Below are 57,671 nucleotides of genomic sequence, written 5' to 3'. Positions count from 1 at the left end.
CTCGCGCGGGCGCCGCCCTCGCACATGGCGCCCGCACGCAGCCCGGGACGGAACAGCTAGCCGGCCAGACCCAACTCCCTCGCGATCAGCATCCGCTGCACCTCACTGGTCCCCTCCCCGATCTCCAGAATCTTGGAGTCCCGCCACATCCGGGCCACCGGATACTCGTTCATGAACCCGTAGCCGCCATGAATCTGCGTGGCCTCCCGCGCGTTGCTCACCGCGATCTCCGACGAGTACAGCTTCGCCAGCGCCGCCTCCTTCTTGAACGGCTCCCCCCGCACCAGCCGCGACGCCGCGTCCCGCCACGCCAGCCTGGCCGTGTGCGCCCGCATCTCCATGTCCGCGATCTTGAACTGGATCGCCTGGTTGGCGCCGATCGGCCGCCCGAACGCCTCCCGGGTCCGCGCGTACGTCAGCGACTCGTCCACACACCCCTGCGCCAGCCCCGTCGCCAGCGCCGAGATCGCGATCCGCCCCTCGTCCAGGATGCGCAGGAACTGCGCGTACCCTCGGCCCTCCTCGCCCAGCAGATTCGCGGCCGGCACCCGGCAGTCGGCGAACGAGAGCTCCCGGGTGTCCGAGGCGTTCCACCCGACCTTGCTGTACTTCTTCGACACCGTGAAGCCCGGCGTCCCCGACGGCACGATGATCGACGAGATCAGCGGCCGGCCGTCGTCCTTGCGGCCGGTCACCGCCGTGACCGTGACCAGCCCGGTGATGTCCGTACCGGAGTTGGTGATGAAGCACTTAGTGCCGTTGATCACCCACTCGCCGGTCGCCTCGTCCAGCCGGGCCGTGGTCCTGGTGCCGCCCGCGTCGGAACCGCACTCCGGCTCCGTCAGCCCGAACGCGCCCAGCATCTCGCCCGAGCACAGCTTCGGCAGCCAGGTCCGCTTCTGCTCCTCCGTGCCGAACCGGAACACCGGCATCGCCCCCAGCGACACCCCGGCCTCCAGGGTGATCGCCACCGAGGAGTCCACCCGGGCCAGCTCCTCCAGCGCGATGCCCAGCGCGAAGTAGTCGCCGCCCATCCCGCCGTACTCCTCGGGGAAGGGCAGTCCGAACAGCCCCATCCGGCCCATCTCCCGCACGATCTCGTACGGGAACTCCTCGTGCTCGTAGAACTCACCGATCTTCGGGGCGATCACGTCCCGGGCGAACTCCGCGACGGTGGCGCGCAGTTCCTCGTGCTCGGCGGACAGGCGGTGGTCGAACGACATGGCTACTGCTCCTGGTGGGTCAGGGCGCGGACGGTACGGGACGGGCTCGGCCGTCCCAACTGCTCCGCCATCCAGACGCTTGTGGCGCTGAGGCGGGTGAGATCGACCCCGGTCCGGATGCCGAGGCCGTGCAGCATCCAGACGAGGTCTTCGGTGGCAAGGTTTCCGGTGGCGCTCTTGGCGTACGGGCAGCCGCCGAGGCCGCCCGCCGAGGCGTCCACGACGGTGACGCCCCGCCGAAGCGCGGCCAGGGTGTTGGACAGCGCCTGGCCGTAGGTGTCGTGGAAGTGCACGGCGATCCGCTGGACGGGCACAGTGCCGGCCCGGCCGCTCCCGGGGCCGGGTCCCGAGCCATCCGCCGGTCCGGCCGCCGGTTCGTGCGCCGGGCCGCCGGTCAACTCGTCGAGCAGCGCGGTGACATGGCCCGGCGTGGCCACACCGATCGTGTCGCCGAGGCTCAGCTCGGTGCAGCCCAGCTCGTACAGCCGCCGAGCCACCGCCGCGACCTGGGCGACCGGCACCGGGCCCTCCCAGGGGTCGCCGAAGCACATCGACAGATAGCCGCGCACCCGCGCGCCCGCCGCCAGTGCCCGGGCCACCACCGGCTCGAACATCTTCAGCGACTCGTCCACCGTGCGGTTGAGGTTGGCGCGGGCGAAGGACTCCGTGGCGCTGCCGAAGATCGCGATCTCCCGCACCCCCGACTCCAGCGCCCGCTCCAGACCCCGTTCGTTCGGCACCAGCACCGGCAGTCGCACCTCCGGGTCCAGGTCGGCGAGCAGCGGCAGCAGGTCCCCGGCGTCCGCCAGTTGGGGCACCCACTTCGGGTGCACAAAGCTGGTCGCCTCGATCGTGGTCAGCCCGGCGTCGGCCAGCCGGTGGATGAACTCGGCCTTCACCCCGGTCGGTACGGTCGTCTTCTCGTTCTGGAGCCCGTCCCGCGCCCCGACCTCGTGGATACGGATCCGCTCGGGCAGCCCGGGCAGCGGCACGGCCATCGGCAGCCCCGGGGGCAGGCCGTCGGTGGCGCCGGCGGGCGTGGTGACGTCGGTCATGACGCCTCCCCGGGCCGGGCGGGCGCGGAGCCCGACGCTGGGTCACCCGCGGTCGCGGGCGTCACAACGGCCAGTATCTGGTCCATCGCCACCGTGCTGCCCGCGGTGACGTCGATCTCCGAGACCGTCCCGTCGTGCGGGGCGGTGATCACGTGCTCCATCTTCATGGCCTCCACCACCAGCAGGCTCTGTCCGGCCGTCACCTCGTCGCCCTTGGCGACCTTCACCACCGTGACGGTCCCCGGCATCGGAGCGGTGAGCGCGCCGCCCCCCGCCCCGGCGCCGCCGCCGCGCAGGGCCGCGGCCACCGGGTCGTACGGCTGCGTCCGCCAGCTGTCGCCCTCGCGGCCCAGCCACTCGCCCGCGTGGTGGAAGGCGAGCACGGTGCCCTCGCGGTGCAGCAGCACCCGGGGTCCGTCCTCGGCGAGCCTCGCCTCCACGGCGGGGCCGTCGCCGATCCGCACCTGGCCGCCCCCGACCCGGACGGTCACCGGGTCATGTCCGGGCACCCGCAGATGATGGACCGTCCAGGCGGGTTCGCCGCCCAGCCGCCAGCCGCTGGGCACCGAGAACGGGTCGGTCCAGCCACCCGCGTCCGGCTCCGGGACCAGGGCCCGCTGCCGCAGCAGCGCCGCCGCCGTGTACACCTCGTCCGGCACCCCGGGCGGCAGCAGCGCCGCGGCGTCCCGGTCGATCAGCCCGGTGTCCAGGTCGCCCGCCACCACGGCCGGATGGTCGAGCAGCCGCCGCAGGAAACCGGTGTTGGTGTCCAGCCCCAGCACCACCGTGTCGCCGAGGGCCGACCGCAGCCGCCGCAGCGCCGTGGCCCGGTCGGGGCCGTGCGCGATCACCTTCGCCAGCATCGGGTCGTAGGACGTGCCGACCTCCGTGCCCGGCGCCAGGCCCGAGTCGACCCGCACCCCGGGACCCGCCGGGTCGCGCAGCTCCAGCACGGTGCCCGCCGACGGCAGGAAGTCCACCCGGCCGTCACCCGGGCGCGCGGTCTCGGCGCAGATCCGCGCCTCGATCGCGTGACCGGTGAGGGTGATGTCCTCCTGGGTGAAGGCGAGTGGTTCCCCGAACGCGACCCGCAGCTGCCAGGCCACCAGATCCAGTCCGGTGACCAGCTCTGTCACCGGGTGCTCCACCTGGAGCCGGGTGTTCATCTCCATGAAGTAGTACGCGCCCGGGTCCGCGCCCGGGACGATGAACTCCACCGTCCCCGCGCCGGTGTAGCCGCAGGAACGGGCGGCCTGCACGGCGGCCTCGCCCATCGCCGCCCTGGTCGCCGGGTCGAGCAGGACCGAGGGCGCCTCCTCGATCACCTTCTGATGGCGCCGCTGGAGCGAGCACTCGCGCTCGCCCAGGTGCACCACCCCGCCCATGCCATCGGCCAGCACCTGGATCTCGATGTGCCGCGGACGGTCGATCCACCGCTCGACCAGCAGAGTGTCGTCGCCGAAGGAGTTGAGGGCCTCCCGCCGGGCCGCCGCGATCTCCTCGGCCAGCAGGGCGGCGTCCCGCACCAGCCGCATGCCCTTGCCGCCGCCGCCCGCCGACGGCTTGAGCAGCACCGGCAGGCCGATCTCCCGGGCCGCCTCGGCCAGTTGGGCGTCGGTGAGTCCGCTCCCGGAGCTGCCGGGCACCACCGGCACCCCGGCGGCCCGTACCGTCTCCTTGGCGCGGATCTTGTCGCCCATCAGCTCGATCGCCTCGGCGGGCGGCCCGATGAAGACCAATCCGGCCTCGGCACAGGCCCGCGCGAACCCGGCGTTCTCGGCGAGGAAGCCGTACCCGGGGTGGACGGCCCGGGCGCCGGACACCGCGGCGGCCCGCACCATCTCGGCGGCCGAGAGATAGCCGCTCACCCGGACCGCGGTGTCGGCCTCGCGGACGTGCCGGGCGTCGGCGTCCGCGTCGGTGAAGACGGCCGCCGACCGTACGCCCAGCTCACGCAGGGTGCGCAGAACACGGACCGCGATCTCGCCGCGGTTGGCGACCAGGACGGTGTCGAACAGCGGACGCGCGGCGGGGGAGCCCGCGGTCGGGGAACTCATGGCAGGGGTGCTCGCAGTCATGACGGCCCTCACATCCGGAAGACGCCGTAGCCCGGCGCGGTCGGATCGGGGGTGGGGAGCGGGGCGTTGGCGCACGCGGTCAGCGCCAGGCCCAGCACGGTCCTGGTCTCCAGCGGGTCGATCACACCGTCGTCCCACAGTCGGGCGGTGGCGTAGTACGCGTTGCCCTGGGTCTCGTACTGCTCGCGGACGGGGGCCTTGAACGCCTCCTCCGCCTCCTCGCTCCACTTCTCGCCGGCCGCCGCCAACTGGTCGCGCTTGACGGTGGCCAGCACCGAGGCGGCCTGCTCACCGCCCATCACCGAGATCTTGGCGTTGGGCCACATCCACAGGAAGCGGGGGCTGTAGGCGCGGCCGCACATCGAGTAGTTGCCCGCGCCGTAGGAGCCGCCGACGACCACGGTGAGCTTGGGCACCCGGGCGCAGGCCACCGCCATGACCATCTTCGCGCCGTGCTTGGCGATGCCGCCCGCCTCGTACTGGCGGCCGACCATGAAGCCCGAGATGTTCTGCAGGAAGAGCAGCGGGATGCCTCGCTGGTCGCACAGCTCGATGAAGTGCGCGCCCTTGAGGGCGGATTCGGCGAACAGGATGCCGTTGTTCGCCACGATGCCGACCGGGTGGCCCTGCACATGGGCGAAACCGGTGACCAGCGTCGTGCCGTACTCCGCCTTGAACTCCGCGAAGCGGCTGCCGTCCACCAGCCGGGCGATCACCTCGCGCACGTCGTACGGCGTACGGGGGTCGACGGGCACCGCCCCGTAGAGCCCGGCCGGGTCCACGGCGGGCGGCTCCGCGGGCCGTACGGTCCAGGGCGGCGCGCCCCGGGCGGGGAGGGTGGCGACGATGTCGCGGACGATGCTCAGCGCGTGTGTGTCGTCCTCGGCGAGGTGGTCGGTGACGCCCGAGATCCTGGAGTGGACCTCGCCGCCGCCCAGCTCCTCGGCGGTGACGACCTCACCGGTGGCGGCCTTCACCAGCGGCGGGCCGCCGAGGAAGATCGTGCCCTGATTCCGTACGATCACCGCTTCGTCGCTCATCGCCGGGACATAGGCGCCGCCGGCCGTACAGGAGCCCAGTACCGCGGCGATCTGCGGGATGCCGCGAGCGGACATGGTGGCCTGGTTGAAGAAGATCCGGCCGAAGTGGTCGCGGTCGGGGAAGACCTCGTCCTGCCGGGGGAGGAAGGCGCCGCCGGAGTCGACGAGGTAGACGCACGGCAGCCGGTTGTCGAGGGCGACCTCCTGCGCGCGCAGATGCTTTTTCACCGTCATGGGGTAATAGGTGCCGCCCTTGACCGTGGCGTCGTTGGCGACCACGACGACCTCGCGCCCGGAGACCCGCCCGATGCCGGCGATCACGCCCGCGGCCGGCGCCTGCCCGTCGTACATCCCGTCGGCCGCCAGCGGCGCCAGCTCAAGAAAGGGGGAGCCGGGGTCGAGCAGCCCGTCCACCCGGTCCCTGGGCAGCAGCTTGCCCCGGGCGAGGTGGCGCGCGCGGGCCTTCTCGCCGCCGCCCAGACGCGCGGCGGCCAGCTTGTCGCGCAGCGCGGCGCTGAGCGCGGCGTGCGCCTGCGTGTTGGCGCGGTACGCCTCCGACGCCGGATCGGCGGCGCTGGAAAGGGCGGGTGCTGACATGGTTCGACCCTCGGATGTTAGCGAGCGTTAACGTGATGACTCCACGTTAACGCTCGCTAACGGGATTGTCTAGACTCAATTCCATGAACCCGACGAAGACGGCCGAGAACCGGCGTGAGCAGATCCTCAGAGAGGCCGCGCGGCTCTTCGCCGAGCGCGGATTCCACGGGGTCGGAGTGGACGAGATAGGTGCCGCGGTCGGCATCAGCGGCCCCGGCCTGTACCGGCACTTCGCCGGCAAAGACGCGATGCTCGCCGAACTGCTGGTGGGGATCAGCGGCCGGCTGCTGGCCGCGGGCCGGATGCGGGTCGCCGAGACCGCAGACCCCGTACAGGCGCTGGACGCGCTGATCCGCGGCCACATCGACTTCGCGATCGACGACCGGCCGCTGATCACCCTGCACGACCGCGAGCTGGACCGGCTGCGCGACTCCGACCGCAAGCTGGTCCGCCAGCTCCAGCGGCAGTACGTCGAGGAGTGGGTCGGCGTGGTCCACCGGGTCCACCCGGACGCCACCGAGCTGGAGGTGCGCGCCGCCGTGCACGCCGTCTTCGGCCTGCTGAACTCCACCCCGCACCTCGGCGGCCAGAACAGCCTGCCGGACCGCACCGCCATGGCGGCCCTGCTCCACCGGCTGGCGCTGAGCGCTCTGGAGGCCCTGGACAGCGGTACGGACCGACCGGTAACTTACTGAGCGCTTGCTTATCGCTCGACTCCGACCGTTACCGTTCGCCGATTGGGAGGCGCGCTGTGCGTCGTACGGTGTTCAACGAGGACCACGAAGCGTTCCGCGAGACGATACGTGCCTTCGTGCAGGCCGAGGTCGTCCCCGTCCACGACGAATGGCTCGCGGCCGGCATCGTTCCGCGCGACTTCTACTACAAGCTCGGTGAGCTGGGCGTCTTCGGTATAGAGGTGCCCGAGGAGTACGGCGGGGCGGGTCAGGAGAGCTTCAAGTTCCAGGCCGTCGTCAGTGAGGAGTGCGCCCGCGCGGGTGTAGGGTTCGGCGGCAGCGGCGTCCATGTGGGCCTGTGCCTGCCCTATGTGCGGGCCTACGCGACCGACGAGCAGAAGAAGCGCTGGCTGCCCGGATTCGTCACCGGCGAGACGATGTTCGCCATCGCGATGACCGAGCCCGGCACCGGCTCCGACCTGGCCGGCATGAAGACAACCGCCAAGCTCACCGCCGACGGCAGTCACTATGTGCTCAATGGCGCCAAGACCTTCATCACCGGCGGTGTGCACGCCGACCGGGTGATCGTCTGCGCCCGTACCGCGCCGCCCAGCCCCGAGGACCGCAGGGCGGGCATCTCGCTCTTCGTGGTCGACACCACGTCCGAGGGGTACGCGGTCGGCCGCAAGCTCGACAAGCTCGGACTGAAGACCTCCGACACCGCGGAGCTCTCCTTCTCCGACGTCAAGGTGCCCGTCGAGGACCTGCTCGGCGAGGAGGGCAAGGGCTTCTCCTACCTGGGCCAGAACCTCCCGCAGGAGCGGCTGGCCATCGCCGTCGGCGCCTATGCCCAGGCCGCGGCGGCGATCCGCTTCACCCAGGCGTACGTCCGGGAGCGCGTCGTCTTCGGCAAGACGGTCGCCTCCTTCCAGAACACCAAGTTCGAACTCGCCGCCTGCAAGGCCGAGGTGGACGCCGCCGAGGCCGTGGTCGACCGCGCCCTGGACGCCCACGACAGGCGCGAACTGACCGCCGCCGACGCCGCCTCCGCCAAGCTCTTCTGCACCGAGGTGGCCTCCCGCGTGATCGACCGCTGCCTCCAACTGCACGGCGGCTACGGTTACATGAACGAGTATCCGATAGCCCGTCTGTACGCCGACAACCGTGTCAACCGCATCTACGGCGGCACCAGCGAGGTCATGAAGTCGATCATCGCCAAGTCGATGGGGCTGTGAGCGAAGAAGCCGAAGGGCCTGTGAACGAGAACCCGCAACCCCTGCACACGCTGCTCGAACTGCTCGACCTGGAGCGGATCGAGCAGGACATCTTCCGCGGCATCAGCCGGCTGGCGGTCGTCCCCAGGGTGTTCGGCGGCCAGGTCGCCGCACAGGCCCTGGTCGCCGCAGGCCGTACCGTGCCCGAGGAGCGCGCCGCGCACTCACTGCACGCGTACTTCCTGCGGCCGGGCGACCCCGGCGCGCCGATCGTCTACCAGGTCGACCGCATCCGTGACGGCCGCTCCTTCACCACCCGGCGGGTCGTCGCCATCCAGCACGGCCAGCCGATCTTCCACCTCTCGGCCTCCTTCCAGACCTACGAGGACGGCCTTGAGCACCAGGAGCCGATGCCGTCCGCGCCCGACCCCGAGACACTGCCGGTCTCCGACGACCTGCTGCCCGCGCACGCGGACCTCTTCCCCGACCCGACGATCATCGATCGCATCCTGGAGGCGCGCGCGGCCGTCGACCTGCGCTACGTCGAGGACCCGCCCTTCCTCAGCGCCGGAACCCCCCGTGAACCGCGCTCCCAGGTGTGGTTCCGCACCCGTGGCAAGATCGCCGACGACCCGCTGCTGCACGTGTGTCTCGCCACCTATGTGTCGGACATGACGCTGCTCGACTCGGTGCTCCTGGCGCACGGGCGTGGCGGCTGGGCCCTGGGTGACGTGGTCGGCGCGAGTCTGGACCACGCCATGTGGTTCCACCGGCCCTTCCGCGCCGACGAATGGCTGCTCTACGACCAGCAGAGCCCGTCGGCCTCGGGCGGCAGGGGCCTCGGCACGGCCCGTATCTACACGCAGGACGGCCGGCTGGCGGTGTCGGTGATCCAGGAGGGCCTGGTCCGGGTACCGCGCGCCTGAGGGCGATGCGCGTCCCCTGGGAGTCCCCGGATGAGGGCCCAGAGGGCTCAGGCCCGGCCCCTGCGCACCCGCGGCCGCCGGACGCGTGACTCCGGCTGACGCGCCGCGGCTCCACGCCCCTCCGCCCCGGTGTTCAGCCCGGCCGCGGCCAGCAGATAGGCGGTCATGGGCTCGTAGTGGTGCGGCGGCACATTGTCGTCGAGCGGCACGCTCACCAGGAGGCTGCCCTCGGACTCCCCGACGAAGAGCGCCGGGTCGTTGCAGTCGGCGAACCCGACCGTGTCGATGCCGCGGCTGCCCGCGTACCCGGCCCACCCGTGGTCGGCGATCACCAGGTCGGGCAGCGGCTCCCCGTTGCGCACCAAGGCGTCGAGGATCTCCCGCATGGGGTCCGGCGAGTGGGTGTGCACCAGGCCGCCCGCCCGGTGCAGCATGAACACGCCCGCCAGATGACGTATCTCGCCGCTGTCCGCGTACAGGTGCTCGGCGGCTGCGACCACCGGGCAGCCGGCCTCGCGCAGCGCGTGCGCCAGCGCCTGGTGCACCGCGGACAGCCCGGCGGGGTGCCCGGTCGCCAGCAGCACCCGTGAGCCGTTCTCCGCCGCCTTGTGCAGCACCGCGGCCATACGGTCCAGGCCGTCGATCGTCAGCTCCGGGTCGATGGTGTCCTGCCCGTGCAGGTGCTCGGGATCGGCGACGACCCCGCACCGCTCGACCATCAGACCGAGCACCGCGGAGGCGTCGTTCCAGCGGTCGCCCAGCTCCAGACCGAGCCAGTAGTAGCGATTGCCCTCGGCGAGCTCGCGGTAGTGGTCGAGGTTGTTCTCGCGGCTGGTGGCCACGTCCCCGGCTATCCGGGTGCGTACCAGGTGAGCGACGAGGGCCGAGCGGGTGGGAGCGGAGGGCGCGGGAAACATGGGCATGCGCACATTGTCCCGCTCCGCGGTCGGGGTGTGCGGCGTCCGCGCGATCGACGCCGAGGCGTAATCGGGGCGCCCGATTGGAGGAAACGTACATTTCGGCGGCGCCGACGGGCCACGTAGGGTCGGCCGGGCACCTATCCGTGCGAAAACCGCGTCCCGGACACGCACCGCACCCCGTGCGACGTCCGCCGAGCAGCACCGCAGAGAAGAGGCACCATGAGCAGCGCCACGCCGCCGCGCGGCCCCGTCGACTCGTCGCGTGTCCCGCGCTACGCGGGGCCCGCGACCTTCGCCCGGCTGCCGCGTCTGGACGAGGTCGGCGCCGCGGACGTCGCCGTGGTCGGAGTGCCCTTCGACGCCGGGGTGTCGTACCGGCCCGGCGCCCGCTTCGGCGGCAACGCGATCCGGGAGGCGTCCCGGCTGCTGCGCCCGTACAACCCGGCCCAGGACGCCTCGCCCTTCGCGCTCGCCCAGGTCGCGGACGCCGGTGACATCGCGGCCAACCCGTTCGACATCAACGAGGCCGTCGAGACCATCGAGGCGGCCGCCGACGGCCTGCTCGGCACCGGCGCCCGCCTGATGACGCTGGGCGGCGACCACACCATCGCGCTTCCGCTGCTGCGCGCGGTCGCCCGCAGGCACGGGCCGGTGGCGCTGCTGCACTTCGACGCGCACCTGGACACCTGGGACACGTACTTCGGCGCGGCCTACACGCATGGGACGCCTTTCCGGCGGGCCGTCGAGGAGGGCATCCTCGACACCTCCGCGCTGTCGCACGTCGGCACCCGCGGGCCGCTGTACGGCAAGAAGGACCTGAACGACGACGAGAAGATGGGCTTCGGCATCGTGACCTCGGCTGACGTGATGCGCCGAGGGGTGGACGAGGTCGCGCAGCAGCTCCGGGAGCGGATCGGCGACCGGCCGCTGTACGTCTCGGTCGACATCGACGTGCTTGACCCCGCGCACGCGCCCGGCACCGGCACCCCGGAGGCCGGCGGGCTCACCTCGCGCGAACTGCTGGAGATCCTCCGCGGCCTGTCCGGCTGCCGGCTCGTCTCGGCCGATGTCGTGGAGGTCGCCCCGGCCTACGACCACGCCGAGATCACCTCGGTCGCGGCCTCGCACACCGCGTACGAACTGACGACGATCATGTCCCGGCAGATCGCGGCGGCACGCTGAGCCGGTCCGGGCCCGGCCGGGGAACCGGCCGTTTTCACCCGAAGGGATTACGACCAAGGTCGCACTCTTGTGCGACCTTGGTCGTTGGTTTTGTTGCGGGAGGATGAAATGCGCAGTCCAGCACGTTGCAGCCTCGCGTAACGGATGAGCGGTGACACGGACGACAGACAATCGGTGGGAGGACCGCGTGACGACGGCGAGACCGGTGACGGCGGTGAAGGACGACCCGGGGCGGGGGTGGCTCCGGCGGATCGGGGCGTACTGCTGGAGGTACCGGCGCGATGTGAGCCTGGCGCTCGGCGCGTCCCTGGGCGGCATGGCGGTCACCGCCCTGGTCCCGCTGGTCCCCAAGCTGATCATCGACGATGTCATCGTCAAGCACGACAAGCCGCTCGCCCCATGGGCGTTCGCCCTGATCGCCGCCGCACTCGTGGTCTACGTACTGACCTATGTGCGGCGCTATTACGGCGGGCGGCTCGCCCTCGACGTGCAGCACGACCTGCGCAACGACATGTTCCGCTCGATCATGCGGCTCGACGGCCGCCGCCAGGACGAGTTGAGCACCGGTCAGGTCGTCGGGCGGGCCACCAGCGACCTGCAGCTGATCCAGGGGCTGCTGTTCATGTTCCCGGTCATGATCGGCAACCTGCTGCTCTTCGTGCTCTCGCTCGTCGTCATGCTGGTGCTCTCACCCCTGCTCACCCTGGTCGCCCTCGCGGTCGCCCCCGCCCTGTGGTTCATCGCCAACCGCTCACGTCAGCGGCTCTTCCCCGCCACCTGGTACGCCCAGGGACAGGCGGCGGCCGTCGCCGGGATCGTGGACGGATCGGTCACCGGGGTGCGTGTCGTGAAGGGCTTCGGCCAGGAGCGGCAGGAGATGACCAAGCTGGAGACGGTCAGCCGCAAGCTGTTCGCGGGCCGGCTGCGCACGATCCGGCTCACCGCCCGCTACACGCCCGCCCTCCAGGCGGTGCCCTCCTTCGGCCAGATCGGCATGCTGGCGCTCGGCGGCTGGATGGCCACCCGCGGCCAGATCACCCTCGGCACCTTCGTCGCCTTCTCCACCTACCTGGCGCAGCTCACCGGCCCGGTCCGGATGCTCACCATGATGCTCACCGTCGGCCAGCAGGCCCGGGCCGGCGTGGAGCGGGTGCTCGAACTCGTCGACACCGTACCGACCCTGGAAGAGGGCACGAAGACGCTGCCCGCGGGCGCGCCCGCCACCGTCGACTTCGACCACGTCACCTTCGGGTACAGCGAGGACCGCCCGGTCCTGGACGGCTTCGACCTGAGCATCGCGCCCGGCGAGAAGGTCGCGGTCGTCGGCGCCTCGGGCTCCGGCAAGTCCACCGTCTCCCTGCTGCTGCCGCGTCTGTACGACGTCACCGGCGGAGCCGTGCGCATCGGCGGCACCGACGTACGGGAGCTGACCTTCGACTCGCTGCGGTCCGCGATCGGCATGGTGCCCGAGGACAGCTTCCTGTTCTCCGACACCGTGCGCGCCAACATCGCCTACGGGAAGCCGGACGCCACCGACGAGGAGGTCTTCGCCGCCACCCGCGCGGCCCAGGCGCACGGCTTCATCTCCGCCCTGCCCGACGGCTACGGGACGGTGGTCGGCGAGCAGGGTCTGACGCTCTCCGGCGGCCAGCGCCAACGGGTCGCCCTGGCCCGGGCGATCCTCACCGACCCCCGGCTTCTGCTGCTCGACGACGCCACCTCGGCGGTCGACGCCCGGGTGGAGGCCGAGATCTTCGACGCCTTGCGCCAGGTGATGCGCGGCCGTACGACACTGCTCATCGCCCACCGCCGTTCGACGCTGGCGCTCGCCGACCGGATCGCGGTCCTCGACGCCGGACGACTGGCCGATGTGGGCACCCACGAGGAACTGGAGGCACGCAGCCCGCTGTACCGGGCGCTGCTCACCGACCCGGACGCCCTCGGCGCGGACGTGCGCGCACTCGACCCGGCCGGAGCCGCGGTCCGCGACGGGCGATGTACCGGGGACGGCCCGGATGCCGTCGACCGCCTGATCGCGGACGCGGAGGAGGCCGTGGCGGCCGCGGACACCCCGGCGGACCCGGCGGGGGACACCGGAGGCGTCACCGCGGAGCTGTGGCCGGAGGACCGGCGGACGGCCGACGCCGGGCAGCCGGGCGGCGCTGTCCCGGGCACGCAGGTCGGGGCCGTCGCGCCGCGCGGCGGGCCGGGCCCCGGCGGCATGGCAAGGGCACTGGCCGGTATGCCCGCGACACCGGAACTGCTCGCCAAGGTGGCCGCGTTGCCGCCCGCGCTCGACACCCCGGAGGTGGACGAGGAGCGGGCCAGATCGGCCGACCACGCGTTCGGGCTGGGCAGCCTGCTGCGCGGATTCCGTACGCCGCTGACGCTCAGTCTGCTGCTGGTGGCGGTCGACGCCGTCGCGGGACTGCTGCTTCCGGTGCTGATCAGGCACGGTATCGACGCGGGGGTGCGGCAGGCCGCGCTCGGCGCGGTCTGGGCCGCCTCGCTGCTCGGCCTTGCCCTGGTGATCGCCCAGTGGGCGGCGGAGTGGGGCTCGACGGTGCTCACCGGCCGGACCGGCGAACGCGTCCTGTACACGCTGCGCGTCAAGATCTTCGCCCAACTGCACCGGCTCGGCCTCGACTACTACGAGCGCGAGCTGTCCGGCCGCATCATGACCCGGATGACCACCGATGTGGACGCCCTGTCCACGTTCCTGCAGACCGGGCTGGTCACCGCGCTGGTCAGCCTCCTCTCCTTCATCGGCATCCTGGTGGCGCTGCTCGCGATCGACGTCCAGCTCGCCGTAATGGTCTTCGCCACGCTGCCGCTGCTGGTGATCGGCACCTGGATCTTCCGCCGCAAGTCGGTGAAGGCGTACGAACTCGCCCGTGAGCGGGTCGCCGTGGTCAACGCCGACCTGCAGGAGCACGTCGCCGGACTCCGTGTCGTCCAGGCGTTCCGCGGCGAGCAGCACGGCGCCGACCGCTTCCGGGGCCGCAGCGACGACTACCGGCGGGCCCGGGTCCGCGGACAGTTCCTGATCTCGGTGTACTTCCCGTTCGTCCAACTGCTCTCCAGCGCGGCCGCGGCCCTGGTGCTGATCGTCGGCGCGCACCGGGTGAGCGCGGGCACCCTGACTGCGGGCGCCCTGGTGGCGTATCTGCTCTACATCGACCTGTTCTTCTCACCCGTTCAGCAGCTTTCGCAGGTCTTCGACGGCTATCAGCAGGCGACCGTGTCGCTGGGCCGCATCCGTGAACTGCTGCGGGAGCCCACCACCACCCCGGCCGCCGTCTCCCCGCGCCCGGTCGGACGGCTGCGCGGCGAGATCGTCTTCCGCGACCTGCACTTTCGTTACGGCGGCTCGGAGGGGGCCGAGGCGCTGGCCGGTATCGACCTGCGGATACCCGCGGGGCAGACGGTCGCCTTCGTCGGAGAGACCGGCGCGGGCAAGTCCACGCTGGTCAAGATGGTCGCTCGGTACTACGACCCGACCGACGGCGCGGTGCTGGTGGACGGTGACGACATCCGCGAACTCGACCTGACCGACTACCGCCGTCAGCTCGGCGTCGTACCCCAGGAGCCGTACCTGTTCGCCGGCACCGTGCGCGACGCCATCGCGTACGGGCGGATGGACGCGACCGACGCCGAAGTCGAGGCGGCCGCGCGGGCGGTGGGCGCGGACGCGATGATCGCGACCCTGGACGGCGGCTATCTGCACGAGGTCGCCGAACGGGGCCGCAATCTGTCGGCGGGACAGCGGCAGTTGATCGCGCTGGCCCGGGCCGAGCTGGTGGACCCCGCGATCCTGCTGCTGGACGAGGCCACCGCGGCTCTCGACCTGGCGAGCGAGGCCCTGGTCAACCAGGCTGCGGACCGGCTGGCCGTCCGCCGTACGACGCTGGTCGTCGCGCACCGGCTGAGCACCGCCGCCCGGGCCGACCGGGTCGTGGTGCTCGATCACGGGCGCATCGTGGAGGACGGTACGCACGAGTCGCTGCTGGCACGCGGCGGGCGGTACGCCGAGCTGTGGCGGACCTTCACCGGCGAGGTACGGGCGACGGTCTGACGCCCGGTCGGCCGCGTCCGCCGGTCACCGCGCTCAGTAACGCAGTCCGTGGCCGATCGGGTAAAGGGCCGTCGCCGGGTCGTCGGCGCGGGGGACCGCGACCGGCAGCCGTCCGGTCGGGGACACCGCGCCCGCGATGATCCGCGCGGCGGCCCGCAGCGAGACATCGGTCCAGCCGTAGGTCGCCAGCGACGCGGCCACGGGCGGAAGATGGGCGATGTCGTACGGGTTGCGGATCGCGAGCTGGACGACGGGGACACCGCCGGCCACCAGAGCGGTGACGAGCGCGATCTGCTCGGGCGCGGCTGAGGTCACGTCGTAGGTGGTGACGACCACGGCGTCCTTGCCGCGGGCGGCGGCCACCGCCTGGTCGATGAGGTCCCGGCCGGGAGCGGTGCCCGTGGACAGCGCCTGCGCGGGGTGGCCGAGGGCGGTGAGCGCCCGCGCGAGGACGGTGGTCGGCGGGCCGCCCGTGCCGGAAGGGGAGGCCGGATCGGCGCCGACCACCAGGAGCCTTCGGCGGGAGCGCCGGGGGAAGGGCAGCAGCCGGGCGTCGTTGGAGAGCAGGGTGACACCGCGGTCGGTGATCCGGTCGGCGGCCGCGAGGTGGGTCCGGGTGCCGACCACCCGTTCCACTCCCGCGTGCGTGACGAACGGGTTCGTGAACAGGCCGTTGCGCAGCTTCAGTCCGAGAATCCGGGTCAGTGAGGCCGCGATCCGCTCCTCGGTCAGCTCCCCGGATCTCACCGCGTCGAGCACGCCACGATAGGCGACGTCCAGCAGGGGCGGGTTGAGCAACTGGTCCGCGCCCGCCTTCAGGGCGAGCACCGGCACCCGGTCGTCGCCGTACCTCTCGCGCACACCCGCCATGCCGAGCGAGTCGGTGACCACCACGCCGTCGTAACCGAGCTGTTGGCGCAGGACGCCGGTGAGGATGGGGCGCGAGAGGGTCGCCGGGTCCCCGGAGTCGTCGAGCGCGGGGACCACGATGTGCGCCGTCATGATCGAGTCGATGCCCGCCGCGATCGCGGCGCGGAACGGCGGAGCGTCGATCCGTTCCCACTGCTCCGGCGAGTGCCGGATGACGGGGAGTCCGAGATGGCTGTCGGTATCGGTGTCGCCGTGGCCGGGGAAGTGCTTGGCCGTGGCGGCGATTCCGGCGCCCTGGTAGCCCTTGACCTGTGCGGCGGCGAGGGCGGCCACCGCGTCGGGATCGGCTCCGAAGGAGCGGACGCCGATCACCGGGTTGGCCGGGTTGATGTTGACGTCGGAGACGGGGGAGTAGTTCTGGTTGACGCCCATGGCGGCGAGTTCGGTGCCGATGATCCGGGCCGCGGTGCGGGCGTCCCGGGCGCTGCCGCCGGCGCCCAGCGCCATGCCTCCGGCGAAGAGTGTGGCGGGCGCGCCGATCCGTTCGACGGCGCCCTGTTCCTGGTCGGTGGAGATCAGCAGCGGAACGGGCGTGCCGTGCGAGAGTCCGGCCCGCTGGATGCCGTTGGACAGGTCGGCGATCTGGTGCGGGCTCCGGGTGTTGTGCGCCCAGGCGAAGTAGATGATCCCGCCGAGGTGGTACTTGGCGATGAGCTCGTCGGCGTCGGAGACCCCGATCTCGCTCTGGTTGGCGGCCGCGTCGACGGGGTCCGGGCTGGTGGCGGAGGCCCCGTACACCCGCATCACGAACAACTGGCCGATCTTCTCCTCCAGGCTCATCCGCCGGATCAGCGTGTCGATCCGCCGACGGTCGAGGGCACTGAGGGAAGCACTACGTGCGGTGACCGAGGGAACCCCGGCGCCGAGCACGGCGGAGGTGGCCGCCGCAGCGGTGAGGACGGCACGGCGGGACGGGCGGTGGTGCATGACGAACTCCTTCCGGATGGAGGAGAGCGCACACATCCGGAAGAAGCCTCCGGACGTCCACGGACGACCGGGAGCTTTCCGCCGTCAATGACCCGGTCGCACCTTCGCCCGCCCTCCTCACAACACGAACAGTCCTGATCACCCCCCATGAAGCCGCGTCAGCCGAACGCGGGGTCGGCCGGTATGAGCGCCTTGGGCTCCGCGAACACCACCGTCACCACAAAAGGCGTCAGGCACTCCGGCGGCGGCTCCGGCTGGGAGACCCGTACTTTCAGCACATCGCCCGACCTGGTCAGCGTCGCGCTGGTGGCGGCGCTGCAACCGGTCGTCGCCGTCCAGCCGACCAGGACGTAGCGCGAGAAGTTCGTCGTCCCGCTCGCGGCCACGATCTCCGCCGCCGCCTTCGGATCGTTCGGCGCGGCCCGGCCGACGAACCGGTCGAGTTCCCCTCGGTCGCGCAGTACCTCGTGCACTCCCGCGACAACCCGCGCCGAGGAGGAGAAGTAGGCCACCCAGGCGCTGACCTTCTTGCCGTCGGAACCGGCCGGGCCCGGCGGTTCCAGCACCACCGCGGGCGAGGTGCCGTCTATTGGATGAATGCCGGGACCGCCGCTGTGCGGCTGCCGGCCGCAGGCAGCGGTCAACATGGTCAGGGATACGGCCAGCACCGTGGCCGTGAGGACTCCGCGCAGCTTCGCCGTCAGCATGCCGATGGGACGGGCCGCGCCACGGACCGGTTCCGTACGGCGGCCGGCCGGCCACCGTCGGCGGTGCGGACATCGTGGGCGCATGCCCTGATCATCACCGGTCCGCGCCCGATCGGACCGCAGCCGGCCAGTGCGCCCGCAGCGTGTCGACGGCCACCGCGATCGACGGCCTGCGTGACGCGCCCGCGCGCCACAAGGCGTACAGCCGCCGTACCGGCGCCGGTTCCAGCGCCACCACGCTCACTCCCTCGGGTATCGGCCCGCGTCCCAGCCGCGGTACCAGCGCGATACCGAGCCCCGCCTGGACCAGCGCCACCTGGGTGCGGTACTCGCCGACCTGATACGCCAGATCGGGTTCCGTGCCCGACTCCCGCAGTGTCCGCACCAGCCATTCGTGGCACACCGAACCGGACGGCTGGCAGATCCACCGCTCCCGCGCCACATCGGCCCGCACCAACGACTGCCGTGCGGCCAGCGGATGGCCCACGGGCACCAGCACATCGCACCGGTCGTCCCCGATGACCGCCCGCTCCAGCCCCTCCGGCGCGGGCAGCGGCGCGATGTCCCAGTCGTGCGCCACCGCCAGGTCCACGGCACCGCGGGCCGCCAACTCCACCGAGACATGGGAGTCCACCTCGGTCAGCCGCAGGTCCAGCGCCGGATACGCGGCCGCCAGTGAGGCCAGCACCGGAGGAAGCAGCCCACAGGCCGCGGTCGGGAAGGCCGCCACCGACAACCGCCCGGTCGGCCGGCCGCGCTGCTCCTCCAGCGCGACCTCGGCCGCCTCCACGATCGCCATCAGCCGCTGCGCCGTCGCGACCAGCAGCTCCGCCGCGTCGGTGAGCGCCACCCCGCGTCCCTGACGCTCCAGCAGCACCGTCCCGGTCTCCCGCTCCAGCTTGGCGATCTGCTGGGACACCGCCGACGGCGTGTAACCGAGCGCCGCGGCCGCCGCGCCCACCGAACCGTGGGTGTGCACGGCGTGCAGCGCCCTCAGCCGCCCCAGATCGAGCATCTGACCCCCCTTTCGTCCGTTCCCGTACCTCCCCGCTTCCGTGTCTGTCAGGCCGACTCGGAGAGCAGCCGCGACAGATGCTCCCGCGCCGGACCCAGCAGCCCGGCCAGATCCGCGGCCTGGCCGAACCACCGCTTCTCGTACTCCCAGCAGAGCCAACCGTCCCAGTCCGCCCTGCTGAGCACCTCGACCGTCTCGGCGAGTGGCAGCACTCCCGCCCCCAGCGGCAGCGGGGTGGTGTCGACAGCCGAGGCGATGTCCTTGACCTGGACATAGCCCAAGTAGGGCGCGAGCACCGGATACGTCACCGACGGCTGCTCCCCGGCCAGCCAGGTGTGCATCACGTCCCAGATCGCCCCGATGGCCCGATGTCCCACCGTGCCCAGCACCCGGGCCACGTCCGCGCCTCCCCGGTGCGAGTCGTGCGTCTCCAGCAGCACCCGCACCCCGAGGTCGTCGGCGACGGGTGCTACCGCCGCGAGCCTGCGCGCGGCGCGGGCGTCCGCCTCCTGCGGGCTCGCGTCCCCGCCGCCGGGGAAGACCCGGACGAAGGACGCTCCCAGGTCGGCCGCGAGCGTCATCGCCGCCCCGACCTCTTCCAGGACCGGGTTGTCGTCCCCCGGCGCGGCCACCTTGGCGTAGGCGGCCACTGCCAGGATCTCGATCCCGGCCTCGGCGAACTGCCCGGCGACACGGGCCCGTTCACCGGCCGACAGCCCGGTGTGCACCGGTTCCTCATCGCTCGCGCGCAGTTCGACGCCGTGGTAGCCGTGCTCTGCGGCGAGCCGTACCACCTGGTCGATGGGCAGGGCGGGGACTCCCAGAGTGGAGAAGGCGAGTTTCATTCGCCGGACACTAGGCACCGGGTGAAGTCCGGTCAAACGGGATCGGTCCCGGACAGCGCCCTGTTCACGCGCCACCTCCGCCCTTCGGGGAACTGCGCCGACGCCTGGTCGCAGCGCCACCAGCCGGGTGTCGCCCTCGGATGCTCTCCCGCCGCGACAAGGCCGGTGGTGTCCACCACCCGTTCGGCGGGTACCGCGCGTGCGTCCAGTCGGCGCAGAGAGCCGGGCATGTCCGCCCCCACGCCTGACGGGCTGTCAGGAGTGCGGCAGCCGGGCCGCCTGGCGCCGAATGCCAAGGTGTCCTACAGCACCAGGCGCCAGTCCTGGCCCACGAGCTGCCGGCCGAAGCTGTGATGCGGCCGCTCGGCGACGAGTTCGAAACCCGCGCGCTGATAGATCCTGCGGGCGTCGGTCAGTACGTCATTGGTCCACAGGACGAGTTCGGAGTAGGCGGCCTTGCGGGCGAATTCGACGCAGGAATCCACCAGCCGCCCGCCTATGCCGTGGCCCCGCGCCACCGGATCGACCAGCAGCAGCCGAAGCCGTGCCGTGTCCGGTGCCTCGTCACGCACGCAGAAGACACAACCGGCCCTTCGGCCGTCGAGTTCGGCAACCCACATGGCCTCGCGCCGCGGATCACGGGTGGTGGCGAAGTCCGCGACGATGCGCGCGACCAGTGCCTCGTACTCCTCGTTCCAGCCGAACTCGGTCGCGTAGACCTCGGCATTGCGCTCGACGGCCCAGCCCAGGTCGCCGGGGCGCGGGCCGCGCAGGACGACCCGCGGCACGGCATCGGCCCGTCCGTCGTCGTGCAGTATCTCGCGGACGGTACGCATCGCCTCGGTCAGACGCGACCGGTCGTCCGCCGGTATCCGGCCGAGCAGACCGCCCACGGCTTCCTCGGAGCGCTCCTCCAGCAGCGAGGCGGCCTCCCGACCACGCGTGGTCAGCGCGATCCGCTGCCGCCTGGCGTCCTGCGCGGAGGGCCCGCGCGTGACGAGCTGCTGCTCCTCGAACTTCGCGAGCATCCGGCTGAGATGGCCCGCGTCCAGCGACAACTCCACCCGCAGATCCGCCGCGTCGGTGCGGGGCACGTGCGCCAACTCGTACAGCACCCGTGCCTCGGTCAGCGTGAACGGCGTGTGCAGGTGGCGGCTGTAGTCGAGCGCGCCGATCAGATTGGTGTAAAAGCGGTTGAACTCGCGGATCTCCCGTACGGCCATGACCCACCTCCCGAATTTCCTTTGCCTGAGTCAAAGGTAGACCCGCGGTGCGACAGGGCGGAAGAGCCCGTTCCCGGCCTGTGGATAACTTCAGGAACCGCTGGTCGCCGGCGGTGCGGTGGACCCCCGGACCATCAGTTCGGTGGCGACGGTGGCGACTCCGCCCGGCGGTGGGGAGAGCCGGCCCATCACGAGCCGCCCGGCCCGTGTCCCGGCCTCCTGCAACGGAATGCGGACCGTGGTGAGCGCCGGGGAGGCGTCCACGCTGAACGGCAGATCGTCGAAGCCGGCCACCGACACATCGCCGGGAATACTCAGTCCACGGTCCCGCAGCGCCGCGCACACCCCGAGCGCCACCGTGTCGTTGGCGGCGACGACGGCCGTCACCTCCGGGTCCCTGCGCAGCAGTTCGAGCGTGGCGTCGTAGCCCGAGGCCCGGTCGTAACCGCCGTGCACCGTCAGCCGCTCGGCGTCCGCCCCCGCGCGCGTGTCCGGCCCCATGCCGTGGGCGGCCAGTGCCGCCCGGTGGCCCTCGAGGCGGTGCCGGGTCGTGCTGCGGTCGACCGGGCCGGTCACGTACCCGATCCGCCGATGCCCCAGCGACAGCAGGTGTTCCGTCAGCCGCCGCGCGCCCCCGCGGTTGTCGAAGGCGACCGTCATCAGCCCGAGCGAGGCATCCGGCAGCGTCAGGTGCGGGCGGCCGCACAGCACGATCCGGGTGCCGGAAGCGGCCAGCCGGGCCAGCCGGGCCGTGACCGCCGCCGTGTGCTCCTCGCTCTCGACGGCGCCGCCGGTGAGTACCACGCCCGCCGCGCGCTGGCGTTCGAGGAGGGTGAGATAGGTGAGTTCGGCCTCGGGCGACCCGCCGGTGTTGCAGACGACGGCGAGCTTCCCGCCGCCCGGCCGGGCTCCTCCCGCGCCGATCTCGCCCTGCAGGGCGCTGGCGATGAGGCCGAAGAACGGGTCGGCGACATCGTTGACCAGCACGCCGACGAGGTCGGAGGTGGCCGCGGCGAGTGCGCGGGCCTGTCCGTTGACGACGTAGTCCAGCTCCTCCACGGCCCGTTGGACGCGCTCCTTGGTGCTCCCGGCCACCGGGTAGTTGCCGTTGAGGACCCGGGAGACGGTCGCCGACGACACCCCGGCGCGCGCCGCGACATCGGCCAGAGTCACTGCCATCTCGGTCCGGTCCTCCTCTACGACAAGAGCCGTGCTGTCGGCGCGTCGGGCCGGATGGGCGACGTCGCATGCCGCGGCACATGCTCTCACCTCGGGGTCGAGTGGGGGAACGGCGGCATGCGGGAGGCGGGGATCAAATGGCAGAAAGCGCTTGCACTCGCATCCCGGGCAGTGTCTTGCCGAAGTCTCCTCTCGCGGTTAGCGTGAGAGGGAAGAAAGCGCTTGCTAAAGATCGCTGACTGCCATCGAACGCTTCACCTGGGAGAGGGCCCTATGACACGCAGGACAGTGCGGATCGCCATGAACGGCGTCACCGGACGCATGGGATACCGGCAGCACCTGGTCCGTTCTGTCCTGAGCCTGCGGGAACAGGGCGGGCTCGACCTCGGTGACGGCACGACGCTGTGGCCCGAGCCTGTCCTGGTCGGCAGGCGCGAGCACGCACTGCGCGCCATCGCCGAGCGGCACGGCATCGAGCGCTGGACCACCGATCTGGATTCCGTGCTGGCCGACCCGTCCGTCGAGATCTACTTCGACGCGCAGGTCACCTCGGCCCGGGAGTCAGCGGTCCGGCTGGCCATCGCGGCGGGCAAGCACATCTACTGCGAGAAGCCCACCGGCACCACGCTGGACGGCGCCCTGGAACTCGCCCGGCTCGCCACCGCGGCCGGCGTCAAGCACGGTGTGGTGCAGGACAAGCTCTTCCTGCCCGGCCTGGTCAAGCTCCGCCGCCTGATCGACGGCGGCTTCTTCGGCCGCATCCTGTCCGTGCGCGGCGAGTTCGGCTACTGGGTCTTCGAGGGCGATTGGCAGAGCGCCCAGCGCCCTTCGTGGAACTACCGGGCGCAGGACGGCGGCGGCATCGTGGCCGACATGTTCCCGCACTGGGAATACGTGCTCCACGAGCTGTTCGGCCGGGTCCGCAGCGTGCAGGCGCTCACCGCCACCCACATTCCGCAGCGCTGGGACGAGCAGGGCAAGCCGTACGACGCCACGGCGGACGACGCCGCCTACGGGATCTTCGAACTGGACAGCGGCGCCGTGGCGCAGATCAACTCGTCCTGGGCCGTTCGCGTCAATCGCGACGAACTGGTGGAGTTCCAGGTCGACGGCACCCACGGCTCCGCGGTCGCCGGGCTGCGCAACTGCCGGGCCCAGCACCGCTCCACCACCCCCAAACCGGTGTGGAATCCGGATCTGCCCGTCACCGAGCCCTTCCGCGACCAGTGGCAGGAGGTCCCCGACAACGCCGAGTTCGACAACGGCTTCAAGGCGCAGTGGGAGCTGTTCCTCCGGCATGTGGCGCTGGACGAGCCCTGGCGCTGGGACCTTCTGGCCGGAGCTCGTGGGGTGCAGCTCGCCGAACTCGGTCTGAAGTCCTCGGCGGAGGGCCGCCGCATCGATGTGCCGGAGCTGTCGCTGTGACCATCCTGCTGCCCGGCGCGTCGGGCGAATCGCATCCCTATGTGCCGCGTTCGGAGTCCGCCTCCTTTGCGGCGAATCCGCCGCTGCGCAGCCGGGTGGTGTACTCGGCCGCGCATGTCGTGGCCGATCCGCTGCGGACCGCGGCCGACGCCCCGGTGGCCGTCGACTGGGACGCCACCCTCGCCTTCCGCCGTCATCTGTGGGCCCACGGGCTCGGCGTGGCCGAGGCGATGGACACCGCCCAGCGCGGCATGGGCCTGGACTGGGCCGGGGCCGCCGAACTGATCCGCAGGTCCTCGGCCGAGGCGAGCTCCGTCGGGGGGCGGATCGCGTGCGGTGTCGGCACCGACCAGCTGACCGGTCCGGCGGCCACGCTCGCGGAGGTCACAGCCGCCTACGAGGAGCAGTTGGCGCTTGTGGAAGCTGCCGGGTCCCAGGCCGTCCTGATGGCGTCCCGCGCGCTGGCTGCCGTCGCCAAGGGCCCGGACGACTACCTGGAGGTGTACGGGCACCTACTGCGGCAGTCCTCCGACCGGGTGATCCTGCACTGGCTCGGTCCGATGTTCGACCCGGCCCTGGAGGGGTACTGGGGCAGCGGCGACCTCGACACGGCGACCGAGACCTTCCTCGACGTGATCGCCGCCCATCCGGACAAGGTCGACGGTGTCAAGATCTCGCTGCTGGACGCGGAGCGCGAGGTCGAGCTTCGCCGCCGCCTGCCCGCCGGGGTCCGCTGCTACACCGGCGACGACTTCCACTACCCCGAGCTGATCGAGGGTGACGAGCGCGGCTTCAGCCATGCCCTGCTCGGTATCTTCGACCCGCTCGCGCCCCTGGCGGCGGCGGCTGTCAGCCTCCTCGACACGGGAGACGCCGCGGGATTCCGCCGCGTCCTGGACCCCACCGTCGAACTGTCCCGGCACCTGTTCTGCCCACCGACCCGCTTCTACAAGACCGGTGTCGTGCTGCTGGCCTGGCTGGCCGGTCACCAGTCGCACTTCACCATGGTGGGCGGTCTGCAATCGGCGCGTTCGCTGCCGCATCTGGCGCGCGCGTACGAACTCGCGGACCGTATCGGCCTGTTCCCCGATCCGGCGCTCGCCGAGGCCCGGATGCGCCATCTGCTCGCCGTGTACGGAGTCGACGCATGACCCACGCGCCCAAGAGCCAAAGCCCCGCGACCCGGGACGCCATGACCGAGGACGCCGGAGCCGCCGGAACACCCCCTGACTTCGCCCGGCTCAGCATCAACCAGGAGACCGTCAAGCAGTGGTCCCTGCCCGAACTCGCCGAGGGCTGCGCGGCTGCCGGGGTCACCTCGGTCGGGCTGTGGCGGGCCCCGGTCCAGGAGTACGGCGTCGAGCGTGCCGCGCGGCTGATGCGGGACAGCGGGCTCACCGTCACATCACTGTGCCGCGGCGGCTTCTTCACCGTGGCCGACCCCGGGCTCCGCGCGCGGGCGCTGGACGACAACCGGGCGGCGATCGACGAGGCGGCCGGCCTGGGGACCGGCACGCTCGTTCTGGTCTCCGGGGGCCTGCCCGAAGGCGACCGTGACATCGCTGCGGCCAGGGAGCGGGTCGCGGAGGCGATCGGAACCCTGGCGCCGTACGCGGCCGAACGCGGGGTGCGTCTCGCGATCGAACCACTGCATCCGATGTACGCCTCCGACCGGTGCGTGATCTCCACTCTCGGCCAGGCCCTGGACATCGCCGAATGCTTCCCCCCGGACCGGGTCGGCGTCGTCGTGGACACCTACCACCTGTGGTGGGACGACCTCGCGCCCGCCGGCATCGCTCGGGCGGGAGCCGGCGGACGGATCGCCGCCTTCCAAGTGGCCGACTGGGTGACGCCGCTGCCCGAAGGCGTGCTGCTGGGCCGTGGACAGCTCGGCGACGGATGTGTGGACCTTCGCGGCTTCCGCGAGCGGGTCGACGCGGCGGGCTATCGCGGCGCGGTGGAGGTGGAGATCTTCAGCCCGGCGTTGTGGGCCCGGGACGGCGGCGAGGTGGTCGCCGAGATCGCCGACCGGTACCGGCGGCACGTCCTTTAAAAGATCTTGAGAAATTCGGCGCCCGTAGTACAACCCTTCCGGGCGACGGCGTGTCGTACATGGCATCACGGCTCCTGGGAGGGGTTCGAGGAGCCAAGAGGGTAGGTACGCCCGAGGGGGGCTTCGGGGGTAGTGGGGGGAACGCGAAAGGGGTCCGGCCTCGTGCCGGACCCCTTTCGTCTGCCCTGGCGGGCGCGCGGAACGAGTTGTCCACAGGCGGACGGCGTCGGCTCAGCGCGCTGTCCGTGTCTGCGGGTACCTTCGGAACAGATCACCGCGGAAGCCGGGAAGGGAGGCCGGGCATGGGGGAGACGGGACTTGCCGTGCTGGAAGGCGTCCTGGAACGGATCACGTATGCCAACGAGGACAACGGCTACACGGTCGCGCGGGTCGACACCGGCCGCGGCTCGGAGGACCTGCTGACGGTCGTCGGCGCGCTGCTCGGCGCTCAGCCGGGTGAATCCCTGCGGATGCACGGCCGTTGGGGATCGCACCCGCAGTACGGCAAGCAGTTCACGGTGGAGAACTACACGACTGTCCTGCCGGCCACGATCCAGGGGATCCGCCGCTACCTGGGATCGGGGCTGATCAAGGGCATCGGCCCGCGGATCGCCGAGCGCATCGTCGAGCACTTCGGCACCAGCACGCTGGACGTCATCGAGAGCGAGCCCAAACGGCTTGTCGAGGTGCCCGGCCTCGGCCCCAAGCGGACAAAGCTGATAGCCGCCGCGTGGGAGGAACAAAAAGCGATCAAGGAGGTGATGATCTTTCTGCAGGGAGTGGGCGTGTCCACGTCCATCGCCGTGCGGATCTACAAGAGTTACGGGGACGCCTCGATCTCCGTGGTGAAGAACCAGCCGTACCGGCTGGCCGCCGAGGTCTGGGGGATCGGCTTCCTGACCGCGGACCGGCTGGCCCAGGCGGTCGGCATACCGCACGACAGCCCGGAGCGGGTCAAGGCGGGGCTCCAGTACGCCCTTTCGCAGGCCACCGACAGCGGCAACTGCTTCCTGCCCCAGGAACGGCTCATCTCCGACTCGGTGAAACTCCTTCAGGTGGACACCGGCCTGGTCATCGAGTGTCTGGGCGAACTCGCCGACGAGGAAGGCGTCGTCCGCGAGAACGTACCGGCGCCCGACGGCGACGGCGAGCCCGTGAAGGCCGTCTACCTGGTGCCGTTCCACCGCGCGGAGATCTCGCTCGCCGCCCAACTGCTGCGCCTGCTGCGTGGCCCGGAGGATCGGCTGCCCGCCTTCCGGGACGTGGACTGGGACAAGGCGCTGACCTGGCTCGCGGGCACCACGGGAACCGACCTCGCGCCCGAGCAGCAGCAGGCGGTACGGCTGGCGCTCACCGAGAAGGTCGCCGTGCTCACCGGCGGACCGGGCTGCGGCAAGTCCTTCACCGTGCGTTCGGTGGTCGCCCTCGCCCGGGCGAAGAAGGCCAAGGTGGTGCTCGCCGCTCCGACCGGCCGCGCGGCCAAGCGGCTGGCCGAGCTGACCGGCGCCGAAGCGTCCACCGTGCACCGGCTGCTGGAGCTCAAGCCGGGCGGTGACGCGGCGTACGACAAGGACCGGCCGCTGGACGCGGATCTGGTGGTGGTCGACGAGGCGTCAATGCTCGACCTGCTGCTCGCGAACAAGCTGGCCAAGGCGGTGCCACCGGGCGCCCATCTGCTGTTCGTCGGGGACGTCGACCAGCTGCCGAGCGTGGGCGCGGGTGAGGTGCTGCGGGACCTGCTCGCACCGGGCAGCCCGGTCCCCGCGGTACGGCTCACCCGGATCTTCCGGCAGGCCCAGCAGTCCGGCGTGGTGACCAACGCGCACCGGATCAACTCCGGCGTGCCGCCCATCACCCAGGGGCTGCCCGACTTCTTCCTCTTCGCCGAGGAGGACTCGGAGGAGGCGGGTCGGCTCACGGTGGACGTGGTGGCCCGGCGGATTCCGGCCAGGTTCGGTCTCGACCCGCGGCGGGACGTGCAGGTCCTGGCTCCGATGCACCGGGGTCCGGCCGGGGCCGGAGTGCTGAACGGGCTGCTTCAGCAGGCCGTCACCCCCGCACGCCCCGATCTGCCCGAGCGCAGGTTCGGCGGCCGTACCTTCCGGGTGGGGGACAAGGTCACCCAGATCAGAAACAACTATGACAAGGGCGCCAACGGCGTCTTCAACGGCACGGTCGGCGTGGTCACCGCACTCGACACCGTCGAGCAGCGGCTGACCGTGCGCACCGACGAGGACGAGGAGGTCGGCTACGACTTCGACGAGCTGGACGAGCTGACCCATGCCTACGCGGTGACGATCCACCGTTCGCAGGGCAGCGAGTATCCGGCGGTAGTGATCCCCGTCACCACGGGCGCCTGGATGATGCTCCAGCGCAACCTGCTCTACACCGCTGTCACCAGGGCAAAGAAGCTGGTCGTACTGGTCGGCTCGCGCCGTGCGATCGGGCAGGCGGTACGCACGGTTTCCGCCGGAAGACGCTTCACGGCTCTCGACCATCGGCTGTCCCAGGGCGCAAAATAGGCACTCCGTGCCACTTTTCGGCCCGATGGCCGACCCCGAGTGCACGCACGCGTGCCAAATGGGGGACAGTGGACGTAGTCAGGGCACCTCGAAGAAGAGGCAACACCGTCGGTGAGGGAATGACGTGAGCGACAACTCTGTAGTACTGCGGTACGAGAACAACGAGTACCGCTACCCGGTTGTAAACAGCACCGTCGGCGACAACGGCTTCGACATCGCCAAGCTGCGCGCCGACACCGGTCTGGTCACCCTGGACAGCGGTTACGGCAACACCGCGGCCTACAAGTCCGCGATCACCTTTCTCGACGGTGAGCAGGGCATCCTGCGCTACCGCGGATACCCGATCGAGCAGATCGCCGAGCGCGGTACGTTCCTGGAGACCGCCTACCTGCTGATCAACGGTGAGCTTCCGACTGTCGACCAGCTTGCGGAATTCAAGGGTGAGATCACGCAGCACACCCTGCTGCACGAGGACGTCAAACGGTTCTACGACGGCTTCCCGCGCGACGCCCATCCGATGGCGATGCTGTCGTCCGTGGTCAGCGCGCTGTCGACGTTCTACCAGGACAGCCACAACCCGTTCGACCCCGAGCAGCGCCACCTGTCCACGATCCGGCTGCTCGCCAAGCTGCCGACCATCGCGGCGTACGCGTACAAGAAGTCCGTCGGTCAGCCGGTGGTCTACCCGCGCAACGACCTCGGCTACGTCGAGAACTTCCTGCGGATGACCTTCTCGGTACCGGCCGAGGAGTACGAGCTCGACCCGGTGGTCGTCAGCGCGCTGGACAAGCTGCTCATCCTGCACGCGGACCACGAGCAGAACTGCTCGACGTCGACCGTACGGCTGGTCGGTTCGTCGCAGGCGAACCAGTTCGCCTCGATCTCGGCCGGTATCAGCGCGCTGTGGGGTCCGCTGCACGGCGGCGCCAACCAGTCGGTGCTGGAGATGCTGGAGGGCATCCAGGCGGACGGCGGCGACGTCGACTCCTTCATCCGCAAGGTGAAGAACAAGGAAGACGGCGTGAAGCTCATGGGCTTCGGGCACCGCGTCTACAAGAACTTCGACCCCCGGGCGAAGATCATCAAGTCGGCGGCGCACGACGTCCTGTCGGCGCTCGGCAAGTCCGACGAGCTGCTCGACATCGCGCTCAAGCTGGAGGAGCATGCGCTCAGCGACGACTACTTCGTGTCGCGCAAGCTCTACCCGAACGTGGACTTCTACACCGGTCTGATCTACCGCGCGATGGGCTTCCCGACCAGCATGTTCACCGTGCTGTTCGCACTGGGCCGACTGCCCGGCTGGATCGCCCAGTGGCACGAGATGATCAAGGAGCCCGGTTCCCGTATCGGCCGTCCGCGGCAGATCTACACCGGTGTCGTCACGCGCGACTACGTGCCGGTCGAGGGCCGCTGAACCGAGTCCGCACGGCGGGGTGTCCCGGAAGTCCGGGCACCCGGCCGACGGCTCGCGCCCTGTGAAGAAGCGCCCCGCGACGGATCCCCCCACGGGTCCGGCACGGGGCGCTCCCGTCTCCCGGAGCGGATCCCCCCACGGGTCCGTACCGGGCGTCTTTCGGCGGCCGCGCTGGCCGGGGCGGAGGGCCCGGGAGGGCCGCTCAAGCTCCCCGGGCGTCGCCCCGGCGACGCGACTGCGGCCCGTCCCCCAAGACGGACCGTACCGCAATCTCCCACCGGCTCCGCCGGGAGCGCGGTGCTCAAGACATAAGACCCACGAACCACCGTAATGGTTACGTTCCAAGTCATGTGATCTAGGTCTCTAAAAGTACGGCGTTTTCGCAGGCTACCCCGCTCGCGGCCCCGTGGGAGCGATCCCGTAGCGTGCTGTCTCTTCTTGAGGGGCGGAGGCACATGGCAGAGAACGGGACAGTGGTCCGCAATATCGTGGTGACCGGCGGGGGCACGGGCATCGGACTGGCCATCTCGACCCTGTTCGCCCGAGACGGCCATCGTGTCACGATCGTCGGCCGGCGTCGCGAGGTGCTGCACAGCGCCGCGGAGAATCTCAGGACCGAGCGCGGTCTGGACGTCACGCCGGTCGTCTGCGACCTGGCCGACCCCGACGACGTGGAGGCGGCCCTGCCGTATCTGCCCGCCCGGGTCGATGTCCTGGTCAACAGCGCGGGCAGCCGGGAGCCGGCCGTCGGCCCGGGGTCGCGTGGGGTGCTGGCCCGCTGGCGTGGCGACTTCGAGCGGAACGTGCTGACGGCCGTTCTGCTGACCGAGTCCCTCAAGGACCGCCTCACCCCCGACGGCGGCCGGGTGGTGACCGTGACGTCGGTTGCGGCCCTGCGTGGCGGAGGCTCCTACGGTGCCTCCAAGGCCGCCCTGCACGCCTGGAACCACTCGCTGGCGGCGCAGCTCGGCCCCCAGGGCGTGACCTGCAACATCGTGGCCCCCGGGACTGTGGCGGGCACCGAGTTCTTCGGTTCGCGGCTCAATGAGGCGGAATTGACCCGGAGGGCCGGCCGCACCCTGGTGGGCCGGGTCGGCCGCCCCGACGATGTGGCGGCCGCCGTGCTCTTCCTCGCATCGCCCGAGGCGGGCTTCATCACCGGCGAGATCCTGCAGTGCAACGGCGGGGAACTCCTCGGTCGCTGAGCCGAAGTCCCGGCCGCCGCGGCCGGGACGGCGGATGACCGGGGCCCGGCCGCGGCGGGAGTCCGAGAGGCTTTGGAGCCCCTTCGCTACTCCCGGCGGTGTACCTGTCCTGCCCGTCAGGACGAGGTTTCTTGTGAACGCCCGGAGAATTCCCCCATACGTGTGAAATCCCCTTGCCGCCCCCGTTGAACGCTGTCAGTTTTGATGTCCGGGGCGGGAAGAGGGGCGGCGGGATGGACGTTGCACTGAATGTGTCGTCACTTGACTTCACCTCCGGTCTCGTCGAGCACCTGCGAGGTGGACACGTCATCTGGGCGTACGCGGTGCTGGCCGCGACGACGGCCCCGCCGCTCGTGCCCAACGCAGTGCTGCTCGTCACGGGTGGCGTGATGGCCGCGGAGGGGCGGCTGGACCTGGCCCTGGTCCTCCTGGTGGTGGCGGGAAGCGCGGTCCTTGGCGACATGCTGATCCACCGGCTCGGCCGCGCGCTCAGCGGACGGGTGCTGGCCCGGATGCGACGCCGTCCCCGTCAGGCCGCTTTGCTGAAATGGGCCGCTCTGCGCATACAGCGACATGGGGTGCCGTTTGTCATAGGAATTCGGTTCCTGCCGAGCGGCCGGGTGATCGGCGGACTCGCGGCAGGCGTCGTGCGGTATCCGGCCCGGCGGTACGCCGCCGGCGCGGGCGTGGCGGAGGTGGTCTGGGCCTCCTACTCCGTCGGCGCGGGGTATGTCAGTGGCCGGGCGGCTTCGAACTCGTTCTACGCGCTCACGCTGGGTCTCGGGATCTCGCTGGTGGTGGCCGGTATCGGCACTGTGGCCCAGTGGATATCGCGGAGCAGGGACAGGCGGCGGACGGTGGCGGCGGGCGAGATCGCGCGCCCCTCCGCCGTGGTGGCCACCTCCCTCGCCGGCGAGTCCGGGGCGACGGTGTCCGTGGCGGACGGCGGGGTGCCGTCCTCGGATCCGCGCAAGAGCGCGGACTCACACGACTGCCCGTTGATGGGTGGGAAGTAGTCCGCCTTCGGTCACGACCGGTCGGCCCGGGTGACCGTTCTTCCGCCGCTGCTCAGCGCGCTGCGCCCTCCACGACAGGCTTGTCGCCCTTCTCCCGGCCGATCTCGCTCCCGTCCTCCGCCACCGGACCGGTGCCGAGGTAAGGCACCAGATAGCGGTAGAGCATGCTTTTCAGCTCCCGCACATAGGCCTCGTGCTCCGCGCCCTCGTGCTGCACGACGAGGTCGAGGCCGGCCTTGAACATCGCGAACGACATCTGGGCCACGAGCGACCGCTCGGTGGCGGACATCGACGGTTTGCGGACCGCCAGCAGTTCGGTGACGCGGCCCAGCAGGGACGCGTGGAGCACGTCGTGGTCCTCCGTGACCTTGCCGGGTGCGTCCGGGCCCTTGATCAGCGCGAGGAAGGCCGGATTGGCGCTGATGAACTCGATGAACGGGTCGGTCACCGCGTCGATCAGCCGGTCCAGCGGCAGTCGGGCGTTCTCCGCGGCGAAGACCGCGCCGTGCGCCGCCTCCATCTCGCGGATCAGCTGCCCGCTCAGCTCGACGGCGATGGCCTCCTTGTTCGGGAAGAACTGGTAGAGCGTCCCAGGTGACACGCCCGCCTCACGTGCGATGGCGTTCGTGCTGGACGCGGTGTAGCCCAGCGCGCAGAACACCTTGGCGGCCGCTTGCAGCAACTGCGTGATGCGCCGCTCGCCGCGGGCCTGGCGGCGGCGTGGCTTCTCGTCCGCCTCGGACACGTGTGACCCCCAGGGAGGATTGACAAACACGAGAGGTCACTCGCATTCTTGAAAACGCGAGTGATCGTTCGTGTTTCGATTCTACGTCGTGCTTACCAGTCATGCCGTTCTATGGGGAGAGGACACCTCTGTCATGTCTGATGTCAACCGCGCGAGCGAGGTCGGGGGCTGGACCCGGGTCGTGACCGCCAGACCGAGGCTGACGCTGCTGCTCGCCCTGCTCTTCACCGCCCTCGCGGTTGCCGCGGGCAGCGGGGCGGGGGACCGCCTCGCCAGTGGTGGCTGGAAGGCCCCCGCCTCCGAGTCCTCGTATGCGACGGCCGCGCTCACCCGGTACTTCCCGGCCTCCCAGCCCAATCTGATCCTGATGGTCGACGCGCGCGGAGCCGGGGTGGACAGTACGGGCGTGGTCACGCAGGGCGAGGAACTGGCCCGCAAACTGGGCGCGGACCCGGCGGTGACCGGGGTGACCTCCTACTGGGGGACGCACGCCCCGGAACTGCGTGCCAAGGACGGCGACTCCGCGATGATCACCGCCCGGCTGCGCGGTGACGACGACACGGTGGCCGCGGAGATGAAGCGGATCGCGCCCGCCTATCGCGGCGGACACGGGCCGGTCGACGTCACGGTCGGCGGGTCCGCCGCCGTGGGCCAGGAGATGCAGTCCATCATCCAGGAGGACCTGGTGCGCGCCGAGATGATCGCGCTCCCTGTCACCCTGCTGCTGCTCGTGATGGTCTTCGGAAGCGCGGTCGCGGCGCTCCTTCCGCTCGCCGTGGGGATCGTGGCGATACTCGGCACGAACGCGGTGCTGCGGGGGATCACCGAGTTCGCCGACGTCTCGGTCTTCGCGCAGAACCTCACCACCGCGCTGGGTCTGGGACTGGCGGTCGACTACGCGCTGTTCATCGTGCGCCGCTTCCGGGAGGAACTGGCGACGGGAGCCTCCCCGCGGACGGCGGTCGGAGCGACCTTGCGCACCGCCGGCCGCACCGTGCTCTTCTCCGCCCTGACCGTGGCGGCCTCGCTCTCGGCGATGCTCGTCTTCCCCCAGTACTTCCTTCGCTCCTTTGCCTACTCGGGTATCGCCGTGGTGCTGCTGGCCGCGGGCGCCGCCCTGGTCGTGCTGCCCGCGGTGCTGGTTCTGCTCGGTGACCGGGTCAACGCGTTCGATCTGCGGAAGGTTCTGCGCCGCGGGACCGCCGGCGACTCCGGCGCCGGATACGCCAGGTTCGCGCGGCTGGTGATGCGCAGGGCGCCGGTCTTCGCGGTCGGTGCCGTGGCCGGACTGCTGCTGCTCGGACTGCCGTTCCTCCAGGTGAAGTTCGGAATGGCGGACGACCGTCAGCTGCCGGCCTCGGCGGAGTCCCATGTGGTCCAGCAGCACATCCGTCAGGAGTTCCCCGGCAGCCCGGGCGGGGCGATTGCCGTGCTCGCGGAGGGCGCCGACGCGACCGAACTCGCCGCCTACCAGCACCGGGTGGCCGCGCTCCCCGGCGTGGTGCGCGTCAATGGACCCTTCACCGTGCCGGGTTCCGGCGCCGCCTATCTGACGGTGGTCCCCCGGGGTGAGGCGGTGGACACCGGTACACAGACTCTGGTGCACGAGATCCGGGCGGTACCGGCGGACTTCCACGCCTCGGTCACGGGACAGGCCGCGGTCCTGGTGGACAGCAAGGACGCCATAGCGAAGAAACTGCCATGGGCGGTCGGCATCATCGCCCTGGTCACCCTGCTGCTGGTCTTCCTTCTCACCGGGAGCGTGCTCATCCCCCTTCAGGCGGTCCTGCTCAACGCCCTCAGTCTGACCGCGATGTTCGGATCGGTGGTGTGGGTCTTCCAGGACGGTCATCTGTCGGGGCTGCTGGGATTCACCGCGACCGGGAGTATCGAGACGACCCTGCCGGTGCTGATGTTCTGTGTGGCCTTCGGACTCTCCATGGACTACGGGGTGTTCCTGCTCTCCCGGATCAAGGAGGAGTACGACCGGACCGGTGACCATCAGTCGTCCATCGTCTTCGGACTCAAACGGACCGGTGGACTGATCACGGCGGCGGCGGTCATCCTGGCCGTGGTGATGGTCGCGATAGGCACTTCTCGGGTGGCCAACACCAAGATGCTGGGACTGGGTGTCGCGCTGGCGGTGGTCATGGATGCCATGGTCGTGCGCACCCTGCTGGTCCCCGCGGTGATGCGACTGACCGGGCGGGCAACTTGGTGGGCGCCGCCGGTGCTGCGCAGGTTCCATGAGCGGTTCGGCATATCCGAGAGCGGAGGCGGGGCGTCGTCCGGTGACGCGGAGGCCCCGCGCTCCGAGGAGTGGCGGGACCCCGAGCCGGTCTCCGGGCGCTGACCTCAGTCAGGACCCCGGCGGCCGCGGTTCCCCGGCCGCCGGGCACTCCAGCTCCTGACGGTGTCGGCGTACCAGAACGGTTTGCCACCCTCCACGACATCGGGATCGGGCAGGTGTCCGTGCTTGCGATACGAGCGCACGGTGTCGACCTGGACGCGGATATGTGCGGCAATGTCCGCGTATGACCACAAAGTCCGGTCGGTCATGATGCACCTCCAAGTGGCGGGGATGTCGATCAGCACCCTCGTCCGGTCAACGACGCGTGGCGACAGCCGCATGCACTTGTTGATCTTCTGTGACACAGAACCCGCGTAACGGTGACAAACGTGCCGAACGGGTAACGGGCTCTGGAGGGTGGGCGGTTGCACCGGACCGCCGGTTGCCGCCGGTGCGCCGAGCACCCTCCGCCCTCGGCGCGGCTGAGATGAGGAGAAGGACGGTGAAGCGCTTCAACAGCAGCACATAGGGTTTGAACTGGGCACTTTTACGGACGGGAGAGGAAGGATGAATGGGGAGAGGTTCTTTCATCGAATCGCTTCACTGGATACATTGATCCCTGTACGTCCCTCGTCACGCCTCCCACCCGCGTCGGATGGAGTCCGCCATGGCCACGCTCGCCGAGGTTGCCCGGCACGCCGGAGTCTCCGCCAGCACGGTGTCGTACGTCCTCAGCGGCAAGCGGTCCATCTCGGAGGAGACCAGGCATCGGGTGGAGCGGAGCATCCGGGAGCTCGGCTATCACCCCAACGCGGGCGCCCGGGCGCTGGCCAGCAACCGTTCGCACATCATCGCGCTGATGGTGCCGCTGCGTACGGACATGTATGTACCCGTGATGATGGAGATCGCCATCGCGGTGGCCACGACCGCGCGGCAGTACGGGCACGATGTGCTGCTGCTGACGGGGGAGGAGGGCCCGGCGGCGGTACGGAGGGTCGCGGGGAGCGGACTCGCGGACGCCATGATCGTGATGGACGTGGAACTGGAGGACGAGCGGGTGCCGTTGCTGCGGGACTCCGACCGGCCTTCGGTGCTGATCGGCCTGCCGACCGATCCGACCGGGCTGACCTGTGTGGACCTGGATTTCGCGGCCACCGGGGCGCTGTGCGCGGACCACCTTGCCGACCTCGGCCACCGGGAGATCGCGGTGATCGGCGAGGCCGCGGCGGTCTACCAGCGCCACACGGGGTTCGCCGAGCGCACGCTCGACGGACTGCGTCACCGGGCCCGGGAGCGTGGGGTACGGGTCATTCACCGCCCCTGCGACGGCAGTTACGAGTCGACCGCGGGCGTGCTGAGCCGGATCTTCGAGGAACGGCCCGGCACCAGCGCGCTGGTGGTGCAGAACGAGACGGCGGTCGGCCCGCTGCTCGGCCTGCTCCGGCAGCAGGGCCGGGCGGTCCCCGAGGATGTGTCGGTCATCGCGATCTGCCCGGACCAGGTGGCGTTGCAGGCGTCGGTGCAGCTGACGTCGGTGGCCATACCCGCACAGGAGATGGGACGCCAGGCCGTCGAGCTGGTGATGGCCAAGATCGAGGACCGTGAGCCGGCGGCCGTCACCCTGCTGGCGCCGCTGCTCACCGCCCGGGCCAGCACCGGACCGGCACCCACCGCCTCCTGAGCCGCACCCCACGCCTGTCCGTCACCGCTGCTCGAAGTCGATACGGTCCAGCCGCACCGGGCCGTTGAGTGTGAGGTGCAGGTCCCGTACGCCCGACAGGGCGGGCCCGTCCACGGACACATCGGCGTAGGAGTAGCGGCCGCCCGTCACCGGAACCGAGGCGGTGCCGATCACCGTGCCGTCGCCGAGGCGCAGGGCGACGGTGGCGGGCAGGTCCGGGCCCTTCTCCAGGGCGACCCTCAGCCAGGCGCGGACCGCTCCCGAGCCGAAGTCGCAGTCACGGAAGACAAGCGCCCCGGGCTTGTCCGGGGAGGCGGGTGTGACCGCGTCGCCGCGCTCGCGGGAGAGGTCGACGAGGGCGACACCGTTCTGGGTGTCGAAGTCGGCGGCGGCGAGGCCGCGGTGCAGGACCGGGCGCGGGGCCGGGGGCTCGCCATCCAGTTCGAAGGCGCCGACCAGGCGGATGTCGGCGCTGGAGGCCCCGACGTGGAGTTCGTACCCGCCAGGGTCGGTGGTCCAGCGCTGATGGGCGACGTCCCAGAAGCCGAGCCGTTCCCTCGGCACGGTGAAGGTGATGCGCGCCGATTCTCCCGGCGCCAGCGGCACCCGGCGGTGGTCGACCAGGGCCCGCCGGGGTCGGGGGACGCGTGGGCGGGACGGATGGGCGTAGAGCTGGACGGTCTCGGTGCCGGTCATCGGGCCGGTGTTGGTGACGGTGAGGGTGGCCGCCACCGTGGACTCGCCGACGGCGATGTCCAGTTCACGGTAGGTGAAGGAGGTGTAGGACAGGCCGTGGCCGAAGGAGTGGAGAGGAACGCCGTCGAAGTAGAGATAGGTGGCGCCCGCGGTGATCAGGTCGTAGTCGAGGAGGCCGGGCAGGTCGGAGTCGGCGCGGTACCAGGTCTGCGGCAGCCGGCCGGAAGGGCAGACATCGCCGAACAGGACCCGGGCGAGCGCCGTGCCCGATGACTGGCCGCCGTGCGCGGCCCACAGCAGGGCGGGCAGGGCGTCGCTCGCCTCGCCGACTGCGTAGGGGTAGCTGGAGACCAGGGCCAGCATCGTACGGGGGTTGGCGGAGAGGGCCGCGCGCCACAGGCGGTCCTGGGCCGGCGGCAGGGCGAGGGTGGTGCGGTCCTCGGTCTCGCGGCCGTTGATGTGGGGGTCGTTTCCCGCGACGACGATCACTACGTCCGCCCCCGCCGCGGCGGCCGTCACCACGTCCACCCCGCGGGAGGCGTATTCGACGGTGAAGAGCGTGCCCTCGCCGGCCCCGCCCTCGCTTCCGGCCTCCTCGGCGGCAACCTTCAGCCCCGCCGCGGAGACCTGGACATGACGGCCGGTCCCGACATGCAGCAGGAGGTGCGCGTCACCGTGCGGGACGAGCCGGAAGGTCTCCTGGACGACCCAGCCGCCGGGCTGTTCGGCGGCGGCCCGCAGCAGGCCGTCCTGGGCGACCGTCAGATAGCGGCCGCCGGGGACATGGAGGGTGATCAGGCCGTCGCCCCAGTCGGTGAGGGCGAGTTCGGTGGCGCGCCGCCGGTCCGGTACGACGGTCAGGGGAGGCACATCGGTGCGGCCCGGCGTGTGCGCGGGATTGAGCGAGCCCTCGTTCGGCGTCGGCTCGTCGTGCCCCGACCCGGGCACATGCGCCCAGCCGTCGGCGGTCCGCAGCCGTACCCGGTCCGCGCCGTCGGCGAACAGGACCCGGTCGGCGCCGAGGCGTTCCCGGACGGCGGCCAGCGGCGAGGTGCGGCGGATGAGCGAGCCGCTGTACCAGTCCGTCCTGACCTCGTCGGCGAGCGGCCCCACGACGGCGACGGTACGCACACGGTCGGCGTCGAGCGGCAGCAGCCCGTCGTTGCCGAGCAGGACGATGGCGGCCTCGGCGGCCTCCAGGGCGAGCGCGCGGTGTTCGGGGGTGTCGTACGCGGACTCGACGGCCGGCGCGCCGGCCCCGTACGCCCCGCCGTCCGGGTCGAACTCCCCGAGCCGCAGCCGCATCGCCAGCAGCCGCCGTACCGCCGCGTCGACGTCGGCCGGGTCGGCGAGGCCCTGGTCGAGGGCCCGGCGCAGCCGTCCGGTGATGATCGAGGAGTCCTGGTCGTGATCGGTGAAGCTGTCCACTCCGGCGATCAGGGCGGCGGCCGACGCCTCCTCGTGAGTGGCGAAGTAGTGCTCGGAGTCGACCAGGTTGGAGGGCGCCCCCGCGTCGGAGCAGACGACGAGATCGCGCTCCGGGGCCCAGCGGCGGAGGTGTTCGGAGAGCAACGGGGACACGTGGTTGGGCCGGCCGTTGACCAGGTTGTACGCGGGCATCACACCGGCCGCCGTACCCGCCTCGATCGGGCCGCGGAAGGCGCGCAGATCGTATTCGTGCAGGACACGCGGGCGTACGGAGGAGGAGGTGGTGTCACGGCGGGTCTCGTTGTTGTGGGCGAGCCAGTGCTTGAGGATCGGCGCGGTGCGCCAGTGGGCCGGGTGGTCGCCGCGCAGACCGGAGGTGAAGGCGGTGGCGAGATCGGAGGTGAGCTGGGGGTCCTCGGAGTAGCCCTCCTCGTTGCGGCCCCAGCGCGGATCGCGCAGCAGATTGACGGTGGGCGCCCAGACGTTGAGTCCGACCCGGGGGTCGCGGGCCCGCATCGCCCGCACCTCGCGCCCGGTCGCCTCGCCGACCCTGCGCACCAGTTGGGGGTCCCAGGTCGCGCCGAGGCCGACAGCCTGCGGGAACACGGTGGCGGGCCCGCTCCAGGCCACGCCGTGCAGCGCCTCCTGCCCGGTGCGGAAGGCGGCCAGGCCCAGCCGCGGCACGGCGGGCGCGAACTGGTGCAGCATCGCGATGCGTTCATCGGAGGTGAGCCGCGCCAGCAGGTCGTCCACACGGGCGGCCAGGGGGAGCCGCGGGTCGCGGAACGGGAAGTCGTCGGTGGTCACGCGGGACCCTCTCTGGGCTGGTCATTCGAAGCGCTTCGATGCTGGCCGGACGCCTTGGCGCTGTCAAGGGATTCGTCCGTAACCACCCAAGTCGTCGGGTGTAGGGCGGCCTCGTCGCCAGGAATGCGGCTCCGATGAAAATGTGCGACCGGCCCTTGCGCGCCCTGACGCCCCCACTTAATCTCATCGCAACATCGAAGCGCTTCGATCGTCCATTCACGGCGCCATGAAGGGTTGACGCAATGCCGAACTCCCAGGCCCCGCAGGGCAGATCAGCGACCGGTGCACCGGGACCAGCGGGAGGCCGGATGTACGCCACCAGCCGTCGCACGCTGCTCAGCGGGGCCACCGCTGTCGCCGCCCTCACCGCCGCCGGCCCGCTGCTGGCCTCCTGCTCCCCCGCCAAGAGCACCAGCACCACGGGCAGTGTCGCCACCGGCAGCACGCTCAAGGAACTGCTCCCGGCGTATGTGCCCTCCACGCTCGTCACCCCCGATGTCGCCGGCGTCAACGGATCGAGCCCCGGCTTCACCAAGCTGCCCGACCCGCTGGCCGTTTCGGTGCCGACGCCCCCGGGCAAGGGCAGCACCTTCCAGGCCATGACCCCGATCTGGGGAACGGTCCCTAAGAAGAGCAACGCCTATTACAAGGCGATCGACCAGGCCGTCGGGGCGACCGTGAAGTTCGACCCGCTGGACGGCACGACCTATCAGGACAAGATCGGCGCGGTCCTCGCCTCCAGCGACATCCCTGATGTGATGACCATTCCGGGCTGGAACATGCAGGGACAGATCCGCAGCGCGATCGAGCACCGTTTCGCGGACCTGGGACCGTATCTCTCCGGCAACGCGATCAAGAAGTACCCGAACCTGGCGAACATCCCCACCGGCGCCTGGCAGATGTCGATCTTCGGTGGCAAGCTGCGCGGTCTGCCCAACCCGAGCCCGGTACTCGGCAACGCGATCTTCTACCGCAAGGACCTCGTCGACGGGCTCGGCGCAGCCCTTCCCGGCTCCGCCGACGAGCTGGTCACCTTCGGCAAGGCCGTCACCGACGCCAAGCACAAGCGATGGGCCTTCGACGACCTGTGGGTCTGCATTCAGAAGATCTTCGGAGTGCTGCCCGACGCGCCGCACTACTGGCAGCTCCAGGACGGCAAGCTCGTCCACAAGATAGAGACCCAGGAGTACCGCGAGGCCCTGGCCTTCGCCCGCAAGCTGCACGACCAGGGCCTGGTGCACCCCGACGCGGACGCGGGCAAGGACGGCGACGCGAAGATACGTTTCACCTCCGGCCAGACGATCATGTACAACGACGGCACCGGCGGCTGGTACGGGATGGTCTCCGAACAGGCCAAGCAGAACCCGTCGTTCGACATGCAGGCCCTGGACTACTTCGCGGCCGAAGGTGGGGACCCGCTGCTCTGGCAGGACGACCAGGCCGGCATCTTCACCTTCCTCAACAAGAACCTCCCGAAGGAGAAGATCGAGGAACTCCTCGCCATCGCCGACTACGCGGCCGCCCCCTTCGGCACCAAGGAGTTCCAGCTCGTCAACTACGGCGTCGAAGGCGTCCACTACAAGCTGGAGAACGGCACCCCCGCCTTCACCCAGCAGGGCGTCCAGGAGGCGCAGCCTGCCACCTTCTACTTCCTCGCCGCGCCGCCGCCCGCCATCGCGCACCCGGACCAGCCGCAGATGGTCAAGGACTACGCCGCGTGGATGGGCCGCCAGGCGAAGTTCCTCAAGAAGCCGCTCTTCTACGGGATGCAGATCGTCGAACCCACCCGGTTCGCCACCCTCTACACCCCCTTCGACGATCTGCAGAAGGACATTCGCCGCGGCCGCAAGTCGGTCAGCGCGGTCGAGGAGGCCGTCACCACCTGGAAGAAGAACGGAGGCGACCAGCTTCGCGCCTTCTACCAGGACATCCTTGACAAGAACGGCAGCGGTACGTGACAAGCGAACACGTGGCGACGCAGGAGCAGACGGCGGAGGGCGGGCGTCCGGAGACCTCTGGCGGCCAGGCGGGGGGCGGCCGTACGACACGGCCGCACCCGGCCCCCGGGAGCGCGACCGAACCGCCCGCCGAGCCGGCCCGCGGCATCACCCGCCGTCAGCGCCTGCGCCGCGACCGCACACTGCTGCTGATGACCGCCCCGGCGGTCGTCCTGCTGCTGATCTTCAACTACATTCCGCTGCTCGGGAATGTGGTCGCCTTCCAGGACTACGACGTCTACGGCGCCGGCATCACCGGCAGCCCCTTCGTCGGTTTCGACAACTTCCGGCGGCTCTTCAACGACTACCGGTTCTGGGAGGTCATCGGCAATACTTTGACGATCACTTTCACCCAGTTGATACTCTTTTTCCCGATCCCCATCGCGCTCGCGCTGCTTCTCAACACCGTGCTGAGCGCCCGGATCAGGGCCTGGGTGCAGGCCATCGTCTATCTGCCGCACTTCTTCTCCTGGGTGCTGGTCATCACCGTCTTCCAGCAGATGTTCGGCGGCGCCGGGCTGATCGCGCAGAATCTGCGCCAGCACGGTGTGAACGGCTTCGACCTGATGACCAATCCGGGGCTGTTCAAGTTCCTGGTCACCGCCCAGGCCGTCTGGAAGGACGCCGGCTGGGGTGTGATCGTCTTCCTGGCCGCGCTGTCCGCGGTCAGCCACGAGCTGTACGAGGCCGCGGCCGTCGACGGGGCCAACCGCTGGCGGCGCATGTGGCATGTCACGCTGCCCGCCCTGCGGCCGGTGATCGCTCTCCTCCTGGTGCTGCGCGTCGGCGACGCGCTCAACGCGGGCTTCGAGCAGATCCTGTTGCAGCGTGACGCGGTCGGCCCCGGGGCCTCCGAGATCCTCGACACCTACATCTGGTTCACCGGACTCAAGTCCGGCGACTTCGGCTACGCGGCGGCCGCCGGAATCTTCAAGGGCGTCTTCAGCGTCGGGATGGTGCTGCTCGCCAACAGGGTCGCCCACATGCTGGGCGAGCAGGGGGTGTACTCCAGACGATGACAGCCGTACCGGAAACCGCGGTCGGGGGAACGGCCCGGTTGGGCGGACACCCCCGCCCGACGCGTGGCAACAGGGCCGGAGGAAACCGTCCCGTCTGGGAGGAGGAGCCCTCCGCGATCGGCCAAGGTCTCAAGGGCGCCGCGCTGATCGGGGTGTGCCTGGCCGTCCTGGGTCCGCTGTGGGTCGTGGTCGTCACCAGCCTGTCCGACGCCAAGACCGTCAACGACGCCGGGGGCCTGGTGATCTGGCCGCGGTCGATCACCTTCGAGTCGTACACCGAACTGCTCAGCGGTGGCATCGTCACCCGCGCCGCCCTGGTCAGCCTCGGGGTGACGCTGGTCGGCACGGCGCTGAGCATGGTGGTGTCGGTGCTGTGCGCGTACGGCCTGTCGCGAAGCGGTTCGTTCGCCCACCGGCCCGTCCTGATGCTCCTCATGGGGACGATGTTCTTCGGCGCGGGCCTGATTCCCACCTATCTGCTGGTCACCGGGATCGGCCTCGGGGACAGCTACTGGGCGATGATCCTGCCCAGTGCGATCAGTGTGTTCAACATCCTTGTGCTGCGCTCCTTCTTCATGGGTGTGGCACCCGAACTCATCGACAGCGCACGGATTGACGGGGCGGGGGAGTGGCGCATCCTGCTGCAGATCGTCGTACCGCTGTCCCGCGCGGTGATCGCCGTGATCTCGCTCTTCTACGCGGTCGGCTACTGGAGCCAGTGGTTCAACGCGTCCATCTACATCAACGACAGCGAGAAGTACCCGTTGCAGATGATCCTGCGGCAGATCGTCCTCAAACAGGAGGTGCCGCCGGGCGCGATGGGCAACGCGGTCAGCAGCGGGCAGATCTCCAGCCTGTCGGTGCAGATGGCTGTGATGATGCTGGCCCTGATCCCGGTGGCGGTGCTCTCGCCCTTCGTGCAGAAGCATTTCCACAAGGGGATGCTCATCGGCGCGGTGAAGGGCTGAGTCGCATGCCGTCCTCGCCGCCGTTCGCCGAGCCGCCATCCGTCGAGCCGCCATCCGTCGAGCCGTCGTGCGCCCAGCCGCCGTTCGCCGAGCGGCCATCCGCCGAGCGGCCGTCCCGCGCGCCGCTGCCCTCCGGTCCTTCGCTCGACGACGTCACCCGGGGCCGCGTGCTCTTCGGCGGGGACTGGAACCCCGAGCAGTGGCCTCGGGAGGTCTGGCGGGAGGACGTACGGCTCATGCGTGAGGCCGGCGTCAACACCGTGACCGTCGGCGTCTTCTCCTGGGCGACCCTGGAACCGCGCCCCGGCGCCCGGGACTTCGACTGGCTCGACCACGTCATGGACCTGCTCGCCGAGCACGGCATCGGCGCCGTCCTCGCCACCCCCACCGCCTCACCGCCGCCCTGGCTCGGCGCCCTTCACCCCGAGACACTGCCGCGCGCCGAGGACGGCACGGTCGTCTCGTACGGCTCCCGCAACCACTTCTGCGCCAGCTCACCGGTCTACCGGGCCCGCGCCGCCGCCCTCACCGAGGATCTGGCCGCGCGGTACGCCCGCCACCCGGCCCTGCGCATGTGGCACATCAACAACGAGTACGGGACTGCCTGCTGGTGCGACACCACGGCCGCCCACTTCCGGCGCTGGCTACGCGCCCGGTACGGCACCCTGGGCGCGCTGAACGACGCCTGGGGAACGGCCTTCTGGAGCCAGGCGTACGGCTCCTGGGAGGAGATCCTGCCGCCGCGCCAGGCGCAGTACATCCGCAACCCGGCCCTGGGGCTGGACTTCCGCCGCTTTACCTCCGACGCCCTGCTGGAGTGCTTCACCGCCGAGCGCGACATCGTCGTGCGGCACACCCCTGACACGCCCGTGACCACCAACTTCATGCCGCTGTTCATCGGCCAGGATGGCTGGGCGTGGGCCGAGCGGGAGGACGTCGTCTCCGTCGACGTCTACCCCGACCCGAAGGACCCGCAGGCCGCCGCGTACGGGGCGCTGGTCCAGGACCTCACCCGTTCGCAGGCGCGCGGCGGGCCGTGGATGCTGATGGAGCAGGCCGCGGGCGCGGTCAGCTGGCGGCCCGTCAACCAGCCGAAGCCGCCGGGGCTGATGCGGCTGTGGTCCCTGCAGGCCGTGGCCCGCGGCGCCGACGCCGTGTGCTTCTTCCAGTGGCGGGCCTCCCGGCAGGGCGGCGAGAAGTTCCACTCCGCGATGCTGGGGCACTCGGGGCCGGGCGGACGCGTCTTCCAGGAGGTCAGCGCGCTCGGCGCCGACCTGGCCCGGATCGGTCCCGCCGTCAGCGGCACCCGTCCGACCGCCGCCGCGGTGATCCTGTTCGACTGGCACTCCTGGTGGGCCGGCCAGCAGGACGGCCGCCCCTCCGCGCGCCTGGACCAGGCCGAGATCGTACGGGCCTGGCACCAGGTGCTGTGGCAGGCCGGCATCACAACGGACTTCGCACCCCCTGAGGCGGATCTGACGCCGTATCCGCTGGTCCTCTTGCCGCAGCTCTATCTGCTCTCCGACGCCGCGCTCGACGGGCTCGCCGCCTATGCGCGCGGTGGCGGGACGCTGGTCTGTGGCTTCTTCACCGGCGTGGCGGACATCGACGACCGGATCAGGCCGGGCGGCGTGGACGCCCGGCTGCGGGAGATCCTGGGGCTGGCGGCCGTGCACGAGTGGTGGCCGCTGGAGGAGGGCGAGGAGGTGGCCGTGGCGGCTGAGGTGCCCGGCCTCGACGACTTCCGCGGAGAGACGTGGACCGAGGATCTGGTAACGGGCGGTGCCCAGGTGCTCGCCCGTTACAGCGGCGGCGCGCTCGACGGGCGGCCCGCCGTGACCCGGCACGCGTACGGCGACGGCAGGGCCTGGTACCTGTCGACGCTCCCCGACCCGGCGGCGCTGCGGACCCTGCTGATCCGCGCCGCCGACGAAGCCGGTGTACGGCCTTCGCTCACTCAACTCCCCGCTGGAGTGGAGGCCGTACACCGTGGTGATCTGCTCTTCCTGCTCAACCACAGCACCGAGCCGGTGAAGGTCCCACTGCCGGAGGGTCGTTGTGAGGATCTTCTGACCGATCACCCGTTCGAGGGGATGATCACGCTCGGTCGTTTCGGCGTCGCCGTCCTGCGGCAGACTCCCTGCTGAGAGAAAGATCCGCCCGCGACCAATCCGCCCGCGCTGTGGCTTCGAACCCCCGGCGAAGACCCGCGCGGGCGGGTCGGAACGGGATGGATCGCACATGAAGGAAGCCGTACGCCTCGGTGACGCCCCACCGCAGGCAGGGCCCGATCTTCAGGAGCTGCTCGCCGCGGCGGCCCGTGGGGATCAGGCCGCCTTCGGCCGGCTGTACGACGCGGTGGCCGGGCCCGTGCTCGGCCTCGTGCGGTCGGTGCTGCGCGATCCGGCGCAGTCCGAAGAGGTCGCCCAGGAAGTGCTGGTCGAGGTGTGGCAGACCGCGGCCCGTTTCCAGCCCGGCAAGGGCAGCGTCATGACGTGGGTGACGATGCTGGCGCACCGCCGTGCCGTGGACCGGGTCCGCTCCGCCCAGGCGGCCACCGACCGCGAGCACAGGGCGGCGCTGCTGGACCGTACCCCCGCCTTCGACGAGGTGTCCGAGCAGGTGGAGGCACGGCTGGAGCGCGAGCAGGTCCGCCGCTGCATGCGCGCGCTCACCGAGTTGCAGCGGCAGTCGGTCACGCTCGCCTACTACCACGGCTTGACCTACCGGGAGGTCGCCGAGCTGCTCGCGGCGCCGCTCGGCACGGTCAAGACCCGTCTGCGGGACGGACTCATCCGGCTGCGGGACTGCCTGGGGGTGACGGCATGACAATCGCGGAACTGCACACGCTCACGGGTGCGTACGCGGTCCACGCGCTGACCGGACCGGAGAGGGAGGAGTTCGAACGACATCTCGCGGAGTGTTCCGCGTGCGCGAGGGAGGTGGACGAGTTCACGGCGACGGCCAGTCGGCTCGGCATGGCCGTGTCCGCGGTGCCGCCCGCGCGAATGCGGGAGCAGGTGCTGATACGGATCGGCGCGGTCAGACAGGAGCCGCCACTCGTCACCTCACGGCAGGAGCTGCCTGATCCCGCCGCCCGTTCCACCGGTGCCCGCCGTCTGTCGCGGTACGCCCTCGCGGCCTGTCTCGCCGCGGCGGTCGGGTTCGGCGGGGTGGCGGTCTGGCAGCACCGGACGGCCACGGACGCCGGGCAGCGCGCCCAGCGGGCCGAGCAGCGCGCCACCGACCTGTCCCAGGTGCTGGCCGCACCCGACGCGGTCTCCACCACCCGCAGGACCGGCGCCGGTGCGACCACGACCGTGGTCGTCTCCTGGAGCCTGGGCAAGGCCGCGTTCCTGGCCTCCGGAATGCCCGCGCTGTCCGGCGGCAGGATGTACGAGCTGTGGTTCGACGACGCGGGGACGATGCGGCCCGCGGGTCTGATGGACCCGGCTGTCTCCGACCAGGCCGTGGTGCTCGACGGACGTGTGGGGGTGGCGTCCGCCATGGGCGTCACCGTGGAGCCCGCGGGTGGTTCCGCGCACCCCACCGGCGATCCGGTGGCGCTGCTGACCTTCCCGGCCGGCCATGGCTGAGACCGTCGCCGTCGCCCTGTTCACCGCGGACCTGCGGCTGCACGACAACCCGGTGGTGTCGGGGGCCGTCGCCGCGGCCGACCGGGTCGTGCCGCTCTTCGTGGTCGACCCCGGCATCGCCCGCGCCGGATTCGCCGTTCCGAACCGGGCCGCCTTCCTCGCCGACGCGCTCGCCGACCTCGACGGAAGTCTGCGGACCCGTGGCGGGCGGCTGATCGTACGGCGCGGCGACCCGGCCGGCGAGGTGGCGGCGGTCGTGCGCGAGACCGGGGCCAGGCAGGTGCACCTGGCGGGCGGGGTGAGCCGGTACGCCTCGGGCCGCGAAGAGCGGCTGCGCGTGGCGCTGGCCGGGATCGGCTGCGCACTGGTGGTGCACGACGCGGTGATCACCGCGGTGCCGCCCGGCGCCGTCACCCCGGCGGACCGTGACCACTTCGCGGTCTTCACGCCGTACTACCACCGCTGGAACGCCGAGCGGATCAGGCCGGTGACGGCCGCGCCCCGCCATGTCGTGCTGCCCGACGGCGCGGTCGCAGGCGCGCTGCCGTCCGCCGCCGAGCTGACCGGCCCGGGTGGCGGAAGCCCCTCGCCCGGACTGCCGCGCGGCGGCGAGAGCGAAGGGCGCCGCCGGTCCGCGGCCTGGCGCCGCCACGGCCTCGCGGACTACCCCGGCCTGCACGACGATCTGGCGGCCGACGGTACCTCCCGGCTGTCCCCGTATCTGCACTTCGGATGCCTCTCCGCGGCCGAACTCGTCCGGCAGGCCAGGGACAGGGAGTCGGGCGGCGAGGAGTTCGTACGGCAGCTGGCCTGGCGCGACTTCCATTACCAGGTGCTCGCCGCCCGTCCCGACGCGGCCCGCGCCGACTACCGCCCCCGGCAGTACGGGTGGCGCAGTTCGCCCGAGGAGTTCGCCGCCTGGAGGGACGGCCGGACCGGCTATCCCGTCGTCGACGCGGCCATGCGGCAGTTGCGCCACGAGGGCTGGATGCACAACCGGGCCCGACTGCTGACCGCGAGCTTCCTCACCAAGACGCTCTGCCTGGACTGGCGGGCCGGTTCCCGGCACTTCCTGGATCTGCTGGTCGACGGCGACATCGCGAACAACCAGCTCAACTGGCAGTGGGCGGCCGGTACCGGTACCGACACCCGTCCCAACCGGGTGCTCAACCCGCTGCGCCAGGCGATCCGTTACGACCCGGAGGGCGCCTACGTACGCCGCTGGGTGCCCGAACTCGCCGGTCTGGCGGGGCGCGCGGTCCACCAGCCGTGGAAACTCGACGCCCAGGAGCGGCGCCGGTACGACTATCCGGACCCGATCATCACCCTCGCCGAGGGCCAGGCCCGCTTCGCCCGGACCCGCGGCCTGGACTGACACACCGCCCGCCGCGGGCGCGCCGCCCCCGGGCCGGCAACCCCCAACTGCCTCAGACCGACGCCCGGCCCGACACCACACGCAGGAGGTGCGCCGCGGTGGCGCTCATCGCCTCCCGGGCCGGGCGGAGGTAGCGACGGGGATCGACCACGGCCGGGTCGGCGGCGAGCCGGTCACGTACGGCCCCGGTGAAGGCGATGTTCAGCGCCGTACCAATATTGATCTTCACCATGCCCGCCGTGACGGCCTGGCGCAGTTCCTCGTCGGGCACCCCGGACGAACCGTGCAGCACCAGCGGCACGTTCACGGCCGCCCGCAGCCGGGAGATCAGGCCGAGGTCGAGGCGGGCCGTGCGTTCGGTCATCGCGTGCGAACTGCCGACCGCTACGGCCAGCGTGTCCACGCCGGTCGCGGCCGTGAAGGCCGCGGCCTCGGCAGGATCCGTGCGTACACCGGGCGCGTGGGCGCCGTCCTTCCCGCCGACCTCGCCCAGTTCGGCCTCGACCCACACCCCGGCGGCGTGCGCCCAGGCCGCGATCCGCGCGGTGGACCGTACGTTCTCCTCGTACGGCAGCCGGGAGGCGTCGAACATCACGGAGGACACCCCGGCCGCGACGCCCGCCCGCAGCAACTCCTCGTCCTCCACATGGTCCAGGTGCAGCGCGACCGGTACGGCGGCGCCCCGCGCGACCGCCGCCGCCCCGGCGAGCAGCGGTTCCAGCCGGCCGCCGTGGAACTTCACCGCGTTCTCGCTGATCTGCAGGATCACCGGCAGCCGGGTCTGCTCGGCGGCGGACACGATCGCCTCCGCGTGCTCCAGGGTGATGACGTTGAACGCGGCGACACCGATGCCGGACGCGCGGGCGGCGAGGACGAGTTCGGCGGTGGAGACGGCAGACATGGCGGTGGTCCTCGGGTCGGGCGGACGAGCGGGGGCGGGCCGGGCGCGGATCAGGACAGGACGCCCGACAGGCTCAGGACAGGACGACCGAGCGGGTCAGATTGCGCGGCCGGTCGGGGTTGTAGCCCTTGCCCTCCGCGAGGGCGACCGCGAGCCGCTGCACCCGGATCAGGTCGGCGAGGGGGTCCACGGCCGGGCGGCTCTCCAGATGCCCGCCGACCCCGGACACGTCCGCGGCCAGACCCTCCGGCAGCGGTCCGAAGGACCAGACCGCGCGGCCGGGGCCGGTGATGCTGATCGGCCCGTGCCGGTACTCCATCGCCGGATACGCCTCCGTCCAGGCGCCCGCCGCCTCCCGCATCTTCAGCGCCGCCTCCTGCGCGAGACCGTAGGTCCAGCCGGTGCCGAGGAAGGTGAACTGCTCGGCCTCCAGCGGCTCCCGCGCGAGCGGGTCCGCGACCGCGGCACGGGCGTCGGCGATCGCGGCCGTCAGGTCCTCGCCCAGGTGGGCGCGCAGCAGCGCGAGCACGGTCGTGGCGAACCGGGTCTGCACCACGGACTCCTCGTCCGCGAAGTCGAGTACGACGATCTCATCGGCCGCGTCCATCACCGGGGTCGACGGATCGGCGGTGATCGCGGTGACCGGTACGAAGCCGCGCAGCCGCTCGCAGGCCCGCAGCACCTCCGTGGTCGTACCGGACCGGGTGATCGCGAGGACCCGGTCGTACGCACGGCCGAACGGGAACTCCGAGGCGGCGAAGGCGTCGGTCTCCCCGTGGCCGCCCCGCTCGCGCAGCGCCGCGTAGGACTGGGCCATGAACCAGGAGGTGCCGCAGCCGATGACAGCGACCCGCTCACCGCGGGCGGGCAGCTTGTCCGCCATGGCGGAAGCCAGTTCGGCCGCCCGCAGCCAGCAGTCGGGCTGCGTCGTGATCTCGGTGGTGGTCAGTGACGACGCGGACATGGGGCTCCTCACGCAGGACCGGCGCCGCGCACGAGGGACCGTACGGCCGTCGGCGCGCTTGCTGTGGTCAGTGTAGATGATTGATTCTGATCGAAGATAGCTATGATCGAGCATAAATGAGCATCATGGGAGAGGTGTGGCTACGTGTCAGACTCACGCAGGGCCCATGAGCGGGCGGCCGGGACGTACGAGGGAGACAGGGGAGAGGTGGCATCGTGTCCAAGCAGCAGCGGTGGAGCACGCTGATGGAGCTGCTGGCCGAGCGCGGCCAGCTGGACGTGGAGGACGTGGCCGCCGAGCTCACCGTCTCCGCCGCCACGATCCGCCGGGACCTGGACGAGCTGGCCGCTCAGCAGATGCTGGTCCGTACCCGCGGCGGGGCGGTCGCGCACAGCGTCTCGTACGAGCTGCCGCTGCGGTACAAGACCTCGCGGCACGCTCCGCAGAAGCAGCGGATCGCCCAGGCCGCCGCCGATCTTGTGGCGGCCGGCGACGTGGTGGGGCTCAACGGCGGCACCACGACCACGGAGACCGCCCGGGTGCTCGCGCTACGGCACGCCCGCGAGCCCGCGACCGGCGGCGTCCCCGGGCTGACGGTGGTCACCAACGCCCTCAACATCGCCGCCGAGCTGGCCGTGCGCCCGCAGATCAAGATCGTCGTCACCGGCGGTGTGGCCCGCCCGCAGAGCTATGAGCTGGTCGGGCCGCTCGCCGCCGGGGTGCTGAACGAGGTGGTGCTCGACATCGCCGTCCTTGGCGTCGACGGCCTCGACCCCGAGCGCGGACTGATGACCCATCAGGAGGACGAGGCGGGAATCAGCCGGCTGCTCGCCGACCGGGCGCACCGGCTGGTGGTCGCGGCGGACTCCTCCAAGATCGGCAGGCGCGCCTTCGCCCGGATCTGCTCGCTGGACCGCGTCCACTACCTCGTCACCGACGCGGGGATCGGCGAGGAGGACCGGGACCGCATCGCGGAGGCGGGGGTGAAGGTGGTCACGGTCTGAGCGGGGGGGGGTGAAGCGGCCACCGTCCGAGCGCCGGGCCCTTACGGACGGGTCCATGAGCGCCGCTTCGGGTTCCCGGGTGCCCGGTTCAGCCCTCGGCGAGTTCGTCGGTGGCGCCGCGGCCGGCCCTGGCCGTACGCAGCAGGAAGTCGGCGATCATCACGAGATCCGTGTCCTCGTACTCGGCGCACACGTCGTCCATGGCGCTGTTGAGCCCCGAGAACAGGAACGCCACCTCGGCCTCCTTCTCCTTGATCACCTGGACGAGAACGGCCCTGCGGTCGCCCGGGTTGGGGGTGCGGACCACCCAGCCGCCGCGTTCGAGGCGGTCGAGGACTCCGGTGAGGGTGGCGGGGTGCAGTCCTGCGCGTTTGGCGAGCGCGGTGGGGCCGATCGGACCGTAGCGGCTGACGAGGTCGAGACACTCCAGATCGGCGTCCCTGAGGTCGAGGTGGGCGCCGACCTGATGGTTCAGCAGAGCCATCTGGATACTGAGGTCGCGCAGCCCGTCCTTGATGCGGTTGTTCAGCCGCTTTCGCCGCCGCGCCGTCGCCGCTGCCGATGCCGCTCCGGGCAGTGTGGAATCCATACGCAACGATCCTCGCTCGCTCGCTCACCGGGAATGGCCCCACGACCACCGCACGACCGCCCGGTGACGGTCACGAGACGGGGGCTCAATCCCGTCGGAGCGGCTCAGGCGCATACCCTCTCACACCCCGTCATTCCAAGTCGTGGCTCTTCGCGGAAAGTACGCCGCCCTCGCCGACCTGCGGTGACGGGCGAGGGCAGGGGTGTTTCAGGAGGCTGGTGAGGCGTGCCTTCGCCGGCGGAACGACCCGCCGCCGGCGACCCCTCGTCGCCGGCCGCGGCCCGCACGGTGAACGGGCCGACCGCGGCGGCGGCCGTGACGACCGGGCCCCGCGGCGTCCCTTTCCCGCTCGCCGGCCCCGTACACGGCCGCGGAGAACGCCGAACCCGCCCACATCCCGAACTCCTCTGGCGAAAGTGCTCCGGCAGGACTCGGACCTGCGGCCAAGCGCTTAGAAGGCGCCTTGTCTATGACGCTCGCCATCGCCCTGACCAGCGCAAACAGGATGTGAATGAGCGTCCTGAACGGCGGTCCGAGACTCCGCCGACCGCCCTCCCCCTCCTTGACACCCGCCGCCCTCACCCCCACCCGCCCTGAGATCTGGCTGAACACTCCATTGGAGGGAATATTGCGGTGACTCGCCGCCCGGTTCGCTCCGATGGCCCTTCCCTGTTTCAGTGTTTCCGGTAGGGAAGCGGTAAGTCTGTTCTATGCCGACTGAGGAGCAGGACGATGGCTGAGCGCATCGCGCGTCGACGCGGTTATCGAGAAGGACTCATCGGCGAGATGCTTGCCGAGTTTCTGGGAACGTTCGTTCTGATTTTGTTCGGCGTCGGGTCGGTTGCTGTCGCCGTCGTCGGTCTGCCCGGATCCGGGCGGCAGACCGGACCATTTGGCGCAGCAAACTGGATTATCGTTTCATGGGGCTGGGGCCTTGCCGTGGTATTTGGCGTATACGTGGCCGGCGGAATCAGCGGCGCCCACCTCAACCCTGCGGTGACTCTCGGCTTCGCAGTTCGTAAGGACTTCCCGTGGCGGAAAGTCCTACCCTATTGGCTGGCCCAAGTCATGGGCGCTTTTGTCGCCGCCGCTCTCGTCTACGCTTCGTACAGGTGGGCGATCGAGGCGTTCGACACGAAGCAAGGCATCCACCGAGACAAGTCTCTTTCCACATACTCGATCTTTGCTACGTTCCCCGCCGAATATTTCGGAAATTCATGGTGGGGGCCCTTGCTCGACCAAATCGTGGGGACAGGACTCCTGCTTCTCCTGATCTGTGCGCTCATCGACAGGCGCAACACGGCTCCAATGGCAAATCTCCACCCGTACCTCATCGGCTTGGTGGTCGTAGCGATCGGCCTGTCCTTCGGCACCAACGCCGGGTACGCGATCAACCCCGCACGTGACTTCGGCCCCCGGTTGTTCACCTACTTCGAAGGCTGGGGCTCCATCGCTCTCCCGGGAAAGTTCATGTGGTTCGATCACTATTGGTGGATCCCCATCATCGGTCCACTCATCGGCGGAGTCGTTGGCGTAGTCGTGTACGACCTGCTCATCTCCCCAGTGATCAACTCCAGGACTGGTGAGGTCGAAGAAGGACCAGCCACCGAAGAGCACTGACCGGCAGTACGCCCGTGCGTCCGGCGCGCAGCACTGGCGCCCCGTGTGAAGGCATCACATACTTGATGCCTTCACATACAGACTTCGGCGACCTCCCGAACGGCGAGATCCTGGCGACGTGCCCGTCCCGGTTGTGCCACTCTTGCGCCCCGAAGTCCTGAGTGCCTTTGCCAAGGAAAACCGATCGACAAGGCACCAGGGCAGGAGTCTCCGCAAACGACGTGCGCCACCGATATCGGCCCCGTCCTCATCACCCGGCCGCCCACCGTACTTGGCACTCGTGGCTCGCTGAACAGACACACGGCCATCGTCAACGAGGTATGAGAAACGATGTCTCGCCGGTGTCGGTTGTCCCAGGCCTCACGGCCTGAGGTTCTCTGTTCGCCGAACCCGGAACCTTCTCCACAAGACGAAGCCCGCGGCCTGCCAGAACGTCTCCGTCAGGGCCAGCCGGCGACCGGCCGACGGCAGTCGGTTGCGGGACCAGGTCGCCTGAGCACCAGTACGACCGGCAGAAGACAACGACGGCGAAAACCCCAGCACTCGGTCGCGGACGTCAACGTAGCTGTCCAATAATACGGACGCTTCCTGTACGGCCAGTACCCCCTCGCAGTCGAGCGCCTGGAACCAGTGCGTGTCCGCCTGTTGCCAGGTACTCGCGTTCAGCCGGTTGACTCTGAGGTGCCGCAGGCATGCGATGCGGTAGGCCACGTCTGACCGTAACGGGTCGAGGGCCAGAGCGGGTTTGTCAGCCATATGTCTTTTGCCTCCATTACTGCCAACCGTCATGAATGGCATCGGCATCGTAAGCACTGCGTGCAGGGCAGCGGGAGCAGAAGCGCAGGCCCCGCAGCCAGGGGGCGGTGCCGGTCCTCTGGTCCGCTTTTGCCAGCCTGGAGGGCGGTGAGCGCCTGGCGGTAGTCGGCCGACGCGGTCTCGCGGGCGTTCGTGGACCCCGATTCCGGTGCGGGGTGCGGGCGGGCCTCGGGCCGGGCCGGTGTGCCGGAGGTCTGGGTGGTGGGTGGCAGCAGGCGGATGGTTTCGCGGCGGTGGGACGGCCGGTGCGGCGTCAGTGGGCGAAGCGCTCGCGGGCGTGTCGGCCGGTGACCTTGGCCAGCTCGTGCCAGAACGGGCGCGCGGTGAGGTAGAGCCCGAGAACGGACATGATGCCGAACGAGACATCGACGCTGACCCGGCCCTGCTTGGCCCAGTAGACGTCCTGGAGGTCCAGGAGGAGGGCGAACTCGTCGGCGATCAGGGCGGCGCCCCCACCGTAGGCGGCCGCCACGGCCGGGTGGCCGACGGCCTGGGTGTCGCCCCGGACGGCGACCAGGCCGACCCCTGACAGGATGCCGATGCCGATGTTGTAGTGGTGCAGGTGGGTGCCGCCCGCTGAGACGTTGCCCAGGGGCAGCCAGCCGCCGCGGATGCCGTGTGTGATCAGTCGCACCGTGCCGAACGTGGTCCCGAAGGAGATCCACGTGACGATGAGCGACCGCTGGGTGGGGGTCGTACGCTCTCGCAGTGTCTTCTTCCAGCGGTCGGTCAGGCGCGGCGTCTGCCGCGGACCGTCCTTGCCGATTCCGCGCTGCGCGATTCCGCCCGTCATGGCGCGCCTCCGTCTCCCCGCTCCGGAACGCGCAACAGTCGTTGCCCGTTCCGGCGAGTACCCCCACTCCCACGCTACGTCGAGGCGGAAGAACCCGCTGGCCGGCGTCGGCCGGTAGGGCCCCCGGCAGGTTGCCCTCGGGGAAGCGCGCCGCACGCGCCGTTCTGTGGGACGTATGTGGGACGACCAGCCGTATACAGCCGGTTTCAGCCACCCTCAGCCGGACATTTCGCCTCGGCCCCCGTTGGATCCCAGAGCTAGCGGTGTCCTTACGCGGAGGCTGCTAGCGTGCCCCCTGAGCTGGGCAAACTCGCTACGAACGAGAAGCGGGACAGCGTGTCGGTGAAGCGCCCCCGGCAGGACTCGAACCTGCGGCCAAGCGCTTAGAAGGCGCCTGCTCTATCCACTGAGCTACGGGGGCTGGACAGTGGCCGCGGCTGTCTCCGCCCCTGGGTGGTTCCGTGACCTCGTACCGGGGTCAAGGATAGGGCGCCACATGCCTGCTGCCGGGTGCTTCACCCGTGTGGCACGGTGTGGAGGTTCGGTGAAGCGGTCCGATAATCGCAGGCGCGTGCAGAAGGTGCATCGCTTTTGACGGGTCGAAATGCTGCTGTTGTGCACTCGTTATGCCGGTGGCTCATTCTGTCCCCTGGCCACCTCCAGTCCCGGCAGGCCGCCACGCGGGCCGAATAGGGCAAATTACCCGGAATGCGCTTCAAAAATGCTGCATTTTGGGGCATTCTGCCATTGTGGTGATCTTGGACGTACGGCCCCAGCTGCTTGACGCGCTGTCCGCACTTCGTGACTGTGTCGACGCCGCACGCTTCCCCTTCCCGCTCCCCGGAGCCGCCCGGGCCCGCCTCACCCGCAAAGAGCTGCTCGCCCAGCTCGACGACTACCTCGTACCCCGGCTGGCAGCCCCGGAAGCCCCGCTGCTGGCCGTTGTCGGCGGATCGACCGGGGCGGGAAAGTCGACCCTCGTCAACTCCCTCGTGGGCCGCCGGGTCAGCGCCCCGGGCGTGCTGCGGCCGACCACCCGCGTCCCGGTGCTCGTCTGCCACCCCGAGGACCGCGCCTGGTTCGCCGACCCCCGTGTACTGCCCGGACTGACCCGTGTCTGGGCCGTACGGCAGCGCTCCCGGGCGGACGAGGACGGCCAGTACCGGTCCGACTCCGAGCGTCCCGAGCCCGAGCGCGCCGAGCTGCGGCTGGAAACCGACGACTCGCTGCCCCGCGGCCTGGCACTCCTCGACGCCCCCGACATCGACTCCCTCGTCACCCGCAACCGGGAACTCGCCGCCGAACTCATCTGCGCCGCCGACATCTGGATTCTGGTCACCACCTCCGCCCGCTACGCCGACGCCGTGCCCTGGCACCTGCTGCGCACCGCCAAGGAGTACGACGTCACCCTCGCCACCGTCCTCGACCGTGTCCCGCACCAGATCGCCGACGACGTGGGCCGGCACTACGCGGCCCTCCTGGACAAGGCCGGGCTCGGCGACGTACCCCGCTTCACCGTCCCCGAACTGCCCGAATCCGCCGGCGGGGGAGGGCTTCTGCCGCAGACCACCGTCGCCGCGCTGCGCGCCTGGCTGGCGCACTGCGCCGAGGACCCGGCCGCCCGGCAGCACGCCGCCCGCCGGACCGTGGTCGGCACGCTCGACTCACTGCGGGCCCGGCTGCCCGCGCTCGCCTCCGCCTCCGCCGCCCAACACGCCTCCGCCGTACGGCTCGCCCGCACCGCCGACGAGGCATACGCGCGGGCCGCTGTCCGGATCGAGGCCGCGATCAGGGCCGGTGTGCCCCTGTCGGGCGAGGCGCTCGCGCACTGGCAGGGCTACCCGGAGTGCGGCCCCGACGCCTTGCAGCACGCCCTGGCCGAGGAGTTGGCGGCGCTGCTGCGCACCGAGACCGACGCCGCCGACGAACGCGTCACCGAGGCATGGCAGCGCGACCCGGCGGGCACCGCCCTGCTCGAAGAACCCACCGCCCGCCCGGACCGGGACCGGGTGGCCGTCGCGACCCGCATCGACAAGGGGGTACGCCGCTGGCGGCGCGGTCTGACCGACCTCGCCTACGCCGAGGTCAGGGCGATCCGCACCACCGACCGGCCGCCCGCCGACCCGGAGGACGTGGCCGCCCTGCTGGCCACCGCCCTGCTCGGTGGCCGCCCGGGGCGGTTCGCGGGCGAACGTCTCGCCGAGACCCTGGGCGCGCAGGCCGCCCTCCGCCTGCGCGACGCGGCGGGCGACCGTCTCGCCGACGCCGTCGCCGGACTGCTCGGCGGGGAACGCGAACGGCGGCTCGCACCCGTCGACGGCTACGACGTCACCGCCGGGCAGCAGTCCGCCCTGATCGCCGCCCTGTCCGTACTGCAGAAGGAGAGGTGACCGCGGTGGCCCCCACCCCCTCGGCCCTGGACGTACCGCTCGCACCCGCCGACGGGGGCGCCGCCGACCCGCTGACCGTACGGGTCGACGCACTCGGCGAACTGCTGGGCCTGTCCAGGACCCGGATCAGCCCGGACGCCCTCGCGGAGAGCGGCGAACTGCTGGCACGCATCGGTGAACGACGGCGACTGTCGCTCGACCACACCGTGGTCGCCGTGGCCGGGGCCACCGGCAGTGGCAAGTCCACGCTGTTCAACGCGCTTGCCGGGCTCGAACTGTCCGAGACCGGCGTGCGGCGGCCCACCACCTCCCGGCCGGTCTCCTGCGCGTGGCAGCCGGAGCGGGCCGCGGGGCTGCTCGACCGGCTGGGAATCGACCCCCGCGACCGACACGCCCGGCCGGGGCTGATGTACGAGCAGGACCTCCGCTGGGCCTCCGGTGCCCGCCACGGCAGCGCACACTGTTCAGTTGGCGACTCCGCCGGGACCGGTGGTGACCTCGGTGGTGTCAAGGATCAGAGCCTCGACGGGCTGGTACTGATCGACCT

Annotated in this window: 44 protein-coding genes and 1 tRNA gene (1 of these 45 only partly in view); 25 read left to right on the top strand and 20 right to left on the bottom strand. The window is 70.9% G+C overall.

The annotated features are described in order from the left end of the window. Window positions 1-56: 56 nt before the first annotated feature. The 4 genes from OHA30_RS10985 to OHA30_RS10970 are packed head-to-tail and all read right to left on the bottom strand — an operon-like array spanning window position 57 to window position 5,993. The gene (locus tag OHA30_RS10985; RefSeq protein WP_328913635.1) at window positions 57-1,223 is read right to left on the bottom strand and encodes an acyl-CoA dehydrogenase family protein; all 1,167 of its coding nucleotides are present in this window, start codon (window positions 1,221-1,223) and stop codon (window positions 57-59) included. 2 nt (window positions 1,224-1,225) lie between these two features. Then, window positions 1,226-2,278, bottom strand: a complete 1,053-nt coding sequence (locus tag OHA30_RS10980) for a hydroxymethylglutaryl-CoA lyase (protein WP_328913634.1) — start codon at window positions 2,276-2,278, stop codon at window positions 1,226-1,228. Next, window positions 2,275-4,335, bottom strand: coding sequence for an acetyl/propionyl/methylcrotonyl-CoA carboxylase subunit alpha (locus OHA30_RS10975; protein WP_328913633.1), 2,061 nt, complete (start codon window positions 4,333-4,335; stop codon window positions 2,275-2,277). The genes OHA30_RS10980 and OHA30_RS10975 overlap by 4 nt, the downstream gene beginning before the upstream one ends. Window positions 4,336-4,364: 29 nt before the next feature. Further along, window positions 4,365-5,993, bottom strand: a complete 1,629-nt coding sequence (locus OHA30_RS10970) for a carboxyl transferase domain-containing protein (RefSeq protein ID WP_328913632.1) — start codon at window positions 5,991-5,993, stop codon at window positions 4,365-4,367. Between the two features lie 83 nt (window positions 5,994-6,076). Between OHA30_RS10970 and OHA30_RS10965 the strand changes: the two genes are divergently transcribed. Genes OHA30_RS10965 through OHA30_RS10955 form a run of 3 tightly spaced genes read left to right on the top strand, consistent with a single transcriptional unit; the run spans window position 6,077 to window position 8,807 of the window. Continuing rightward, entirely contained in the window at window positions 6,077-6,688 is a 612-nt protein-coding gene (locus tag OHA30_RS10965) for an SACE_7040 family transcriptional regulator (protein ID WP_328913631.1), read from the top strand. 56 nt (window positions 6,689-6,744) lie between these two features. Beyond that, window positions 6,745-7,902, top strand: a complete 1,158-nt coding sequence (locus OHA30_RS10960) for an acyl-CoA dehydrogenase family protein (RefSeq protein WP_328913630.1) — start codon at window positions 6,745-6,747, stop codon at window positions 7,900-7,902. Window positions 7,903-7,922: 20 nt separating this feature from the next. Further along, window positions 7,923-8,807 carry an acyl-CoA thioesterase gene (locus tag OHA30_RS10955; protein ID WP_328913629.1) on the top strand — a complete coding sequence of 295 codons (885 nt, stop codon included), beginning with the start codon at window positions 7,923-7,925 and terminating at the stop codon, window positions 8,805-8,807. 47 nt (window positions 8,808-8,854) lie between these two features. Here OHA30_RS10955 and OHA30_RS10950 read toward each other — a convergent pair whose 3' ends face one another. Next, a complete protein-coding gene (locus OHA30_RS10950) occupies window positions 8,855-9,730 on the bottom strand; it encodes a phosphatase (RefSeq protein ID WP_328913628.1) in 876 nt (291 codons plus the stop codon). A 216-nt stretch (window positions 9,731-9,946) separates the two neighbouring features. Between OHA30_RS10950 and speB the strand changes: the two genes are divergently transcribed. Next, window positions 9,947-10,909 (top strand): agmatinase, encoded by a 963-nt coding sequence (speB, locus tag OHA30_RS10945; RefSeq protein ID WP_328913627.1) that lies wholly within the window; start codon window positions 9,947-9,949, stop codon window positions 10,907-10,909. A 187-nt stretch (window positions 10,910-11,096) separates the two neighbouring features. Continuing rightward, a complete protein-coding gene (locus OHA30_RS10940; protein WP_328913626.1) occupies window positions 11,097-14,984 on the top strand; it encodes an ABC transporter ATP-binding protein in 3,888 nt (1,295 codons plus the stop codon). 33 nt (window positions 14,985-15,017) lie between these two features. Here the strand turns inward: OHA30_RS10940 and OHA30_RS10935 are convergent, their stop codons facing one another. The 6 genes from OHA30_RS10935 to OHA30_RS10910 form a co-directional block, all read right to left on the bottom strand. After that, complete coding sequence (locus tag OHA30_RS10935) at window positions 15,018-16,841, bottom strand: glycoside hydrolase family 3 protein (RefSeq protein ID WP_328913625.1); 1,824 nt, start codon at window positions 16,839-16,841, stop codon at window positions 15,018-15,020. 158 nt (window positions 16,842-16,999) lie between these two features. Then, window positions 17,000-17,548: a hypothetical protein gene (locus OHA30_RS10930; protein WP_328913624.1), complete on the bottom strand. Its 549-nt coding sequence runs from the start codon at window positions 17,546-17,548 to the stop codon at window positions 17,000-17,002. A 94-nt stretch (window positions 17,549-17,642) separates the two neighbouring features. Next, window positions 17,643-18,563: a LysR family transcriptional regulator gene (locus OHA30_RS10925; RefSeq protein WP_328913623.1), complete on the bottom strand. Its 921-nt coding sequence runs from the start codon at window positions 18,561-18,563 to the stop codon at window positions 17,643-17,645. Window positions 18,564-18,610: 47 nt separating this feature from the next. After that, window positions 18,611-19,408 (bottom strand): sugar phosphate isomerase/epimerase family protein, encoded by a 798-nt coding sequence (locus tag OHA30_RS10920; protein WP_328913622.1) that lies wholly within the window; start codon window positions 19,406-19,408, stop codon window positions 18,611-18,613. A gap of 302 nt (window positions 19,409-19,710) precedes the next feature. Then, entirely contained in the window at window positions 19,711-20,631 is a 921-nt protein-coding gene (locus OHA30_RS10915; RefSeq protein WP_328913621.1) for a bifunctional helix-turn-helix transcriptional regulator/GNAT family N-acetyltransferase, read from the bottom strand. 90 nt (window positions 20,632-20,721) lie between these two features. After that, window positions 20,722-21,810 (bottom strand): LacI family DNA-binding transcriptional regulator, encoded by a 1,089-nt coding sequence (locus OHA30_RS10910; protein WP_328913620.1) that lies wholly within the window; start codon window positions 21,808-21,810, stop codon window positions 20,722-20,724. 273 nt (window positions 21,811-22,083) lie between these two features. On the opposite strand from OHA30_RS10910, the gene OHA30_RS10905 reads away from it, so the two are divergent. The 7 genes from OHA30_RS10905 (at window position 22,084) to OHA30_RS10875 (ending at window position 31,445) form a co-directional block, all read left to right on the top strand. Further along, window positions 22,084-23,235 carry a Gfo/Idh/MocA family protein gene (locus OHA30_RS10905; RefSeq protein WP_328913619.1) on the top strand — a complete coding sequence of 384 codons (1,152 nt, stop codon included), beginning with the start codon at window positions 22,084-22,086 and terminating at the stop codon, window positions 23,233-23,235. Continuing rightward, window positions 23,232-24,386, top strand: a complete 1,155-nt coding sequence (locus tag OHA30_RS10900) for a dihydrodipicolinate synthase family protein (RefSeq protein ID WP_328913618.1) — start codon at window positions 23,232-23,234, stop codon at window positions 24,384-24,386. The genes OHA30_RS10905 and OHA30_RS10900 overlap by 4 nt, the downstream gene beginning before the upstream one ends. A gap of 41 nt (window positions 24,387-24,427) precedes the next feature. Further along, window positions 24,428-25,288 (top strand): sugar phosphate isomerase/epimerase family protein, encoded by an 861-nt coding sequence (locus OHA30_RS10895; protein ID WP_328917818.1) that lies wholly within the window; start codon window positions 24,428-24,430, stop codon window positions 25,286-25,288. 302 nt (window positions 25,289-25,590) lie between these two features. Next, window positions 25,591-27,810 carry an SF1B family DNA helicase RecD2 gene (gene recD2 / locus OHA30_RS10890; RefSeq protein WP_328913617.1) on the top strand — a complete coding sequence of 740 codons (2,220 nt, stop codon included), beginning with the start codon at window positions 25,591-25,593 and terminating at the stop codon, window positions 27,808-27,810. Window positions 27,811-27,934: 124 nt separating this feature from the next. Beyond that, window positions 27,935-29,224, top strand: a complete 1,290-nt coding sequence (locus OHA30_RS10885) for a citrate synthase (protein WP_328913616.1) — start codon at window positions 27,935-27,937, stop codon at window positions 29,222-29,224. Window positions 29,225-29,679: 455 nt separating this feature from the next. After that, window positions 29,680-30,429, top strand: a complete 750-nt coding sequence (locus tag OHA30_RS10880; protein WP_328913615.1) for an SDR family NAD(P)-dependent oxidoreductase — start codon at window positions 29,680-29,682, stop codon at window positions 30,427-30,429. Between the two features lie 233 nt (window positions 30,430-30,662). After that, on the top strand, window positions 30,663-31,445 hold the full coding sequence (locus tag OHA30_RS10875; protein ID WP_328913614.1) for a DedA family protein: 783 nt from the start codon (window positions 30,663-30,665) through the stop codon (window positions 31,443-31,445). A 52-nt stretch (window positions 31,446-31,497) separates the two neighbouring features. Here OHA30_RS10875 and OHA30_RS10870 read toward each other — a convergent pair whose 3' ends face one another. Continuing rightward, window positions 31,498-32,190: a TetR/AcrR family transcriptional regulator gene (locus OHA30_RS10870; protein ID WP_328913613.1), complete on the bottom strand. Its 693-nt coding sequence runs from the start codon at window positions 32,188-32,190 to the stop codon at window positions 31,498-31,500. Between the two features lie 133 nt (window positions 32,191-32,323). Between OHA30_RS10870 and OHA30_RS10865 the strand changes: the two genes are divergently transcribed. Then, window positions 32,324-34,543, top strand: coding sequence for an MMPL family transporter (locus OHA30_RS10865; RefSeq protein WP_328913612.1), 2,220 nt, complete (start codon window positions 32,324-32,326; stop codon window positions 34,541-34,543). 2 nt (window positions 34,544-34,545) lie between these two features. Here OHA30_RS10865 and OHA30_RS10860 read toward each other — a convergent pair whose 3' ends face one another. Beyond that, entirely contained in the window at window positions 34,546-34,749 is a 204-nt protein-coding gene (locus OHA30_RS10860) for a MarR family transcriptional regulator (protein WP_328917817.1), read from the bottom strand. Between the two features lie 398 nt (window positions 34,750-35,147). Between OHA30_RS10860 and OHA30_RS10855 the strand changes: the two genes are divergently transcribed. Further along, window positions 35,148-36,161, top strand: a complete 1,014-nt coding sequence (locus OHA30_RS10855; protein WP_328913611.1) for a LacI family DNA-binding transcriptional regulator — start codon at window positions 35,148-35,150, stop codon at window positions 36,159-36,161. A 21-nt stretch (window positions 36,162-36,182) separates the two neighbouring features. Here OHA30_RS10855 and OHA30_RS10850 read toward each other — a convergent pair whose 3' ends face one another. After that, entirely contained in the window at window positions 36,183-39,092 is a 2,910-nt protein-coding gene (locus OHA30_RS10850; RefSeq protein ID WP_328913610.1) for a glycoside hydrolase family 3 C-terminal domain-containing protein, read from the bottom strand. Window positions 39,093-39,400: 308 nt separating this feature from the next. Between OHA30_RS10850 and OHA30_RS10845 the strand changes: the two genes are divergently transcribed. The 7 genes from OHA30_RS10845 (at window position 39,401) to OHA30_RS10815 (ending at window position 48,047) form a co-directional block, all read left to right on the top strand. Continuing rightward, entirely contained in the window at window positions 39,401-41,050 is a 1,650-nt protein-coding gene (locus tag OHA30_RS10845; RefSeq protein WP_328913609.1) for an extracellular solute-binding protein, read from the top strand. Next, entirely contained in the window at window positions 41,047-42,108 is a 1,062-nt protein-coding gene (locus tag OHA30_RS10840; protein ID WP_328913608.1) for an ABC transporter permease, read from the top strand. Before OHA30_RS10845 ends, OHA30_RS10840 begins: the two co-directional genes overlap by 4 nt. Beyond that, window positions 42,105-43,076: a carbohydrate ABC transporter permease gene (locus OHA30_RS10835; protein ID WP_328913607.1), complete on the top strand. Its 972-nt coding sequence runs from the start codon at window positions 42,105-42,107 to the stop codon at window positions 43,074-43,076. The genes OHA30_RS10840 and OHA30_RS10835 overlap by 4 nt, the downstream gene beginning before the upstream one ends. 5 nt (window positions 43,077-43,081) lie before the next feature. Next, window positions 43,082-45,223: a beta-galactosidase gene (locus OHA30_RS10830; protein ID WP_328913606.1), complete on the top strand. Its 2,142-nt coding sequence runs from the start codon at window positions 43,082-43,084 to the stop codon at window positions 45,221-45,223. Window positions 45,224-45,317: 94 nt separating this feature from the next. Further along, on the top strand, window positions 45,318-45,905 hold the full coding sequence (locus OHA30_RS10825; protein WP_328913605.1) for a sigma-70 family RNA polymerase sigma factor: 588 nt from the start codon (window positions 45,318-45,320) through the stop codon (window positions 45,903-45,905). Then, window positions 45,902-46,672, top strand: a complete 771-nt coding sequence (locus OHA30_RS10820) for an anti-sigma factor (RefSeq protein ID WP_328913604.1) — start codon at window positions 45,902-45,904, stop codon at window positions 46,670-46,672. The genes OHA30_RS10825 and OHA30_RS10820 overlap by 4 nt, the downstream gene beginning before the upstream one ends. After that, the gene (locus OHA30_RS10815) at window positions 46,665-48,047 is read left to right on the top strand and encodes a cryptochrome/photolyase family protein (RefSeq protein ID WP_328913603.1); all 1,383 of its coding nucleotides are present in this window, start codon (window positions 46,665-46,667) and stop codon (window positions 48,045-48,047) included. Before OHA30_RS10820 ends, OHA30_RS10815 begins: the two co-directional genes overlap by 8 nt. A 52-nt stretch (window positions 48,048-48,099) precedes the next feature. Here the strand turns inward: OHA30_RS10815 and OHA30_RS10810 are convergent, their stop codons facing one another. Then, window positions 48,100-48,948 carry a class II fructose-bisphosphate aldolase gene (locus OHA30_RS10810; protein WP_328913602.1) on the bottom strand — a complete coding sequence of 283 codons (849 nt, stop codon included), beginning with the start codon at window positions 48,946-48,948 and terminating at the stop codon, window positions 48,100-48,102. 73 nt (window positions 48,949-49,021) lie between these two features. Continuing rightward, window positions 49,022-49,912: an SIS domain-containing protein gene (locus OHA30_RS10805; RefSeq protein ID WP_328913601.1), complete on the bottom strand. Its 891-nt coding sequence runs from the start codon at window positions 49,910-49,912 to the stop codon at window positions 49,022-49,024. Between the two features lie 215 nt (window positions 49,913-50,127). Between OHA30_RS10805 and OHA30_RS10800 the strand changes: the two genes are divergently transcribed. Then, window positions 50,128-50,916 (top strand): DeoR/GlpR family DNA-binding transcription regulator, encoded by a 789-nt coding sequence (locus OHA30_RS10800; RefSeq protein ID WP_328913600.1) that lies wholly within the window; start codon window positions 50,128-50,130, stop codon window positions 50,914-50,916. An 88-nt stretch (window positions 50,917-51,004) separates the two neighbouring features. Here OHA30_RS10800 and OHA30_RS10795 read toward each other — a convergent pair whose 3' ends face one another. Then, entirely contained in the window at window positions 51,005-51,505 is a 501-nt protein-coding gene (locus tag OHA30_RS10795; RefSeq protein ID WP_328913599.1) for a MarR family transcriptional regulator, read from the bottom strand. Between the two features lie 732 nt (window positions 51,506-52,237). On the opposite strand from OHA30_RS10795, the gene OHA30_RS10790 reads away from it, so the two are divergent. Continuing rightward, window positions 52,238-53,125 carry an MIP/aquaporin family protein gene (locus OHA30_RS10790; RefSeq protein WP_328913598.1) on the top strand — a complete coding sequence of 296 codons (888 nt, stop codon included), beginning with the start codon at window positions 52,238-52,240 and terminating at the stop codon, window positions 53,123-53,125. Window positions 53,126-53,485: 360 nt separating this feature from the next. Here OHA30_RS10790 and OHA30_RS10785 read toward each other — a convergent pair whose 3' ends face one another. The 3 genes from OHA30_RS10785 to OHA30_RS10775 form a co-directional block, all read right to left on the bottom strand. Then, window positions 53,486-53,881 carry a hypothetical protein gene (locus tag OHA30_RS10785; RefSeq protein ID WP_328913597.1) on the bottom strand — a complete coding sequence of 132 codons (396 nt, stop codon included), beginning with the start codon at window positions 53,879-53,881 and terminating at the stop codon, window positions 53,486-53,488. A gap of 313 nt (window positions 53,882-54,194) precedes the next feature. After that, window positions 54,195-54,734: a hypothetical protein gene (locus tag OHA30_RS10780; RefSeq protein WP_328913596.1), complete on the bottom strand. Its 540-nt coding sequence runs from the start codon at window positions 54,732-54,734 to the stop codon at window positions 54,195-54,197. A 348-nt stretch (window positions 54,735-55,082) separates the two neighbouring features. Then, window positions 55,083-55,155: transfer RNA gene (locus OHA30_RS10775), tRNA-Arg, on the bottom strand. A gap of 337 nt (window positions 55,156-55,492) precedes the next feature. Here OHA30_RS10775 and OHA30_RS10770 point away from each other — a divergent pair. Next, window positions 55,493-57,124, top strand: a complete 1,632-nt coding sequence (locus tag OHA30_RS10770) for a dynamin family protein (protein ID WP_328917816.1) — start codon at window positions 55,493-55,495, stop codon at window positions 57,122-57,124. Continuing rightward, window positions 57,121-57,671, top strand: partial view of a dynamin family protein gene (locus OHA30_RS10765; RefSeq protein ID WP_328913595.1) — the 5' portion only. Its footprint extends 1,327 nt past the window's final position; only the first 551 of its 1,878 coding nucleotides appear in the window; its start codon is at window positions 57,121-57,123; the stop codon falls past the right edge of the window. The genes OHA30_RS10770 and OHA30_RS10765 overlap by 4 nt, the downstream gene beginning before the upstream one ends.

It is taken from the genome of Streptomyces sp. NBC_00223 (assembly GCF_036199905.1).
In the GTDB taxonomy this organism is placed as follows: domain Bacteria; phylum Actinomycetota; class Actinomycetes; order Streptomycetales; family Streptomycetaceae; genus Actinacidiphila.
This window is presented reverse-complemented; position numbering and strand designations above follow the sequence as displayed.

Bases quoted from the DNA above. Each gene is read 5' to 3' on its own strand.
- OHA30_RS10985 (WP_328913635.1), bottom strand. From the start codon at position 1,223: ATGTCGTTCGACCACCGCCTGTCCGCCGAGCACGAGGAACTGCGCGCC.
- OHA30_RS10980 (WP_328913634.1), bottom strand. From the start codon at position 2,278: ATGACCGACGTCACCACGCCCGCCGGCGCCACCGACGGCCTGCCCCCG.
- OHA30_RS10975 (WP_328913633.1), bottom strand. From the start codon at position 4,335: ATGAGTTCCCCGACCGCGGGCTCCCCCGCCGCGCGTCCGCTGTTCGAC.
- OHA30_RS10970 (WP_328913632.1), bottom strand. From the start codon at position 5,993: ATGTCAGCACCCGCCCTTTCCAGCGCCGCCGATCCGGCGTCGGAGGCG.
- OHA30_RS10965 (WP_328913631.1), top strand. From the start codon at position 6,077: ATGAACCCGACGAAGACGGCCGAGAACCGGCGTGAGCAGATCCTCAGA.
- OHA30_RS10950 (WP_328913628.1), bottom strand. From the start codon at position 9,730: ATGCCCATGTTTCCCGCGCCCTCCGCTCCCACCCGCTCGGCCCTCGTC.
- speB (WP_328913627.1), top strand. From the start codon at position 9,947: ATGAGCAGCGCCACGCCGCCGCGCGGCCCCGTCGACTCGTCGCGTGTC.
- OHA30_RS10935 (WP_328913625.1), bottom strand. From the start codon at position 16,841: ATGCACCACCGCCCGTCCCGCCGTGCCGTCCTCACCGCTGCGGCGGCC.
- OHA30_RS10930 (WP_328913624.1), bottom strand. From the start codon at position 17,548: ATGCTGACGGCGAAGCTGCGCGGAGTCCTCACGGCCACGGTGCTGGCC.
- OHA30_RS10925 (WP_328913623.1), bottom strand. From the start codon at position 18,563: ATGCTCGATCTGGGGCGGCTGAGGGCGCTGCACGCCGTGCACACCCAC.
- OHA30_RS10920 (WP_328913622.1), bottom strand. From the start codon at position 19,408: ATGAAACTCGCCTTCTCCACTCTGGGAGTCCCCGCCCTGCCCATCGAC.
- OHA30_RS10915 (WP_328913621.1), bottom strand. From the start codon at position 20,631: ATGGCCGTACGGGAGATCCGCGAGTTCAACCGCTTTTACACCAATCTG.
- OHA30_RS10910 (WP_328913620.1), bottom strand. From the start codon at position 21,810: ATGGCAGTGACTCTGGCCGATGTCGCGGCGCGCGCCGGGGTGTCGTCG.
- OHA30_RS10905 (WP_328913619.1), top strand. From the start codon at position 22,084: ATGACACGCAGGACAGTGCGGATCGCCATGAACGGCGTCACCGGACGC.
- OHA30_RS10895 (WP_328917818.1), top strand. From the start codon at position 24,428: ATGACCGAGGACGCCGGAGCCGCCGGAACACCCCCTGACTTCGCCCGG.
- recD2 (WP_328913617.1), top strand. From the start codon at position 25,591: ATGGGGGAGACGGGACTTGCCGTGCTGGAAGGCGTCCTGGAACGGATC.
- OHA30_RS10880 (WP_328913615.1), top strand. From the start codon at position 29,680: ATGGCAGAGAACGGGACAGTGGTCCGCAATATCGTGGTGACCGGCGGG.
- OHA30_RS10875 (WP_328913614.1), top strand. From the start codon at position 30,663: ATGGACGTTGCACTGAATGTGTCGTCACTTGACTTCACCTCCGGTCTC.
- OHA30_RS10865 (WP_328913612.1), top strand. From the start codon at position 32,324: ATGTCTGATGTCAACCGCGCGAGCGAGGTCGGGGGCTGGACCCGGGTC.
- OHA30_RS10860 (WP_328917817.1), bottom strand. From the start codon at position 34,749: ATGACCGACCGGACTTTGTGGTCATACGCGGACATTGCCGCACATATC.
- OHA30_RS10855 (WP_328913611.1), top strand. From the start codon at position 35,148: ATGGCCACGCTCGCCGAGGTTGCCCGGCACGCCGGAGTCTCCGCCAGC.
- OHA30_RS10845 (WP_328913609.1), top strand. From the start codon at position 39,401: ATGTACGCCACCAGCCGTCGCACGCTGCTCAGCGGGGCCACCGCTGTC.
- OHA30_RS10835 (WP_328913607.1), top strand. From the start codon at position 42,105: ATGACAGCCGTACCGGAAACCGCGGTCGGGGGAACGGCCCGGTTGGGC.
- OHA30_RS10830 (WP_328913606.1), top strand. From the start codon at position 43,082: ATGCCGTCCTCGCCGCCGTTCGCCGAGCCGCCATCCGTCGAGCCGCCA.
- OHA30_RS10825 (WP_328913605.1), top strand. From the start codon at position 45,318: ATGAAGGAAGCCGTACGCCTCGGTGACGCCCCACCGCAGGCAGGGCCC.
- OHA30_RS10820 (WP_328913604.1), top strand. From the start codon at position 45,902: ATGACAATCGCGGAACTGCACACGCTCACGGGTGCGTACGCGGTCCAC.
- OHA30_RS10815 (WP_328913603.1), top strand. From the start codon at position 46,665: ATGGCTGAGACCGTCGCCGTCGCCCTGTTCACCGCGGACCTGCGGCTG.
- OHA30_RS10810 (WP_328913602.1), bottom strand. From the start codon at position 48,948: ATGTCTGCCGTCTCCACCGCCGAACTCGTCCTCGCCGCCCGCGCGTCC.
- OHA30_RS10805 (WP_328913601.1), bottom strand. From the start codon at position 49,912: ATGTCCGCGTCGTCACTGACCACCACCGAGATCACGACGCAGCCCGAC.
- OHA30_RS10795 (WP_328913599.1), bottom strand. From the start codon at position 51,505: ATGGATTCCACACTGCCCGGAGCGGCATCGGCAGCGGCGACGGCGCGG.
- OHA30_RS10790 (WP_328913598.1), top strand. From the start codon at position 52,238: ATGGCTGAGCGCATCGCGCGTCGACGCGGTTATCGAGAAGGACTCATC.
- OHA30_RS10785 (WP_328913597.1), bottom strand. From the start codon at position 53,881: ATGGCTGACAAACCCGCTCTGGCCCTCGACCCGTTACGGTCAGACGTG.
- OHA30_RS10780 (WP_328913596.1), bottom strand. From the start codon at position 54,734: ATGACGGGCGGAATCGCGCAGCGCGGAATCGGCAAGGACGGTCCGCGG.